Raw genomic sequence first — 54,541 nt, 5'->3', positions numbered from 1 at the left:
AGTGGAAAAACGGCACGGGGATGCAAAGGCGGTCGCCTTCGCCAAGTCCCATGCATTGCGCGACTTGGTGAGCGTTGTTGACGATGTTGTAATGCGTCAACATGACCCCTTTCGGGAATCCCGTCGTCCCGGACGTGTATTGCATGTTGATCACATCGTGCGGGTCGAGGCTCGCCATCCGTTCATCGAGCTCTTCTTCTGACACGTCGTGCGCCATCGCCAAGATGTCGTTCCATGTAAACATGCCCGGGTACCGTTTGTCGCCAAGAAAGACCACGTTTTTCAGCTTCGGCAACCGTTTCGATTGCAGCTGTCCGGGCGCCGACGTGCGCAATTCGGGAACGATTTCATATAAAATATCGATATACGATGAGTCGCGATATTGCTCAATCAAAAAGAGCGTCGTCGAATCGGACTGGCGAAGCAAATACTCAAGCTCGGCCGCGCGGTAGTTCGTATTGACCGTCACCAACACAGCCCCCATTTTCCCGGTCGCAAACTGGCAGGCGATCCATTCCGGAACGTTCGTCGCCCAAATGGCGACATGCTCCCCTTTTTCGATGCCAAGCTGCATCAACCCGCGCGCGACGAGGCGACAATAGTCGTTCAACTGTTGATACGTCAGACGCAACCCGCGGTCGGCGTACACGACCGCCTCGCGATCCGCATATTGCCTGGCCCTCTCTTCCAACAATTTCCCCACCGTCACCGTCAACATCGGCCTTCTCCTCCCCTTTGTCCGAATTCACTGTTATGGATATGCGCATCGTTCCGCTTTTAGCATCCGAGTTGGCGAGCGATGACGAGCCGTTGAATTTCCGATGTGCCTTCGCCGATTTCCATGAGCTTGATATCTCGCAAATGACGTTCAACGCCGTACTCTTTCATGTAGCCATAGCCGCCGTGAATTTGGATCGCCTGATTGCAGACGCGAAACCCCATTTCCGACGCGAACAGCTTGGCGAACGACGCTTCTTTTGTAAACGGTTTCCCTTGATCTTTCAACCAAGCCGCCTTGTACACCATATTGCGGGCAAGCTCAATTTCCATCGCCATGTCAGCGAGCTTAAACTGAATCGCTTGAAACTTGGAAATCGGCTGGCCAAACTGAATGCGTTCTTTCGCATATTGAAGCGCTTTCTCAAACGCCGCTTGTGCGATGCCGACGGCTAAAGCGGCGATCGAAATGCGGCCGCCATCAAGCGTGTACAAAAACTGGTTAAACCCTTTTTGCGGGTCTCCTAAGACGTTTTCTTTCGGCACGCGGACGTTCTCGAAAACAAGCTCACACGTATTGGACGCGCGCACGCCCATCTTGTCGTAATTCGAACGGATTGTAAATCCTGGGGAGTCAGTTGGCACGATGAGAGCAGTGATGATGTTTTTGCCGCGCGCATCTTTGCCTGTCACAGCGGTGACAATGACTTGCCGCGCGTATTGGGCGTTCGTGATCCAGCATTTTTCGCCGTTGATGACATATTCATCGCCGTCGAGCACCGCCGTTGTGCGCGTGCCGCCAGCGTCGGACCCGGCGTTCGGCTCGGTGAGCCCAAAAGCGCCAAGCGTCTCTCCTTTGGCCATCGGCACGAGCCACGTTTGTTTCTGCTCCTCTGTTCCAAAGTAATAAATCGGACTCGCCCCAAGCGACACAGCGGCTGCGTAGCTTAGCCCGGTGCCGCCGCAGGCGCGGCCGATTTCCTCAACGGCGATGGCGTACGAAATTGTATCGCCCCCAGCGCCGCCGTATTCTTCCGGAAACGGCAGGCCCAACAGCCCGAGCTCGCCCATCTTGCGGAACACATGCAGCGGAAAATGCGCCTCTTCATCCCATTTCGCCGCGTATGGGGCAATTTCCTTCTCGGCAAAGTCGCGAACCATTTCTTTAATCATTTGTTGCTCTTTCGTTAATGAAAAATCCATCCTGTCCCTCTCCCCCATAAAAGTGTTCTATAAGTTTAAACCGACTAGTCGGTTTTGTCCGAACGACGTAGCCGCAAGCACTGCAGCAGAAAAAACGCTTTCAAAACCGACTAGTTGGTCTGTAAGCGGTGCGCGGATCATTCCGCGGCGGGCGGCAACAAAAACCGCGCCGCTGTTGGGTTCTCCGGTGTGCGGAGCACCGCATACAAAATGAAGTCAGCGAAATACGCCGCGATCTCCTCAATCGACAGCGGACCGTCCGGATTGTACCATTTGTACGTCCAGTTGACCATGCCGATGATCGACATGCCGGCAATTTCCACCGACAGTTCCGGACGAAATTCCCCGGCTTCAATCCCCTCGCGGATGACGCGAAAAATAATTTGTTTAAACTCTTCGCGCTTTTCATTGATCGGTTCGGCGTATTCCGGTTTTAAGTACGTGCTTTCCTGATAAAAGACGGTAATATGTGGTTTATATAAATGAAAGACTTTTACAAATGACTGAACGATGGCGTACAAGCGCTCGGTCGGCGTTGAACAGCTTTCATACGCTTCCTGCGCTTTGGTCAGCGCATACGTAATAAAGACGTCATGAATATGGTACAGCAACTCGTCTTTCGATTTAAAATTATGGTAAAACCCGCCTTTCGACGTGTCGCTTTCGGCGACGATGCGGTCGACCGTCACGCCATGGTAGCCATATTTCTCAAACAAATGAAGAGCGGTGTCGATAATGCGGTCTCGAAGCGGTTTCTCTGCCATAACAGTCTCCTTCGTCTGAGCTGTAAAACATTTCGGAAAAAGCAAAATCTTCTTCTTGTTTACTAAGATACTCGACTCGGGCTGTCATTGTCAACAAAAATCGTTCGGCGCCCAAAAGCGAAGCGTCTTTCGCCGCCTCCGCATCGGGCAAGGTGCCTCTTCTAGGAGACCGGTGATTGAAGGGAGAAAGCTGCTTACCAAGCCCGTTTCTCCAATAGAAAAGCCTTGTCGCCTTAGGATCTCCTTTCAAACGATCCCCCATTGCTCAACAGAAACAACCGTTTTCACCAGCCTTCTAGCCGCACAAGCGAAAAGAAAGCGACCGCTTCGTACATAATCACGACCGTTTTTCCAAAAGATAAAACCGGAGGTGGTTTCGCTTGGAACCGATGCTATGTCCAAACTGCAAAACGAACCGGACGCGCTTTCACCTCATCGAGCAACACCCACGGGCGGTCAAGCTCGACCCGCACACCGGCGACATTGAGCACGAATACACAAACGAAGCGCTCGAACCGTTCCATCTCCCGTACCGCGGCCCGAGCTACCGCGTCCAATGCGGCGTCTGCGGGCTGATCGAAGATGCGGATATGTTCATTCAGCGCGCTAAATCGTCTCCATTGGGGTGATGAACATGACAAACAAAAAACAAACACCGTCCTCCATCGTTGACCAAAAGCAGCTCGTCAACGACAAGGCGAAAGCGATGCGAGAGCGCGGCGATCAGCACATTCGCCGCGGCACGCCGAACGGCGCAGACGGACAATAAACGCCGGCTTGCTTCTGCGCAGAAGCAAGCCGGTGAAGCTTCCGCTTTTCGTTGCTAGCGGTACATCGCCCACAGCCCGATATCGCGAAACCCAAGGCGGTGGTAAATGCGCCCGGCGGCTGGATTGTCGTAAAACAGGCACGGCATCTTCCCTTCAGCAAGCAAATCGCAAACGAGCTTCGCCACGATGGCGCTCGCATACCCTTTCCCGCGGTGCTCCTGATCCGTGCAGACGCCGACGATCATCGCCGACAGCGAATTTTCCGCCGTTGTCGATGCCGCCGCCACCATCTTGCCATCTTGTTCAATATAATACGTTCTCGCTGAATTCGTTTCCATCCCCTTCACTAGCATATCGCGCGCCGTCGGTCTTGTGTCAAACTCAGGAATGCGGCGCCGCAAGTCAATGATCCGATCAACATCGGCCCATCCGGCCTTCTTGACGGCGAACGCCCCCTTTTCTTGGCGGGCGTATTCATCCGTCCGGCACTCGCAAAAGTAAAGCGTTCGCTTCGTCCCAAGCGGCAGCCGCCCTTCGAACTGCCTGGCAATTTCCTCTTTACCGGATAGCTCGACAGGCAACGAGCGGGCGGTCTCGCGGATGAGACGAGCAAAGCCATCGGCATCAAAATCGCCAGGCGCGTACGGAATGTAGGAATCGTAATAACGGAGCAGCACCGCCTTCAGCGAGCCGTTGCCGTCAAACTGCCCCCAGACGTCCTGGAAATCGGCGTCATAGCCGAATGACTCAATATCGCCGATAATAAACAAGTTGAACGACGGGTCTTGCTGTAAAAATAAAAACACTGGCTCATGGTCTTCCTTCGTTAACTGACGAATCATGGCGCTCCCCCGCTTTTCGAATGATATGTTTTCCATGATACGATAGCATATATCCGTTGTCAATGGCCAAAAACGCGGCCAGCCTCGGCCGACTGCGAAGAAAAGGAGGAAGTCCGCCCTTCACAAGCGGGGGCGGGCATGCGCATGAAGTTGATCGACGATCTGTACGACTATTACAAAGACCGGCTGACCGGAGATGAAGAAGACGCCGAAGCGGTGGCGATGTCGATTTTAGACGAGCTTGACCGCCGCCATGTGCTCAAGCTGATCAATGAGATGACCGATGAAGAGTTGCTTGGGATGTTTGGCTTGTACGTATTCGAAAGCTTGAAAGCGAAAATGGCCGGCGAAGGCCTCGGTGCAACGCGGCCGCAACATGTGCCGCGCGTGCATTGAAAAAGCGGCTCTCCCTCGGTACAGACGGCATCATCTGACCGGGGCAGCCGCTGTAGCGGAGACGCTTTAGCGCCTGCTCGGGACGGCTTCAGGCAAAACCGCTCGTTCGAACAAACGGGACGCACGATCTTCGCGCGGCCGATTCAACGGTACAATTGCACATCATATCCTTCTTTCAACAACACTTGGTAAATTTGCTGAATATGGTCTTCGTTTTTCGTCTCGAGCGAAAAGTGAATTTCCGCCTGACCCGGCAACACTTTGGCGCCGATGCGCTGATGATGAATGGACATAACGTTCGCCTCGAGCTCCGCAATAATGCGCAGCAGTTTGTTCAACTGGCCGGGCTTGTCGGAGATGACCGTTGTAAACGTAACAAATCGCCCGGCTTCGACAAGCCCCCGCTCAATGATGCGGGAAATCAGCGTCACATCGACGTTGCCGCCGCTGAGCACAGCGGCGACTTTTTTGCCGCGAAACGGCAGCTTTTGATACAACAATGCCGCCAACGGGCAAGCGGCCGAACCTTCGACAAGCAGCTTGTTCCGTTCCAGCAAGTAAAGCATCGTCCGTGAAATTTCCGCCTCTTCCACACAAACGACCCCATCGACGTATTGTTCGATATATTGGTACGTAAGATTGCCTGGTTTTTTCACCGCGATGCCATCAGCGATCGTATCGGAGGCGGCGATGGCGACCGGCTGTTTATGGCGGATGGCCGCCGTCATGCCCGGGCAAGCCGATGACTCGACGCCGTACACGTCAATTGACGGCTTCAGCTGTTTTAACGTAAACGCCAGCCCCGCAAGCAATCCGCCGCCGCCGACCGGACAAAGGACAACATCCACATCAGGCAGCTGCTCAATCAACTCTAAGCCGATCGTTCCTTGGCCGGCGATGACGGCCAAATCGTCAAACGGATGAACAAACGTCATGCCCCGCTTGCGCTGCAGCTCGAGCGCATACTCGAGCGATTCATCGAACACATCGCCATGCAAAACCACTTCCGCCCCATAGCTTTTCGTCGCTTCGATTTTGCTGAGCGGCGCCCCTTTTGGCATGACGATCGTGCACGGAATATGGAGCATGCTGCTCGCATAGGCCACCCCTTGAGCGTGGTTGCCGGCCGAGGCGGCGATGACGCCGCGCGCCCGCTCTTCATCGGTCAGCGACATGATTTTGTTGAACGACCCCCGCACTTTAAACGAACCGGTCTTTTGCAAATTTTCCAGCTTCATGTATACCTCATTGCCGGACAGCCGGCTGAACGTTTGCGAATGCTCCAAGGGTGTTTCGTGAACGATGCCTTTCATTTTCGCCCTCGCTTGTTCAATGTCTTTTAACGTTAACATCAAGAAACCATCCTTTCTTTCTACTCCGGCGAGCCGTCTTTTTTCCGCCGCATGGTGCGAAGGCGCTTCCATCGCTTGCCCCCGGCAGCACAGTTTTTTGATCTCAACACGAGCGCGCAGGCAAAAGACCGACCGCTTCCCGCAGCGCTGCGCCGAAAACACGCCGCGAACGCCTCCGCCCACCATGATTATACCGTAAACGGCTCACCGCTTCACAGCCCTGTAGTTAGTTTGAAGTTCAGTTTCATTGATTATTTAGAACATAGTTTTATTTCTTAATAAAATCCGTTTTCGAATAGGCAAATAGAACGGAATTTGCTAATATGGAAGAAGGGAATGCGGAACGCGAAACCATGTTTGGCTAAGGGGTTTGAAAGCATGAATGACCAATGGGCAAGCCAGCGCATCAACGAACTGGAGCGGAAGCTGCGCGCCTATGAGCGGCTCATAGAGCAGCTTCCGTTTCCGTTCACATTCGTCGACTACGAAAATGGGGTCACGATCGAAAAAAAGCGGGGTGCCGTCCAACCGCACCTTGCCTTCATTCCTTCGACTCCGCAAAAAGAGGCGGAATGGCGGTGGGACATCGACCTGTACCGCGACGTGCCGTTTGAAAAAATAGAAGCGTTTTTGACACCGTTGCTTGACCTGGTCCCGCATCATATCGTTTTCGTCGATGAGCGCGGCATCATCACGCTTTGCAATTTACAGGCAGCGGCAGACACCGGCGTCGACCGCGATGCGATCATCGGCAAACATATTCGCGAGCTGCTGAAGCTGCCCGATGAACTGATTGCAACGATCCACTCGCTCGAGAAGCGCGAGCCGCTTTACAACTATGAGGTGCTTGATCGTTTTTACGGCATCGTCAACACCCGCTTTATTTATAACGATGACGGATCGATTAAACGGGTCATCAGTGTGTTCCAGTCGCTCAGCATGATGAAAGAGACGGAAAAATTAGCGGTCGCCGGGCGGATCGCGGCGGGCATCGCCCACGAAATTCGTAACCCGTTGACGACCGTGCGCGGCTACTTGCAGCTGTTGAAACACGACTTGCCTGACCGAATGGCCTCGCTCGTCGAACGCCTTCTCATCCCTGAGCTTGATCGGGCCAACAGCATTATTACAGATTTTTTAAACATCGCCAAACCGGCCGATGTCAAAATGGAAACTTTCCATTTGCACCGTTTTTTGCGCGAAGATGTTGGCATTCTCGTGCAAAGCGAAGCGCTGCTCCATCACGTGAACGTCCATTTCGATCTCGATGGACAGCTTGACGACTACGAAATGAACGGCGACCGCCGCCAACTTTTACAAGTATTTTTAAACTTGTTTCGCAACGCGATTGAGGCGAAAGTGAACAAAACGATGAACGTCACGATTCGCAGCCGGAAAAAGCCTCATCTCGTTCAGCTGAGCTTTTGCGACGACGGGCCCGGCATTCCTTCGTCGGTCATCGGCCATATTTTTGACCCGTTTTTTTCAACGAAAGAAACAGGAACAGGACTCGGCTTATCGCTGTCCAAAAAAATTGTTGAATTGCACCGCGGAACGATGAAAGTGCAAAGCAGCCCGGCGGGGACATGCTTTATGATCGAGTTTCCGCTTCACAACCGGCCGCCGTTTTTTTCGCCCTAACCCGTTCCACGACGGGCTGCGGCCTCGCTCGAGAGATCGGGAACATGGAGGATTTCGCACAATGTTCCGTTTTTTCACAGACGGAAAGGAGGGTCATCATGGCAGCCTCGGTTCCCGTAGATCACAAATGGCGACGTTTGTTCGCTTTGTTTCTTCCTATTTTTGTTTCCCAGGCCGGTCAGTACATGATGAACGTGGCTGATGTCGCGATGTCGGGACACGCGAGCGCGGAAGATTTGGCCGGCGTGGCGATCGGCTCAAGTTTGTGGGTGCCGGTATTTACCGGCATCGGCGGCATTTTGCTCGCGTTGTCTCCGATCATTTCCCAGCACTTCGGGGCCGGACGCCACGAAGACATCGCGCACATTGTCACACAAGCGCTTTATTTGGCGGCTGCGCTCGCTGTGATCATCGTTCTCGTCGGCGCCGGCGCAGTTCCGCTCGTCTTACGGTACATGTCCTTGGAAACACATGTTCAATTCATTGCCGCCCATTATTTGCTGGCCTTGTCGTTGGGAATCATCCCGCTTTTTCTTTATTCGGCGCTGCGCCATTGGATCGATGCGCTTGGGCAGACGAAAGTGACAATGTGGATTACGCTCACAGCTCTGCCGATAAACGTTTTGTTTAACTGGCTGTTCATTTACGGGCATTTCGGGTTTCCTCGCCTTGGCGGCATCGGCACCGGCTATGCAACGGCGATAACGTACGCGTACTGTTTTGCGGCCGCCGCCTTTGCCGCTCTGAAGTTTCGCCGCTTGTCGCGATACCGCGTGCTCACTCGTTTTTACCGGCCTTCATGGACCGCGTGGAAAGAGCTGCTCAAAACGGGCGCTCCGATCGGAGCGGCCATCTTTTTTGAAACGAGCATTTTTGCTGCTGTGACGCTCCTAGTCGGGCGATTTGGCGCGGAAACTGTCGCCGCTCACCAAAGCGCGATGAATTTCGCGTCCTTGCTGTATATGATCCCGCTCAGCTTGTCGACAGCGCTGACGATCGCCGTCGGTTTCGAGGCGGGAGCGAAACGCGAAGAAGCAGCAAAGCAATATTGCCTGATTGGCCTTGGCCTCTCGTTGTCAGTCGCTGCCGCTGCCGCCCTGCTCCTGTTTGTTTTCCGCGGCAGCATCGCGCAGCTGTACACCAACGATCCGACCGTAGCAGCGTTGACAAAAACATTTTTGTTGTACGCTATTTTCTTCCAATTTTCCGATGCGATCGCCGCTCCCATTCAAGGAGCGCTGCGCGGCTATAAAGAGGTCAAGGCGGTATTTTGGTCCGCCCTGCTCGCCTACTGGGGGATCGGGCTTCCGGTCGGCTGGGCGCTCGCCTCGCTGACTGACGCCGGGGCGTTTGGCTACTGGATTGGCCTCATCGCCGGATTGGCGGCCGGGGCGCTCTTCCTCAGCTTCCGCCTGCGGGCCGTCTGGCGCCGCCACGGAAACCGGCGCACGCCGCTCGCCTCGTAAGGCAGAGGCGCCCGGGCCAGCGGCCTATCAACAAAGCGAAGGATGCCCATCATTCGGGGCATCCTTCATTGCGACGATGTCAAAACGGACAAGCCGCCAAACGTTCCGGTTGACAACCGGCTGCTGTTTAGTCCGCCGCCTTTGGCGACGGCTGTTGTTTCATATAGGCGAGCACGTCAAGGTCGATCTTTCCCTTTTCCAGCTCGCGCTCCTCAAAATTTTCCGTATGTATATACGTCGTCAGTGCCTGATGGAGCGCCTCATCGTCCGCCGCGCGCGCCGCCGACAAATAACCGAGACGAATGAGTTCGGCGATTACCTCCTCTTTGAGCGTTCCCGCAATCTCCGCCACCTTCTCCGGTCGCGGCTTCTCGAAGTACAGCTGGCGCAGCTGATAAAGACGGATTAGTTCTTCGATCGGCTCTGGATGGTCATCGACGCGCAAATCGATATACCGGTCGTTGTAACCGCCGTATCCCCCTCCCTCTTTCACAACGAGCAAAGCAGCCGACTGCTGGCCGCGCCGATCGCCTCCTGCCGCTTGGCCTGCTTGGAGCGCCATTAACAGCCGTTCGGCAAGCGGCCCTTCCGTCTGTTCAAACGTTCTTCCCATCGCCAGCACGGTTTCCTCGCCAGCTAAAATGTTGCCTTGGGCTGCATAGTTTGGACCAGTGATGCCGCCGGCCCAGGGGTAACATTTTTTTCCTGTAAATGTCGCCGCCCGGCCTTTGGCGTCAACGATGCCGACTTGCCGCAAATCGCGCTCGCTGTCATCGGCCACGAGCCGTTCGAGCGTCTCTTGTGCCGTTTTTCCTTCGGCCATCCACTCGAGGCCGCGCGGACCATACGAGGTGTTGGCGTACGACTGCGTTGCCACCGCCCCGACGCCTGCTTTCGCCCATGGCACGACCGCACCGACACCTAAAAATTTTGACTGAACAGCGATGCCGAGCTCCCCCGTCGCCGGATCAAAGGCGACAATCGAAAACGTTGCCACTACGTCTTTTGGAATGCGTTTCATGTTCCCACCCTCCACGTTTTGTTGCATTTTGCTTCTTCTTACGTATTCTTCTCTCCCCCTCGGTCTTCCTGCCTATGACAAAAAAATGACGGGGAAAGCTGCCGTTGTCCGGCCGCCTCCCCGCTTGCTCATCATCCGCTTAGCACCAAGTGGCCCCAACGATAATGAGCAAAATAAACAAGACGACGATCAACACGAACCCATAGCCGTAACCAGGGTAGCCAAAGCCGTAGCCGCCCCAGCCCCAGCCTCCGTAGAAGCCGTATGGCATTTTCGTCACCTCCTTGCTAGCAGGTGGAGCTCATCAATAGACCCAACCACCGATACATGCGCATCCAACAATGATTAACAAGATGAACAGAACGACGATCAGCGCAAATCCGCCGCCGTAAGCTGCACCCATTTGCCAGCACCTCCTTCGTTTTTGTACTAGTAGACTATTCAAAAAATCAGGAAATGGTTAGGTGTTTCGGCAAAAATGGGTATTTGTCGCGCATGGCGATGAGGAAAACCTTTCCAAACCAAAGAGCATTGCCCGAGATCGAGCGTCATTTGCCGCCCATGGCAATAAGAAAGACGGCCCGTCCACCGGGCCGCCGTTACGCTTGCAGCGAATTTTCCGTGAAAATGCCGAACTGACGCGGATTTTCATCCATGGGTGGAGGGCAAACCGCGCTGCCCATGAAACTTTTCTGTTTTTCCAAGCTGCCGCTTACCAACCGACACAAGCACAACCGACAATAATCAATAAAATAAACAAGACGATCACAAGTGTATAACCGTTGCTGACAAAACCGCTCATGGCGGGCACCTCCCTTATGGATCGACGGGACCATCATATGCGCCCGCCCGCTCAAATGGCCGGGCAAATGCCCATTTTTCCGGAAAAACCCTTATTTTTCTTTCGTTCCCGTCTCCCCCCACCAGCCTTTTCGTTTGAAATAGAGGGCGATGAGCGCAGCGACAGTGGCCATAAGGAGCAATGCGAGCGGATAACCGTATCTCCATTTTAGCTCCGGCATGAACGTAAAATTCATGCCATAGACGCCGGCAATAAACGTCATCGGTAAAAAAATGACGCTCTCGACGGTTGGGATGTCCGTTCCGACGATCAGCCGTTTTTGGGCGAGCGGGTGGATCGACCATGACGAGAGAAGGCGCTCTAAATCCGGTCGGGATGCGGCAGTGAAATGGAGCCAGCATGACCGGTTGCCCGCCGGCGCATAGCGCCTGTATGCCTCATCGACTGTCGGATGAAAGTGTTGTTGCATCGCCATCCATTGACGTCCTTTCTGTCATAAACCGTTTTAACGATATTGTTTGCTGTTTGCGAAAAAACTAGTCGTCAAAGGCGAGGATGGCTTCTGCTAGGCCGCGGCGCGCCAACGGACGATTTTCCATCACCGCCGGAGCTTCGCCGCGACCATTTTCCCGTGCGGATCCGTGCCTTTTCCTTTTCTCTTCAAGGGAGCGCCGCCAACCGTAGCGGAAGCGATAGACAAACCGTCCGGCCTGATCTAACCTTGCCGTTTTGCGCGCGATTGCGGCTCAACGTGAACGTGCGTAGCTTGGATGTTGTGGCGCTTTTTCATTAAGCGCTCCACCTCGTCGGCGATCTCATGGCTTTTCGCCACCGTCAAGTGCGAGTCGACACGAATCGTGACTTCGAGCACCACCTCATTGCCAAGCAAGCGAGCTTTAATATCGGCGACATCGCGAACGCCGCCAACCGCGGCGATTTCGTCTCTGTACACCGCGAGCTTTCGCTCATCAAAACCGTCCGTCAGCGTATGCGCCGTATCGACAAACACGTCCCATGCCGTCTTGCAAATGACCGCGCCGATGACGAGCGCCGCCAATGGATCGAGCCACGGCCATTCGAAGCGGGCGCCGATGACGCCCATGGCCGCCCCGACGCTCACGAGCGCGTCCGACAAATTGTCTTTCGCCACCGCCGCCAGCGCCGCGCTGTTCGTCTGTCGGGCGAGCCGCCGATTGATCGCGTAAATGCCCATCATCAGCGCCGCTGAAACAGCAGCGGCCGCCGCGGCCAACGGATCGGGCGCCGCCGTTGTTTCCTCTTGAAACAGCGAGCGGGCGCCGCCGGCAATGACATCGATGCCAATCGACATCATCAAAAAGGCGGCCAGCAGGGAAGAGATGTTCTCCGCGCGCGAGTGTCCGTACGGGTGGTTGCGATCGCGCGGTTTTCTGGCGATTTTCATGCCGACATAAACAGCCAAAGAAGCAATGATGTCGCTGAAATTATTCCAACCATCGGCTTTCAACCCAGCCGAACCGGCCGCCTCCCCAACCAGCAGCTTGCCGGCGGCAAGCAAAAGATAGACGACGATGCTCAAGAACGCCCCAGCCTCGGGCCGTTGTTTCCATTCCACATCCTTCACCAACCTAACGAATCTGATCGTTGCATGTATCAGTGTACCAGCTGAGAGGCGGTTGGGTCTACGGCAAGAAAATTTCCTTTCTACATAAGTATAAAGACAAGCAAACTTTTTTTCCTAAAGGCAAAAAGAAGGGCACCGGCGTATGATAAACTAAATCGAAGTGAAAGGAAGGGAAGTCGATGCCTTCATATTTGGATTGGCTGGCGGACATGGGAATTGACGGTGCCCATCCCGGCGGCTTTGAGTTAACAAAACAAATCTTACGTAAACTTAACATTGACCGCGCCACATCCGTGCTGGATGTCGGGTGCGGAACCGGCCAGACAGCCGCGTATATCGCCAAGCAGTATCGGGCGGACGTTGCCGCCATTGACCTCCATCCAACGATGATCGCCAAGGCCCAACAGCGCTTCGCCGCCCTGAAAGTTCCCGTCCAGCTGCAGCGCGCATCCGTCGAAGCGCTGCCGTTTCCTGCTGAAACGTTTGATCTCGTTCTTTCTGAATCGGTGCTCGCCTTCGTGTCCCTAAAAGAAGCGCTCGCCGAAATCCGGCGCGTGCTGAAACAAGGCGGCACATTCATCGGCATTGAAGCCTGCCATCAACGGCTGTCAGCCGCCGAACAGCAACGCATCGCCGCCTTTTACGGCTTTAGGCAGCTGTTGACGCCGGCGGAATGGAAAGAGGCGCTTCGTCAGAGCGGGTTCCGTTGCCGGCATTTTTCCTATGCAGCGGCAGCAGAAGCGCCGCCCAACGCTGCCCCGATCATGATCGCCTTTCCGCCGACGTCGGAGGCGGAACGCATATGGCAGACGCATCAACAGTTGACCGCTCAATTTGGCGATCGGCTTGGTTATTGCCTTTTTTGGTGTGAAAAGCCGCTTTCCGACGCCCTCTCCCAATGAACGACTTGCGCGCGAAGGCCCATGCTGCGCTGCCCGCGACAGCGGAGAACGTCAAGCAGCAAGGGGCGAGGAAAAGAACGCGTTGTACAGCCGTTTCCTGCGATGCCGGACCGGTCAAAACGGCGGCGCCCCTCTAGCCGACGCGCGCCGCCACCTGACACCGGCGCTGCCGCGGCTGGCTACACTTTTTTCACCATTTGAAAATATTCTTCGAGCGTCAAGCCGCGCTCTTTCATCACCGCCGCTGCCTTTTTCCCGACATAACGGATGTGCCACGGCTCATACTGATAGCCGGTCACCGCTTCTTTTCCTTTCGGATAGCGGATGATAAACCCGTACTCGTGCGCATGGGCGGCAACCCATCTCCCTTCTTTGGTCGCGCCGAACGCCGCCGTCAGCTGATAACCGGCCGAACGGCTGCTAATGTCGACGGCCAAACCGGTCTGATGTTCGCTTTGCCCCGGGTGGGCGACAGCTTGAACGGCTTGTTTCTCGCCTTTTTTCCGCACTTCTTCAGCAAAAATCGCCTGCTGCCGCTCATACGACCGATAAGCGGACACAGCCACCAGCTCTACGCCGGCACGGCGGGCGGCGGCAAACATTTCCTCCAAGGCCGCCGCCGCTTCCGCTCGCATATACCGCTTTTCCGCCTTCGGGTCGGCAAAGGAAAACGGCACGCGCGGCACCACTAAATCGGCCGGCTTATAGTCCGGCGGAAGCGACTGCTCTTTATTGACAAGCACCAAAATGTTGTCCGGATTCATGATCACTTTTTGTCCGTTTTGCACTTTGACGACATTCCAATATTTCTCCTCAAGCTGCAAGTCAGGAGCGGCCGGATGAGGGGAATGTGAGGATGCACCCGGCTGACCGCCATTCGCTGCCGGCGGCGTCCCGCCGCTTGGTGGGCTTTTTGGGCCGTCTGGCGTTTCCCCTGATCGATCGCTCGGCGCCGCACTCCCCGGCGGCTGTCCCGACGAGCCGGCCGTGTGGTGATCGGCGCTTTCCTCTGCTTGACAGCCGGCGAGCAATAAGCACGCCAGCATTGCCGCTTGCCATGGCTGTTTCATCGATTTTTCCCCTTTTCGTTCGAGGCCGCTTCCACACCTCATCACACGCCGCTACGGATGGCGGCCTCCAGTGCTACTTCCATCATATCATGAAACGTCGTTTGCCGTTCTTCGGCGGTCGTTTCCTCACCGGTGAGAATATGATCGCTCACGGTCAGCACAGACAGCGCGCGGCAACCGAACTTGGCCGCCAGCGTATAGAGCGCCGCCGTCTCCATCTCGACCGCCAAGACGCCATAGCGAGCCCACGTTTCCCAGTTCGGTTCATCGTTGTAAAACATATCAGCGGTAAAAACATTGCCGACTTTGAGCGCCAGCCCTTTTTCGACACCCACGTCATAGGCGGTCCGCAGCAACTGAAAATCAGCGGTCGGCGCATAATCGCGGCCACGGAAAATGAGTCGATTCATGTTCGAATCGGTCGAAGCGCTCATCGCCAAAATGACGTCGCGCACGCGCACATCCGGCTGAATCGCCCCGCACGTTCCAACGCGGATGAGCGTTTTCACCCCATAGCTTTGAATGAGCTCGTTGACATAAATGGAAATGGAAGGAACGCCCATGCCCGTTCCTTGCACTGAAATGCGGTGCCCTTTGTACGTGCCCGTAAACCCGAGCATGCCGCGCACTTCGTTATAGCATACCGCCCCCTCAAGGAACGTTTCCGCGATGTATTTGGCGCGCAGCGGATCGCCTGGCAACAAAATGCGCTCCGCAATTTCCCCTTGTTTTGCTCCGATGTGGACGCTCAACGGAATTCCTCCTTTGATGATCTCATCAGTCGATGCTCTCGTTTATCATATCACATCTTTGCGAAAAATGGCAGTCCTCCTTGAGAGTAGCGACAGCGGCGGGCGGGCACACTATGAAGGCCGGCATCAGCGGGAAAGGAGGGGCAGGAACGATGAAAAAGAAACTGGAGCAAGCTGTTGAATACGCCAACAAAACCAATCCTTCATCCAAATCGAACAACCAACCATCGACATCCAAAAAGGAAAAGACAAAATTTTAAGGGAGAGCCGCTCTCCCTTTTTCAAGATGTTTTGGAACGACGGTCATCGCCGCGATGACGGCGCGCCAAATATCGTTCGTTAATATACAGCACTTTTTTGTCTTCGCTGCGCGTATATTTTTTCTCGCGCTCGCGCCATCTAGCAGCGAGCCAGCAGGCAAACAAGTAAAGGGGCAAGACAAGCTGCATCGCACCGGCGAACACGTACCAAAAACCGCTGATGTCCGCCAAGTCGCGCAAATAAATGCCGATGCCGCTCCACCGGTAATACGAAGCCGCGACGACAGCAGCGATGACGACAATATTGACGGCATGGAGAAACGGAACGTTCCTCCAACGGAACAACACCCGCTCGACTTGCCCTTTCAGCCAAAGCAACCCTGCGATCAAAGCACCGCATAATAGCAGCGATAACGCTAGTGCGGTCATCGTTTCGTCCCCTTCCTTCTTTTTTGCGCGCCCGCCTGCAAACATTTTCCGCCGATGAACCGCCGCCAGCCCGCATACACTACCCATGACAACGGTTCAAGGAGGGAAAACAATGGGCAAAAAGCACCGCAACCGCATCAACGGGCAGAAAAAGAACAACCATATCCCAAAGGAAGCGTTAATCGCTGAAGACGCCGCGCACGCCAAAGAGTACTCCGCCGCCGGCGGCCGAAAAAACGGGCCGGGTCATCACCAGCATCCAGAATCATAGCCAACCGCGGGGGTGTCCCAAACGGACTGGGACACCCTCTCTCATCGCTATATAGAAGCACCAGCCGCTTCGCTGCCACACGATATGTCGTGTCTTTCTTGAAGAGAGGTCGCCTTTCCGGTCGGCCCCTATTGCGATTCCGCCGGTTCGATTTCATCCCAGGCGAGCGTGACGACTCTCGTATAGTCCCCGCGCTCGATCTCTTCTGTCGTCGCCGGTTCGTTCAGCTCCTCGTCGTCATCGATGCCCGGCGCCACTGTCGGCACGTCACGCCGCTGACGGCGAAATTCCATCGCCTTCGCCCCCTTTCCTTTCTTATCCGTTCCCTAAAGCGCCGGGCTTTATTCGACATTTTTCTTTTATTATACCATTTCCGCTCGCAGTAGGCGACTATCTTTTTGAATATTCCGTCAACAATCGTCTTAGCGTTCAATATGAATATTCCGTCAACAAACCGCTTGACGTTCGACTCGTTTCCAGCCGTCAGGGCAAAGGCGATAGTACGTTTGTCCTTTCCGCCCTTCATCAATCAAGACGATATCCCCCGTCCCCATAAATCGGGCTTGGCAATGTTTCGGCATCAAGTCGGCAACATTGAACGTCCGATAGATGATCGACAGCGCCTCATCGTGGCTTGATGCCGTCACCGTCAGCCGGCACACTTGCCGATAGCCTTTTGGCTCCCCGCAACGCGGCGTTTGAAAAACGACGGCCTCGTACACGCGTTTGCTCATCCATCTCCGTTTCCCCCAGAAGCGAACCATCGTTTTCCTCTCCTTTCCCCTATAAATCGGTCGTCTGTATCTTATACTATTGGTGACTGCCAGTGTCGATTCCTTCAGCAAAACCGCCCGTCTTTTGTCGAAAGGATATCCATTGGACGAAATCAAAGCCCTTCTACCCATCGAAAGGAGAGACGATCGATGCCCTTTCATCCGCTCGATTGGCTGCGCCACCCGCTGCAGCATGCCTATCGCTCTTTTTTGTACCGCCATCCGGTCCGCCTCGCCGACGCCGGTTTGCTTCACGAACTGATCGCTCGCCGCGCCGCCCGGCCGCCTCGCCCCGCGCGTCCGGAAGAGGAGGCGATCATCGCCGCCATCCGGCGGACGACAGCGGAACAAAACCGCAACAACGTCACGCGCACCGCCGCCTACTTGGCCATGTTCGAGCGCTATCCCGAACTGCACTGGGCGTTTTTGGCCCATCTTGTCTCACGCAACGGCGGCTGGAATATGACCGACTTGCGCGGCGGTTTGCTGCCGCGCTTGTTGCCGAACGAAATGATCGCTCCCCTTTTTCTGTTTTTGGAGCGGGCCAACGCGTTAATTTTTCATGACGCTTATCCGCAGCTTCTGCTGTATGCGGAAAGCAAGCGCAGAGGAACGCCGCTCTTTCACCTGTTGCCGGCATTGGGCGTGTCCTCGTTTATGCAGCCGCTGTGGGAACTTTTTTGGCACACCGGGGACGCCCCGCTTCTCACAGTTGCCTTGATCGTGAACGAACAATACTACATCCAGCTCCGCGTCATCGAGCACCCGTTTTTCCGCGCCCGCGTGCTGTCAAGCTGGCCGTTTATCGTCGAGCAATGGCTTGGTTTCAACGATGTGCTCATCCCGTTTGAGCAAAACGGCCGCATCAATCTAGCGGGCACGACGGTGCGTGATTTCATCGATGTCCACCACCGCATTCATATCGGCAAAACGCTGTACAGCTTGCTTTTGTTCGATGCTCGGCTGTTCCGCGGCGCTGTTCGGTTTGCCCGCCGCGTCCCTCATAGCGGTTCCCGCGCTGATGTTTGGCCGCAGCGGTTTACCGCCGACCGCGGCGGACACCGCCTTTACAGCCCAACGCTGGAATCCGTGTGGCCCGATCTCATTCATTCGTTTTCCGATCAGCGCGACTGGTTCACGGATCATACGATCATCCGCGCCCTTGAAACGCTTCCGCTCCCGGCTTCCGGCGACATGACCGGCCGCTACGAGCGGCATTTGGCCATGATGAAAGCCGCCGCTCAGGCGGCCGAGTGAGCTTTCCTCATGGCTTTCTTTCGCCAAGACGACAAAAACGACGAGCTGTCACTCGTCGTCGACATCGATTTCCTCATCAATCAGGCATTTTTCCAGCAAATAGTCAAACGTAATGTCAGCCAGTTCCGCGAGTTCCTCTTGCGTCGGCACAAATCCGCGGCGGATCAGCTGTTCATAAAAAAACTCCGCGATTTCTTCCGTGTCGATCACCACTTCAATTTCCTTCACTGCCTCTCGCCCCCTTTGTAATGTTGTATGTCACGGCTTTCTCCTTTATGTCAAAAATGACGCTGTTCTATCTTCGTTCTCTTCCCCATATGTATGTATTGACCATACGAAAACATGGAGGCGAAACCGATGGACAAGCCAACAGCGGCGGACAAAATGATGGAAACAGTCGTCAACGGGCTCGGCGCACTGGTCATGTGGGCTGGCGTTCCTTATTTTCTCTTCATCCTTTATCAGTTTCTATGTTTTGGTGATTGACGATCGTTCGTAGACGTTGGACAACCGTTTCCATCGTTTGTTTATATTGTTCATCCCCGAACCATTCGTACAGCGCTTTATAATCATTGTACACATCGAGCAGTTCATCAACAGACGGCCCGCTGCTTCGGTTGTCGGCCGGCAGCGGCCAAAGTGCTGGCATCGCGATGACAATATCTTGCACGAGCGTGACGGACGTCTCTTCTCCTAGGGCCACCGGAATAATGTCTTCAAGCGGCACTTCAATCTCCCATCCGTCCGTCAACCGCTTCAACTCGTAAATCGTCTCTTCCCATCCTTCCCCGTAGTAGCGGTAAATTTCCGTCCGCACACCGACGACTTTAAACAAATGGCCGCCATAATCACGGACGCGGACGATCTCGCCAAGGAAAAACGGCAGTTCGATTTCGACCTCTTCGACAATCCATAAATCACCGGCAAACTCGGACAAGGCAACGAGCGCTTGCTCAGCAAACAAGCTATGGCTATGGTTGATTTCATATAAAAACGTGCCGTCAACCTGCTGAATGCCGGTGACAGTTCCGACCGTTCCGTACAATGTGTTGACGACGACATCGCCAATGGAAAACTTCGGGCGTTTCGGCGCGCTCATCGGCATCTCCCACCCTTTTGAACAAATGGTTAGTATAGTATATGCAAGGCAAACGAGGTGGACACCTTCTGGCGCGCGGAAAAAGACGTTGTGAAAGCGTTACCATAAACAAAGCGGGAACGCCTCCTTACGATGCGGCGACCGCCCCCGCTGTCAGCGGGCTCGTGGCGACGCCTCATGCACAAACTGCTCCCACAGTTCATCAAAGACGGCCATGCTTTCCAAATAATCGCCGTTCAACTCTAAATAGCCGCTTAGCTCTTCGTAATCGACCGATCCTTTCGGAAAACTATGGTCAGCATACGCCCCGTTCGCAAAACGAACGATCGGGTCTTCCGCATGCCCATAACGGAAACGCAATAAGTAGCGGTAAAATGTTTTTTCCATATTCCCCCATCCCTTTCCTTTCTCTTTGTTGCTATTATAATGAGCGCCGAACGGTTTGTGAAGTCGTTTTTTACCTCTCGTATTGCCATCGTACGCAACAAGCGCTTTTTTCATGCCAATGATGGGCCGACCGGCAGCGCCAGCGGAAACGGAAGTTGGCCATTCGGTCCGCTAAGCGCGGGCAAAATAGGAGCGGGGCGTGAAAAAAGACGCTCCCGGCAACAAGGAAGCGTCTTTCCATCGTCCTTTATATCCATGCCTTTCCGCCGACTTCGTCCTGTGGCGCCGGGGCAAACTCAATCTCAAATCCAAGGTCCTCAAGCATCTGATAGTCTGCCGATTTTTCTTGTCCGGCGGTCGTCAAATAGTCGCCGACAAAAATCGAGTTGGCGGCATACAGGCCAAGCGGCTGGAGCGAACGCAAATTCACTTCCCGCCCGCCAGCGATGCGGATTTCTTTTGTCGGGTTGATATAGCGGAACAGCGCCAGCACCTTCAAACAGTAGCGCGGGTTCAGTTCGTTCGTCCCCGCCAGCGGTGTGCCGTCAATCGCATGCAAAAAGTTGATGGGAATGGAGTCGGCGTCAAGCGCCCGCAGGCTGCGCGCCATGTCAACGACATCTCGCTTCGTCTCTTTCATGCCGATAATGACCCCGGAACAAGGCGAAATCCCGGCTTCTTTCACCGTTTCCACCGTCCGCACCCGATCATCGTATGTATGGGACGTCGTAATGTTCGGATGGTGCTCTTTCGACGTGTTGATGTTGTGATTGTAGCGATCCACCCCCGCCTCCTTCAGCCGCGCAGCCTGCTCCGGCTTTAAGATCCCAAGGCAGGCGCACACTTTCAGCCCGAACCGCTCTTTAATTTCCTTGACCGCAGACACAACGATGTCGATCTCTTTATCGCTTGGCCCGCGCCCGCTTGCCACGATGCAGTAGGTGCCAATTTGCAGGCGATACGCCTCTTCCGCGCCGCGAATGAGCGTTTCTTTATTGACCATTTTATACGTTTGGACCGGCGCGGTTGAAATCGATGATTGCGAGCAATATCCGCAGTTTTCCGGACAGAGCCCGGACTTGGCGTTGATGATCATATTCAGTTTCACTTTGTTGCCGTAATAGGCGCGGCGGATGTGATACGCCCCTTGCATTAAGGCAAGCAGCTCCTCATCCGGACAGTCGAGAATCGCCAACGCCTCGTCATCCGTCAACTCATGCCCTGCTAACACGCGTTCTGACAATTCCATCCAATTCCCCATCATTCCGCTCCCCTTTCCACTTCGTTACATTTATCGTAGGGCACGGCGCGGAGTTTTGTCAACCTGTTTAATGATTAAGTTTACTTTTTTCACAAAAAACACCCATGAGTAAATTTTAACCCGTGGTGCTAGTTGAGCGTTAGAACTCAACTAGCCCGAGTGTGGCCAGCGAATAGGCTAACCATATGCCATCGAGCGCTACTTCAAATCCGACCACGGAATTCGCTCGAATCTCTGTGATCCGGTATTGCTCAACCAGAATCGAAAACACCGTCTCGATCATTTTGCGTTTTGGTTGGATCCACTTCTCCCATGCCCCGGACGGGCGATGTTTCTAGTTTTTTCGGGACGGAGTCCAAAGCGCCATTGGGTATTGTTCGTACAGCTTTTTTTGCCACTCACGGCTAATGAACCCTTTGTCCCCAAGGTGATAGGGGGTGAGGAATTTGAGTCATCACGCTTTCAGCGGCGAGCCGATCATGGCAGGACGCTTCCGTCACCACATAGCCCATAGGCAACCCTTGATCGGTCACTTGAAGGTGCAGTTTCCATCCGTCGTACCATTGCTTTTTTGAAGCGCCATACCCGATGTCGGCGATTCCTTGAACCCGTTTGACACGATGCCTTCTTGCGGCATGGCACAATGGAAGCGGCAAGCTGTCGACGACGGCATAGGCATGATGTTGGCCGCGTTTTGCCAGCTCATGACGGATCCATTTGATGGCAAAGCGCAGTGCCCGACAACGACGATTGGATCGGGAACGTTCAAGAAACTGCCTGTTTGTGAACAAATTTCCGGTGACAAAGCGATGCCATGCCCGTTCGGAAGAAAAACCAAGCGGTTTCCCCAAAATGTGAATCGCTATGATCACGCTATCTTCTTGCTTTACCAAATGGCGGTTGCGGCGTTGAAGATGCGTCTGAATCAATGACAGTTGGGCGGAGACAAAAAAGAAAATGGCGGCATATTGTTTTTGAATCTTTGCTTAATCTGTAGTAATAATGAAAGTGCTCTTGCATGGGGATTCTCCTTTCGAATGCTGGGTCGCACGTTCATTCTACAGGAGATCCGCAGGCAAGGGCTATTTTTATGCTTACTTGATTTGATCTAGCACCACGAGTTTATTTTTAATTTTTTACACTTCTTTTCAATCATGTTTTGCATACACTTGTGCAGAGAAGTGAACCGTCTGTCAAGTACATGTTGTGGTGATGAGCCTTAAATTCTCCAGCCTAGCGATCAATCTCTAATTTCAGTCCTTTTATACCCATCACTTTTTTGATTTCATATTCGTCTTCTGTATAGATATAACTTTCTTTTTCATGACTAATTGTCACTAACCATTCCTTTCCTTGTTTAAAGAAGGATAAATCTTCTGGTAAGTGAGGTTGAACCCAGTCGTATAAAGAATTTGCAACTTCTTTTAATACCTTATTAGCATTTGCATCCGTACGATAGTAATAAACTAGCGCTGTTTGGCCACTACCTAGAATCGTGCTTGCCCACTCTGATTCCTCTTTCATTACGATTAATGAATTTTCAAGCCTCTTTAAAATTGGTTCATATGTGGTTAAGGGTCCCATATCTTTTCTTAGCACCAGATGAAATTGATCACAAATTTCAAAAGATAAATCAAGCAAATTCCTGTATACATCTTTCTCTGGATTTTGTTTAATAACAATCATTTGTATTCTTCCTCCCACATGAAAAGAAATCGAGTCATCTTTATTTTTCACGCTGCAACAGGTGTTGGAGGAGATCGACCAGACGATCGCCGAAGAACGGGACAAGATGCGGTATGACTTGAAAGACAAGCGGACGGTCGCCAAGATCGAGCGACTTTTTATTCTTTTCCTAAAAAAACGCGTTAGCGTAGCATTTGGGGTCAGCCCCTTTTCATTTTCTTAATTTTTCCACGATGTCGCGGGCGATCCAGACGCCGCAGGCGCTCGCCTGTGCCAAACCGCGTGTAATCCCCGCGCCGTCGCCGCCGACATACAGCCCGGCGATCTCGGTTTCAAAACGGTCATTCAGCTTCGGACGCGCCGAGTAAAATTTCGCTTCGACTCCATAGAATAACGTATGCTCAGAGGCAAGCCCCGGAGTGACGTGGTTGAGCGCCTCCGTCATTTCGATCAAGCTTTTCATCGTGTTGTACGGCAAAACGAGGCCTAAATCGCCCGGCACCGCTTCTTTTAACGTCGGTTCGATGAACCCTTCTTTGATGCGCTTTTCCGTCGAGCGCCTTCCTTTGAGAATGTCGCCGTATTTTTGCACGATGATGCCGCCGTTGGACAAAGCGTTCGCCAGCCGAGAAATTTCATGGGCGTATTCGTTCGGCTTGTCAAATGGATCGGAAAACTTATGTGAAACAAGAAGGGCAAAGTTCGTATTGTCGCTGCCGAGTTTTGGATCTTTGTACGCGTGGCCGTTGGCGAGCATAATGCCGGAGTGATTTTCCACCACGACGTGTCCGGACGGGTTGCTGCAAAACGTGCGCACTTGCGTTCCGACCGATGTGTTGAAAATGAACTTTCCTTCATACAGATGTTCGTTAATTTCTTGCATGACGATGTTCGATGTTTCCACGCGCACGCCGATGTCCACCTGATTGTTGATCATCCGCAAACGGCGCTTGCGCAAGATTTTGCTCAACCAAACCGAACCGTCGCGCCCCGGAGCGATGACGACCTTTTCCGCCGTCAGTGTTTCCCCGTTTTTCAACATGACTCCCTTGACCCGGTGGCCGCTTTCTGTCCGCTCGGTCACGATATCGTCCACTTCCGTTGTAAAGCGCATCTCGATCCGCTCGCGCAAATATTCAAAAATGCTTTTTAAAATTTCCAAGTTTTGTTCGGTGCCTAAATGACGGACATAGGCGCGCAATAGCTTCAATCCGGCCGCGTAGGCGCGCCGCTCGATCTCTTTCACTTTGTCCGTCATCGGGTCGGTGATCGATGTCGTCGCCCCATGTTTTAAGTTGATTTCATCCACATAGCGGATGAGCTCGAGTACAGTCGAAGCTGGCAAATAGTCGGTCATCCAGCCGCCGAATTCGCTCGTGATGTTGAACTTGCCGTCCGAATACGCCCCCGCTCCGCCGAAGCCGTTCGTGATCGAACAGGCCGGCACACAGCCGGCGTAATCTTTTTTTCCGGCCGGCGGCGGGCATTTCTCAATTTTTTTCTGTAAAATCGGACAGTTGCGCTTATAAATATCATGCCCTTTGTCAATCAGGAGCACGTTCGCTCCAGGCAGTTTGCGCGTCAGTTCGTAGCACGTGAAAATGCCGGCCGGCCCAGCGCCGACCACAATGACATCATAATGATTGTTCATGATCCATCCCCCATTTCCTATGTTCCATTCGGAAGTATACGCAACATTGAGCGATTCGTCAATAAAAAAAACGAACTTTTTTTATTTAAATGAAATTAATGTTCGTATTTTGCTGGTTGTGCAACTTTAAAAAAACTGGTATGGTGAGAGAAAGAAAGGGAAAGGGAGGAGAACGATGCGTTTTTTCATGAAAAATTTTGTAAACGGCATGCTGACGATCGTGCCGATTTTGCTGGCCGTCTATGTATGCTACAAAGTGTTTGCGATGTTGGACGGGCTGCTCGGCCAGTATGTGCGGCCGTATTTGGACGGCCGTTATATCCCCGGACTCGGCCTGCTCGCCACGGTGGCGCTCATCACGGTGTGCGGCTGGCTGTCGACGCAATATGTAAGCGGCCGCCTCATCCGATTGGCCGGCCGCCTGCTCGAAAGCATCCCTTTGATGAAAACCGTTTATTCGGTCGCGAAAGATACGATCGCTTCGTTCGTCGGGGAAAAACGATCGTTTTCGCAAGTCGTGCTCATTACCGTGCCCGAAAGCGGCTGGAAATGCCTCGGCTTTATTACGATGGACGATGTCGGCGCCTGGCACGACCCGCTTGCCGATTATGTGGCGGTCTATATTCCACAGACATTTCAAGTCGCCGGGCTTACCCTTCTCGTTCCGAAAGAGCAGGTCGAAGTCATCGACATTGCGCCGGAAGAGGCGATGAAATTTATCCTCTCTGGCGGCGTCGCAGCCCGCAAACAAAAACGGCTGCCCGAATGACAGGGCAGCCGTTTTTGTTTCCATGGCGGCCAGTGTTTGGCCATGCCGCTCAGACCGCTTTGTTTCGTTGAAAAACCTGTCTGAAAAACGGCTTCTCGCTTTATGTTTCCCGATGTCGGTGAAAGGCTCGCGCCGCTTTTTCGCCCTCTCTGCACCAACGAAAAGCCGCTCGTTCGTCAAAAGTACCGCTTTTTCCAAAAGACGTACGCCGTTGCTGCCGACAGCGAACCGGCGAGCACTAGAGCCACAGCAAAGGCGTACGGGGAGTGCTGGAACGGAATCGGCACGTTCATGCCGTAAAAACTCGCCACCATCGTCGGCAACGAAATGATAATCGTAATGGCGGTCAAAAATTTCATCACGATGTTTAAGTTGTTCGAGATGACGGAGGCGAACGCATCCATCATGCTGCTTAAAATGCTGCTGTACACTTCCGCCATTTCGATCGCCTGCTTGTTTTCGATAATGACATCTTGCAGCAAATCTTGGTCATCTTCGTACATGCGCAAATAGTTGAGGCGCAAAAGCCGCTCCATAACGATGTTGTTTGCTTTCAGCGATGTCATGAAATACACCAAGCTTTTTTCCATGCTGAGAAGCGAAAACAGCTCTTTGTTTTTCATCGATTGGTGCAGCTCTTTTTCGATTTCGCTCGTGCGCCGGTTGATTTGCTTCAAATAGCGCAAATAATACGTCGAAATCATGTAGAGCATTTGCAAGGCGAACCGGGTTTTCATAAACGTGTAAAAGTTTTTGATTTTGTTTTTTGAAAACTCTTCAAAGATTGGATTCTCCTGCAAACAAACGGTGATAAAGCACGTATTGGTAATGATCATACCGATCGGAATCGTTTCATACATCGGGCCGTCGACTTCATCGTGAGCAACAATCGGGATGTCAACGATAATCAATACATGGTTATCCTCTTTTTCGATGCGCGACCGCTCTTCATCGTCCAACGCGTCTTTGATCGAATCGATCGGAATGTCCAAATGGTGGGCGATGTAACGAATTTCTTCCTCCGTCGGGGCGACGAGATTGATCCAGCAGCCGTTTTCAATCCGATCGATTTCCCGCATTTTGCCGCTGGCATCGGATAAATACATTTTCATCATCTGGCATCCTTCCTCCTTTTCCCGCGAGGAAGGCGGCGCCTCTTCCTTTCCGTCCGGAGCTCGTTTTCGTATGATGAGCAGCGGGCGGGAAAAGGAACAGGCCGCGTTCCCCGCTATATTCCGGTTCCGGTTCGTTCAGACTCGAACTACTCATATACGAAAACGCCACTCCTTTCAAAACATGTTCCTCAAATAATGATAACGCGGACCGGCCTATTTGTATAGTAGCTGCCATGAAAAAAAGCAGCCTACTGGCTACTTTATTCATCAAAAAACAAAACCGTGAAACCAATCGATTCCGACAAAGCTAAGCCTACTAGCTACTTTATTTATCAAAAACAGCGGTTGCTCCCGCTTCGTTATTCGCTCGATGGCGTTGTGTTGAAAAAATCGGGCGCTTGTTTGCCGGTTGGTTGTCGTTCCGAGCGGTGCGGATGTGTTTTGCTGTTTTTCCCCATCACCCCGTCGGATTCGTAGCTTGGCGCAAATGGTCGTTTTTTATTCATCCCGCTCACCTCCCTCGCTTTTACTGTTTGCCTTCATCGCCCTTTTTACTCGCGCGCTTGAGGGCAAAAGGCCGCCACTTTGTGGAAAGGAGCCGCTGACATTGTCAGCGAATGTTCATAGTGTGAGTAAAATATTTGTGGGTGACGTTCAGGAAGGATCCCCGACGAGGGTTGCGAACTTTTGTTCGCGACGCTCGTCGGGGCCACCAAGCGAAGCGCGGTAGGAAAAAAGCGAATTTCATGCAAAAAGGACTCTCTCCCTGCTATGATAGTGATTGTTGACACCAACCGAAAACAGGAGGGAGAGAGTCCATGAAACATCTTACCACACAATGGCCTGTATTAAAAGAGCTGGAGGAACAATTGTTGAGAACCCTTCAAAACGTGTTTGCCATCGTGTTGGCGGCCCTTTTGGAGGAAATCGATCAACAACTGGCGGAAGCCAGGGACAAGCGCCGCTATCAGCTGAAAGACAAACGGCCGACCACCCTCCAAACGCTGTTTGGAGAAGTGACGTTCCGACGGAACTACTACTATGATCGGCAGGCAGGGGCGTATACCTTCTTGTTGGATGCCGAACTGGGCTTTGATGGAGCCCAATCGATCAGTCCTTGCCTCGAGGAAACGGCGGTCGAGTTGGCCATAGAGTGCTCTTCCTACCGCAAAGCAGCCCGTACGTTGGAGGCGATCGTGGGGTATGCGGTCCTCAGCCATGAGGCGATTCGTCAGCTGGTGTTGGCGGCCCCTGTCTCGCTGCACCACCCTGTTTCCCAACGGCATGGCCGGGTGCTGTTGGTGGAAGCGGATGGACTGTTCATCTCCCGCCAAGGGAAAGGGAAACGGGCGAAAGAGCAGAAAATCTTGGCGGTTCACGAGGGATGGAGACGGAACGGCTCGCAACTGGAGCTCGTGAACCGGCGCCACTACCTCCATGAAGGGGCGGGGGACGTGTGGGAAGGGTTCGAAGCGTGGCTGATGAAGGAATATGCCTATGACCCGTGCCGGGACTTGTTGGTCATCAACGGCGACGCGGCATCTTGGATTACCGCCTGCCGGGAGTATTTCGGAAAGCGGGCGTGCTTTCAGTTGGATCGGTTCCATGTGGCGCGGGAGCTTCGTCAGTGTCTGTCCGGCCACCCGCGTTGGCGGGAGGTGCGGAAGAAGCTGGCGAAGCAAGACGAGGAAGGACTTTTGGTGGAACTGAACAGCGCCGTCGGTACGTTGGGGGACGAAGCCAAAGAAGAGCAGTTGGCCGAAATGATCCGCCGGATCGAGTCGATGCCGGGATGCATCCGGGACTACCGGGAGTGGCTGTCGGCGCAAGGGGTGGAGACGGCCGGCATGCGTCCGATGGGCCACGCCGAGAGCGTGATGAGCCGGTTCGCGTACCGGGTGAAATCCCGCCGCAGCTGGAAGGACCAAGGACTTTGGGCGTTTCTGAAGGCGATGGTGGCCCAAATCGACGGAATAGGGTGGAGAACGGGGCAGTTGGAGGAGGAAGAGCCCCAGAGGGTAGCCTCGGCCCCGACGAAGCTGGAGCGGATCAAACAGGCCAAACGGAAGGCAGGACGGTTGTTGGCGGAGGTGATGCGCCAGAACATCCCGTATCTTCAACAGTCATCGGGGACGCCGATCTACCAAGCATTGTCGGCGCTTCGCGATGGCGGATGGATGTAAAAAAATGGATCGAGCAAAAATCAGCTCAAGAAGAGGGATGAGAGTCCGAAAGCGCTTACGATATCAATTCCTAAAAATGGTCTACCAACCGGTGATTGACAACGCCCGTAGTAGACCGAAAAAATGTTCTCCACAAAGTCTTGACTGACTCATGTTCATACAATCGTTTTACCGGCCGCCGCCTATTCGCTTATAATAAACGTGAGGAGGGGAAGCTATGAACATTGTGATCACGAAAAAGGCGTTTGACTGGTATAAGCGGGAGCTCGGACTAAAGCCGGGCGATGCGATTCGCTTTTTCGCCCGCTACGGAGGATGCGGCACCGTGCAAAAAGGATTTTCGCTCGGCATGGCGAAAGATGAGCCAACCGGAGAGCCGGCCGCACAGACGACGATTGATGGCGTGACTTTTTTTGTCGACGACAGCGACCAATGGTATTTTGACGGGCGCGATTTGACGGTCGATTTGGACGAAACAGGCGATGAGCCGGTATTTCTGCTCCAATAAACGAGGAAAAAGCTAGCCTTGGCGCTAGCTTTTTCGAATGATGGCGATCGTGCAGCGGGAGACGCAGACGAGCTGCCCTTGTTCGTCGGTGATGCGTATATCCCACACCATCGTCGTCCGGCCGCGGTGCAGCACTGTTCCCGTCGCCGTCACCGTTCCGCTGCGGACGGTGCGAACGTGGTTGGCGTTAATTTCCAAACCAACAACGTTTTCTGTTTGCGGATCGACAAGCGCATACGCGCCGATGCTCGCCACCGTTTCAGCGAGCGCGACCGAGGCGCCGCCATGCAACAGCCCGGCCGGCTGGTGCGTGCGCTGGTCGACCGGCATCGTCGCCACGACGCGGCCTTCGCCAAGCTCGACCAGTTCGATACCGAGCGTATCGATCAACGTATGTTTCGCCATTTCCTTGGCAGCAGTCAAATCGATCATCTCTTTTTCCCCCGTTTCGTGAATCGTTCGAGTTCAAACAGCCGTCCTTCTTGCCTCAGCACGCGCCTTTGCGTCTCGCCGAGCAAGTCGAAATGCGGAAACTCGCCGCGCCGGTCGATCCACTCTTCTTTCAGCCCGTATTGCCGCCCCCAAGCGGCCAGCTGAGCGATATCGGCGCAGCCGACTTTCGTCACCGTCGTACAATCGGGAAACCGCTCGTCATACCAATAATGGGTCAAAAAGGCGATCTCGCCGCGCTTCACTTTCTCTTTCCACGCCTCAAGCTCATGACGGCGGATGCCAAACGCCATCGGCTCTCCCCCTTACCGTTTCGCCCGCTCGTACGCTTCGTGCCAAGCGGGAAAATATTTGCGGATCACAATCGGTCGAAACGTCTCGCGCTTGACGCAAACGTGTTGCGACTTGCCGGTGACGGCCACTTCGCCGTCCGGAGCGAGAATTTCGTAGCCGTACGTGACGCGGATGCCGTCATAAGCGTCGATCCACGTGCGGACGGTCGCCGTCTCCCCGTAGTGAAGCGGTTTTTTGTACGACACTTGCAAATCGATGACCGGCGAAATAATTCCTTCTTTCTCCATCTCCGCGTAATGGAAGCCAAGTTGTTTGATCAGTTCTGTGCGCCCGACTTCCATCCAAACTAAGTAGTTCGCATGGTAAACGACGCCCATTTGATCCGTTTCCGCATAGCGCACTTCGATTTGTTTTTCTACCACCTTCACGTTTGTTCTCCCTCCATTTTTTGCCGGGCTCTTCTTTCATGTTACCACTCATCCGTTCGTTGGCTCAAGCCGGCAAATGAAAAAACAAAGCCGCCCAAATCAAGGCGGCTTCGTTTCGTTTATTGGTAGCCGTGTTCCCGTGCAGCAGCTTCGTCCTTAATTTCCGCGCGCATCGCAGCGATCGCTTCCTCGCGGCGGCGGTTTTTCTCCTCAATCTTCTTCCGTTCCTCCGGCGAAGCAAACTGCATCGTTTCCTCGGCTTTTTCCATATTCTCGATCGTATGTTGCACCATTTCTTGCAGCTTTTCCACATTATCGCTGCGGTCATCCGGTTTCGGACGTGGCATGGACGCTTCCTCCTTCACGCGAGTTTGCCCTATTCACCCTTCGTCTGAATCACTTGGGCGTGCTGGCCGGATTGGTCCTGCATTTGTTTGCCTTTGTTTCCCCCAGCGGCGCGAGGCTGTGTGCCGATATGGTTCGGCACGAAATGTTTTCGGCTTCCTTTCGGATTGCTCATCTTGTTCGCCTCCTCGCCATCTAGTCTGTCCGCCCGGAGAACCGCTATGCATGGGTTATTCTGCTTTTTTGAGCATCCGCTCTTCCAGCCTTTTCTCGATTTTTTCGAGCGCTTCCCGATCGTTCAATAACTGCCGTTTGTTCTCGCTGATCAATTCTTGGAGAGTCATTTTGCGGGATCGTCTCATCGCTTCAACCTCCCCTCACTTTTATTGTAATCTTATTCATGCCCAAAAAAGATAAAAATTATGACAACTTTTTGAAAAATAGTGGCGCATGAAAAAAAGCGCTGTCCGTCGCCGTTGATTGGTCAACGAAAGAGCGCTGTCGCGTTCTCGAGCCGAGCTGCCGTCACCGGGCCGACGATCTTTTTCCGGATGACGCCGTTCGGGTCGATGATATACGTTGTCGGAATGGTCTGGACTCGATAATGATAAAACGCCTCGCCGCGGACATCCAAGGCGACTGGCAACGTCAAGTTCCTGCTTTTCGCAAATCGCTCGGCGTTATCGAGCGTGTCTCGTGTAGTCAAATGGACCGCCAGCACCGCGACTTCGTGGCCATGCTGTTTGTAAAACTTCTCGAGTTCCGGCATTTCTTCTTTGCATGGCGGACACCATGATGTCCAAAAGTTAAGGACGACCGCTTTGCCGCGCCAATCGGAGAGCTTGACCGGCTCGCCGCCAAGCGTCGGCAGCGCCAAGTCGGGGGCTGCATGGCCGATTTCCGGGCCGATCTCGGTCTCGCTTGTCTCATTCGGTTTCTCGGCGGCCATCGCATCCCAAAGGCCGTATCCGGTGGCGGCTAAAAGCAAAAGAACGACCAACCATTTTCGCACCTTTTTCCCTCCCTGTCGGCCAGCGCCCTTCGCCGTTCTGGCCTTCATTATAGCACATACGTTTGTCTTTGCCAACGCTGCTGCCTACGACAAAAAACGAGGGGCGCGCCCTCGTCGTTACCGGATGTTGCGATGGTCATTTTTCATTTTTTCCGCTTCCACTTCGGCGTAGGAAGCGAATTCGCTCGTCCATTCATTAAAGCCGTTTTTCTTTTTCGCATTGTTGTTCCGTTGGGCATTCGCATTGCCAAGCTTTGTCCGGCCCATGCGCTCTCCTCCTCTTGTTCCGTCGGTTCACACATAGTATCACCCACCGGAGAAAAACTATGCACGAGACCACGGCGCCCCTAGCTCGACGCTTGAAAAACACGTATTGATTCCGATCCTTCGCCTTCAAGATGTCCTGCCCGTTTTCAACGTCTCTTTGACGACGATCTATTGACCATACTTCACCTTCAAGGCCATTGGCATCCGCTTGAAAAACGCCTATGCTGAAGAGGAAGGATCGCCCGTTTCGACCGGATGGTCCGGATAGGAAATCCAATCGCTGAAACTGCCGACATACAGCCGGACGTTGCGGTAACCGGCTTCCTTTAAGGCGAGCACGTTCGGACAGGCGGTGACGCCGGAACCGCAGTAGACGATCAGCGGTGTCTCGCGGTCAAGATCAGCAAAGCGCGCGAGTCAGTCAAGACTTTGTGGAGAACATTTTTTCGGTCTACTACGGGCGTTGTCAATCACCGGTTGGTAGACCATTTTTAGGAATTGATATCGTAAGCGCTTTCGGACTCTCATCCCTCTTCTTGAGCTGATTTTTGCTCGATCCATTTTTTTACATCCATCCGCCATCGCGAAGCGCCGACAATGCTTGGTAGATCGGCGTCCCCGATGACTGTTGAAGATACGGGATGTTCTGGCGCATCACCTCCGCCAACAACCGTCCTGCCTTCCGTTTGGCCTGTTTGATCCGCTCCAGCTTCGTCGGGGCCGAGGCTACCCTCTGGGGCTCTTCCTCCTCCAACTGCCCCGTTCTCCACCCTATTCCGTCGATTTGGGCCACCATCGCCTTCAGAAACGCCCAAAGTCCTTGGTCCTTCCAGCTGCGGCGGGATTTCACCCGGTACGCGAACCGGCTCATCACGCTCTCGGCGTGGCCCATCGGACGCATGCCGGCCGTCTCCACCCCTTGCGCCGACAGCCACTCCCGGTAGTCCCGGATGCATCCCGGCATCGACTCGATCCGGCGGATCATTTCGGCCAACTGCTCTTCTTTGGCTTCGTCCCCCAACGTACCGACGGCGCTGTTCAGTTCCACCAAAAGTCCTTCCTCGTCTTGCTTCGCCAGCTTCTTCCGCACCTCCCGCCAACGCGGGTGGCCGGACAGACACTGACGAAGCTCCCGCGCCACATGGAACCGATCCAACTGAAAGCACGCCCGCTTTCCGAAATACTCCCGGCAGGCGGTAATCCAAGATGCCGCGTCGCCGTTGATGACCAACAAGTCCCGGCACGGGTCATAGGCATATTCCTTCATCAGCCACGCTTCGAACCCTTCCCACACGTCCCCCGCCCCTTCATGGAGGTAGTGGCGCCGGTTCACGAGCTCCAGTTGCGAGCCGTTCCGTCTCCATCCCTCGTGAACCGCCAAGATTTTCTGCTCTTTCGCCCGTTTCCCTTTCCCTTGGCGGGAGATGAACAGTCCATCCGCTTCCACCAACAGCACCCGGCCATGCCGTTGGGAAACAGGGTGGTGCAGCGAGACAGGGGCCGCCAACACCAGCTGACGAATCGCCTCATGGCTGAGGACCGCATACCCCACGATCGCCTCCAACGTACGGGCTGCTTTGCGGTAGGAAGAGCACTCTATGGCCAACTCGACCGCCGTTTCCTCGAGGCAAGGACTGATCGATTGGGCTCCATCAAAGCCCAGTTCGGCATCCAACAAGAAGGTATACGCCCCTGCCTGCCGATCATAGTAGTAGTTCCGTCGGAACGTCACTTCTCCAAACAGCGTTTGGAGGGTGGTCGGCCGTTTGTCTTTCAGCTGATAGCGGCGCTTGTCCCTGGCTTCCGCCAGTTGTTGATCGATTTCCTCCAAAAGGGCCGCCAACACGATGGCAAACACGTTTTGAAGGGTTCTCAACAATTGTTCCTCCAGCTCTTTTAATACAGGCCATTGTGTGGTAAGATGTTTCATGGACTCTCTCCCTCCTGTTTTCGGTTGGTGTCAACAATCACTATCATAGCAGGGAGAGAGTCCTTTTTGCATGAAATTCGCTTTTTTCCTACCGCGCTTCGCTTGGTGGCCCCGACGAGCGTCGCGAACAAAAGTTCGCAACCCTCGTCGGGGATCCTTCCTGAACGTCACCCACAAATATTTTACTCACACAAAGCGCGCCGCTTGCTCATCTGGGCGTTTCCAGTAGCCGCCTTCTGCCACCCCATCTTTCCAAAACCGATGCACCGCCCTAGGAATGCGGCCAGCCACCCGGTCGATCGGCTCTTCCAAACCGATGTACCGCTTCCACTCGCGCGAATCGATCAGCACAGCCGAGCGATCGCGCACAGCGGTGCGCACATCCTCAACCGTCGCCAGCCATGACCGGTCAGGCCGCGGTTGAAACCGCCGCGGCGCTACGGCAGGAATGCGGTCCGTCACCGGATGGCCTTTCTTTTTCCACTCGCTGTAATTGCCGTCTAACACGTAAACGCGCTCATGGCCGAAATAGCGAAGCAGCCACCAACAGCGCGCGGCCATCGCTCCATCTTGGTCATCGTAGGCAACGACCGTCATCGTTTCATCGATGCCGGCGCGGCCAAACACAGCCGCCGCTTGCTCGGCCGATGGCAGCGGATGGCGGCCGCCGTGCTCCGCCACCGGACCGGACAAATCGCGCTCCAAATCGATATACACTGCACCGGGAATATGATCGTCCCGGTAAGCCGAGGCGCCTTTGGACGGGGCGCCGAGCCAAAATCGGCAATCAAGAATCCGAATGGTTTCTTCGGACAAATGGGCATGCAGCCATTCGTGGGAAACGAGCGACGCCATTGTTCTTCTCCCCCTTTTCGTTTTGCCTGCCGATCCACTTGCTTACGCGCTTTGGGCGCGTCAGTCGGTCGCTGATGGAAGGGAACGGGTAGCTTCCCATTGTCGTTTTTCAAATCGAACCATTTGGCGGCATCGATCCTTTGTTTCGCACGTTCCCTCACCGATGAGAGGGAAACGGCCGTTGTTCAACGACTTTCTAGGAGGCCGGTGATTTCGTGCAAAATACTGCTGAGTTCCACCCATTTCTCAATGAGCGAAACCTCACAGAATCAGCTTTCTTTTCTGAAGGAAAATGCATCCAATTGGTGTGACAGCGGTTTTTCACCGACCTTCTAGGGACCAGTGATTGAAGGGAGCAAGCCGCTTATCGAGCTCATTTCTCAAATCGAAAAGCCTTGTCACACGAGGATCGCCTTTCAAACGATCCCCCATTGCTCAAAAGAAGCAACTGTTTTTCACCGACCTTCTAGGCTCGAGCGTGCTGGCCGTCTTCTCTGTTCCCTTGTGGCGGCCGTTTCCCTTCCAGCCGGCTCACATAGTCGCGCACCATTTCCGGCGTCACGTACCGGCGCGCCGGCACGAGGCCACCTTTGGCCAGTTCGTTCATTTGTTTCGTCACTTCGTTGATCAGCTCGACCGTAAACGGCTCGCCGCGGCGGCAGCGCTCGACCGCTTCTTCGATATGCCGCTCGCGCTCGGCATCGAGCATGGCAAACTTTTTCAAGACGGCATGCTGTTTTTGTACGTGGGCGGTAATCGCCTGATGCACTTCGCTCACTAGCTCTCGTCCTTTCCTGCTTCTTTTTCCATCAACCGCTTGACGTTTGGTTTCGGTGTCCAACAGTTGAACCGGTAGTTTGGTTTCGTCGCATAGCCAAGCCGGCGGCAATACGTGTAGAGCCCATCGGCCCGTTTTTCGATGCCATAGTGGATGCATGTCGCACAAGCGTGAAACCGGTTCATGGCTGCGCCTCCTCGCCTTGAACGGGAAGAAGGCGGCGAAGCGCCGCTTCGATGCGGCGGAGCGTCTCACCGTCCCCCTTGTTGGCGAGCGCCGCCATCAAACCGTCCATATAGCTGTCGACTTGGTCGGCGAGCGCGGCGGCCAACGCGGCGACGGCCGTCTCGTATTGCTCACCATAAGCGGAGACGATCCGCTCTTTTTGCTCGGCCAAATACTGATCGACCGGCTCCATGAGCGCGGTTTCGATTTCCTCTTTCATCCGCCGCTTTTCATCGCGTTCAAAAAACGATTTGGCGTTTTTATAGAGCGAAAGCGCCTTGGCAAACCGCGCCCGATCCACATCGCTAAGGGCGGTGGCGAACTCCGGCGCCGCAAAAACAGCCGTTTCCGGCGGCGTAAGAGCCACTGACGGATCGAGGCTTCGAAGCTCACGGCCAAGACGGGCAAACTGCTCATCCAGCCGCTTGCGCAAAAAGGCCTCTACCCGCAAGCTTGTCGCCCTCATCTCCTGCGCCAAATCAAAGCCGACCGCCGCAAGCAGCTCGTCAAGACAGCGCGCAAGCACTTGGCGCATCGGCCCTTGGCCGTCGCGGAGCACCGATGGATGGAACGCTTCCTTAAACAGATCGTTCAAGCGCAGGAACACGCGCTGTTTCACGTAATAGAGCAGCTCCTCCACCTCTTGGCGAAGCGCTTGCCGGCCGTGAGCGTCATCGGCGCCGGCGAGCAGCGCATGCATCTCTTCGCGAAGGCGCCCGAGCATTTGTTGTTTCTCCGCTTTTTCCGCCTCGCTCTGCCCAGCGGCCCGAGCGTACTCCGCGGCTGCCTGATGCGCCCGCGCAAGCTCGGCGCAGGCGCTCTCGACCGCCACTTCGGCCAGCTCTTCGGTCAAGAAGCGGAAAAAGTCGGCCTCAAAAGCGGGCAGCCCTGAATCCGCCAAAACGTCGTGCGGCACGGGTCCCGCCCCGGTTTTTTCCGCCAGCGCCATGCGGCTCGAGAGCGCATAAAGGCGCGGAAAACGGATGCCGAAGCGGGCGAGTTCGCTGTTCATGTAGGAGACGACCGCATCGAGCTCCTCCCGCGACTGAGCCAAATCAGCGGCGTTGATGACAAAAAACATTTTGTCAAGGGAAAACGCATCCTTAACGCGCCCGAGCTGAAGCAAAAATTCGCGATCCGCTTTCGAAAAGGCATGGTTGTAGTACGTCACAAACAGCAGCGCATCGGCATTCTTCATATAATGGAACGCCACTCCGGTATGCCGGGCGTTGAGCGAATCGACCCCCGGCGTATCGACAAGCGTCACCCCTTGGCGGGTGAGCGGGCAATCGGCATACAGGACGACCTCGTCTAAGAAACACGACACCGCCTCATCCGCAACATACCGCTCTAATTCGTCAAAGCCGACCGACAGCGCTGCGCCGAGCTGGCCGCCCATCCGCTCATAACCGGCCGCAACGGCCGCCAAAAAGGCAAGGTGCGGCTTTTGCGCCGGATGCATGGCTCCGGATTCGGCGATGCGGGTGCAAAGGCGAAGCGCCTCCTCCCATGTATCGGCCTCCAGTCCAAACTGGCGAAGCGAGGCTTGAACATCCTCCCACATTTGCCGCTCGCTTTTGACGTTGACCACCGCCATTCCGTGCGGATGCTCTTCGTCAGGCGGCGCGATTTTGCTGATGGCAGCGGTGGTCGGATTGGGCGATGAAGGCAAAAGCGGCGCGCTGAGCAAGGCGTTGGCGAGCGACGACTTGCCGGCGCTGAAAGCACCAAACAAAGCGACCGTAAACGAGCGCTCACGGAGCCGCCGCGCTTTGACGCGCAGCGGGCTGGCAAAACGAGAGAGCAGTTCGGACTGCTCGAGCCAGGCGGCCGCCGCCTCCAGCCGCTCGGCCGCTTCTTCGCTTCGCAGTTTTTGTCCGCTAGGCCGCGCCCGCGAGAAATCGTCCCGTTCTCCCGCCGCCCGGCTGCCGGCCGCTCTTTTCTGACTGAGCGCTTGCTCTTCGGAAACACGATTCATGGTCTCCCGCGGCTCATGCGGCCGCACCGCCGCCTCGGCATGGCGCGCCTTCTGGAACGAAGGGGCGGCGGTCAGCATAGCCAGCTGTTTTTCATCGAGCGTTTGGCCATCGTTCGGGGTGGGGGCGGCGAGCAGCTGCTCGAGCATGCGCCGCCGCTCTTCCCGCTCCGCTTCAAGGCGGGCCAAATGGGCGGCGAGCTCCGCTTTTTCGCGCGCTGCCGACAGCTTGACACGCAATGCCGCGATTTGCTCGGCCGCCCGGTTGGCCGTTTGTTCCCCAAGCTCCGCCACCAAAGCGAGCGCTGAGTCGCGGTACCGTTTTTTGAGCGCCGCCGCGACATCATCGGTATAATTCAACAGCGCCGCACCGCGCGAATCCGTTCCGTGTTTGACGAGGCCTGCAAGCAGCGATTCATCCCACTCCACCGTCCATTGTTGACACTTGCCAAGCCAGGCGGCATCGGCATCCCACTCATGTCCAAACCGCAGCAGCAATTGGCGGACATGCCATTCGATCTGCGCGGTCGCCTGTGCTTTCACGCTCTCATAAAACGCCGCCAACCGCCGTTTGCGCTCCTCTTCCGTTTTCGTCTTGGAAAACAGCCATCCGACCTTAAAGCTAGGCTGCATGGCTTCCAAGTACGCTCCGGCCCGCTCTCTCGTTTCAAACGGCATTAAATAAGCATTGTGCAGCACGCGCTCCAGCTCCGTGCGAAACGACTCTTCCAGCCGCGCCGCCGCCGTTTGCGTCTCGACAAGCTCGGCTTCCAAGCGATGGAGCTCTTCGGCGGCCGCCTCACCTGCACCCCCACCAAGCGCAGCAAACCGCTCCTGCATCTCTTGCGCCAACTTCTCATGCTGAGCGCACAACTGTTCAAGATGGCGGGCGGCGATCCATTTCAACGATGATTCAGCGCCGCGAACGAGCCATTCATCCTTGTCGGCAAACAGCCGGCGCAAGCAACTTGACAACGCCTGCCACTCGCTATGCGGATGGGACGGCGCTTTCAATGAGAGGAAAAACAGTCCGGCCGCCTCGATCCCCCAGCGTTGGAACGCCTCGACCGCCGAAGCGCGAAACGCCGCGAATGGCAGCTCCTCTTCGCGATGTTTGTCAATTTGATTGATGACCAAATACACCGTTTTTCCTTCATCGGTCAACTGTTTCGTAAATTGAACGTTTAATTCCGCCTGGACATGGTTATAATCCATCACATAAAAGATGACATCCGCAAGATGGAGGGCCGACTCCGTCGCCAACCGGTGGGCGTCGTCCGTCGAGTCGATGCCCGGCGTGTCCAAGATGGCGACGCCCGGGGGAATGACGCCCGTTTCACGGCTGATTTCAATCCATTCGATCGTCTCCCCGTCCCGGCATTGCGCGCGGATGAGGTCCGGATCATACGGCGGTTCGTACTCGACCGGCGCCTCGCGGCGATAAAAGACGCGCACAGAATCCCGGCCGGCCTTCACTTTGACAAGATTGGCGCTCGTCGGAATCGGGCTCGACGGCAATAGCGGCTCACCGAGCAGCGCATTAATCAAACTCGATTTGCCGGCGGAAAAATGGCCGCAAAAGGCGACAACGAGCTCCCCGGCCGCCGTTTTTTCAATAAGCTGCTTCACTTTGCCTGCATGATCTGAATCTCCCGCTTGCTCGAGCAGCTCATGCATCTTCATCATTTTCGCCAGCCACGGCCGCAATGACGGCGGTCTAACAGCAACATTCCCCATGATTCAAACCCCTTTGTTTCCGTCAATGTCATTTACATTCATTTTACTGCATTTTGTCCCGTTTCCCAATAGGAAAAACGAAAAATCCCGCCCATCAACAAGGCGGGAGCGCATGAAAATATCGATCAACAGGGAAATGAGGGCTTTTCTCCATCTTTTTAGAAAGGCGTCAACCTTCGGGAGATGCTTGGCCAAAAGCGCGGCCGGTCGCGAAACGCTTCCTGATAGTCTGTCAACGCCGCCAACGCTCGCTCCTCTGTTTTGATGCGAACGAACAGCAGCAACGCATTAAGAAATGAAAAGACAACGGCCGTCAATCGCGCCTGAAACAAAAGTGGCAGCAGCGCGATCTCCAAAACGACGACCGCATAGTTCGGATGACGAATCCACCGGTATGGCCCTTTTTTCACGACCGGACGGTTGGGCACAATCAAAATTTTCGTATTCCAAAAGCGACCGAGCGACAAAATCGTCCATACGCGCAACCCTTCAACGGCGAGAAAGAGCGGAAACAAAAGCGGCCAGCGCCGCGACGGGCGAGCGCCTTTTCGAAGCGCCTCGACAGCCAGCGACAAAAGAAAAAGCACATGCATTAACACGATCCACGGATAATGGCGGGCGCCCACCTCTTTCGCCCCGAGCGCTTTCACATACCGTTCGTTCCGTTTTGCAAGCCAAAGCTCAACCAAACGCATCCCGACCACCGCGAAAAACACGAAGGCAAACCGCATCATCATTCCTCCCATTTGAGCAGCACCATCTCGGCGCTAAAGCCGGGGCCGAGGGCAACGAGCAGCCCATACCCGGGCGCAAGCGGCTGCCGCATCACTTCCTCGAGCACAAAATAAACGGTGGCTGACGACATGTTGCCATATCGGGCTAGCACCTCTCTGGAAGTCTTTGTCTGTTCCATGCCGAACCCGAACGCTTCCTCATACGCCTCAATCACCTTTTTCCCGCCCGGGTGGGCGATAAAATAGCGAAGGTCGCCAAGCCCTAGTCCGTTCTCCTGCAAAAACGACTCCACTTGCGGGCGCAGCCATGCGCGGACGATCACCGGAATGTCTTTTGAAAAGATGACAAACAGCCCTTCATCGCGAATATCCCACCCCATCACATCTTCCGAGCGGGGCATCAGCGCCGATCGGGCAGCGATGATGCGCGGCGCGCCGCCATTTGGCGCTGCTTCATCGCCGGCGACAAGCACGCAGGCCACGCCGTCGGAAAAAAGCGATGTGCCGATCACATTGCTTTTGGATACGTCATCCGCCTGAAATGTCAAACTGCAAAACTCAGCGGCAATCACAAGCGCCTTCGCCTTCGGAAACGCCCGGCAATAATCGGCCGCCCGCGCAAGGCCCGCTGCCCCTCCCGCACAGCCGAGCCCCCAAACCGGCACCCGCACGGCGGAAGGAGAAAACGGCAGCACGTTCATCAGCCGCGCCTCGATGCTTGGCGTGGATAATCCGGTCGTTGAGATGTAAAACAGCGCATCGACCGCCTCATGGGGAACCGGGCCGTCAAGGGTGTTCTGCAAGCAATTGTTGGCTGCCTCGCCGCTGTAGCGGACGGCGCAATCCATATACACAGCATTTTTCTCGCCGAAACCGCGCGGTGCGCTGTACCAGGCAAGCGGCTGAACAAACGCGCGCGTCCGAATGCCGCCGTTGTCAAAGGCCCGAAGCAGCCGCTCGGCGCGCCCGAGGCGCCCGGCAAACAGCTCGGCAACATGCTGCTTCACTTCTTCTTGGGAAACGATATATGGCATCGTTGCCGTGCCGATCGATAAAAGGGTCGGCATACCAACACCTCAGTTTGTTCCTCTTTTTGTTTAGGATGCACAAAAAAGCAAACTGTATGCAGACAAAAAGCATCCCGTGCGTCTTATGATTGGAAAGCCGCTGATCATCCAAAAGAAGGACACATGAAGAAACAGGCGCGGACAAAGCCGGCCTGTTTTTGGGAAGGAAAACGGACTCAAGTGAGGATATGAACTGAGATGCTTAGCGTTATTTCGCTTTCAAAGCGCGGATTTCACTCTCATGCTCAAGCAGATGCAACGCGAGGGATTGAAGAACGAGCTCTTGCCTAGCTTGTCCGGTGATGATTTCATCGATTTTCTGCTGCATTTGGGCAACGGTTTGCTTGATCGTTGACACGTCTCGCAGCGTCTCCAATGTCTCCATAACGGCTTGCCGAATAAACGGCAATTCGGCGACATCTTCCTTTGTTGCCATCGTCTGCTCAACGCGCTCAACGCGTTCTTCCATACGTCCCATGCGGGCATCCATGTGCTCGAAGCGCTCTTCCATACGCCCCATGCGGACATCCATGTGCTCGAAGCGCTCTTCCATACGCCCGACGCGCGCATCCATGCGCTCAACGCGTTCTTCCATACGCCCCATACGGACATCCATGTGCTCGAAGCGCTCTTCCATGCGCCCCATACGGACATCCATGTGCTCGAAGCGCTCTTCCATGCGTCCCATACGGGCATCCATGTGCTCGAAGCGCTCTTCCATGCGTCCCATACGGGCATCCATGTGCTCGAAGCGCTCTTCCATGCGTCCCATACGGGCATCCGTGTGCTCAACGCGCTCTTCCACGCGCCCGACGCGTGCATCCAACGACGCCACATCCTCCCGCATGGCCACCACCGTTTGTTCCAGCTGCCCGAGGCGTTCGTTCGTCTGCGCCACGTCTTCTTTCGTCGCCATCGTCTGCTCAACGCGCTCAACGCGTTCTTCCATGCGTCCCATGCGGGCATCCATGTGCTCGAAGCGCTCTTCCATGCGCCCGACGCGTGCATCCAACGACGCCACGTCCTCCCGCATGGCCACCACCGTTTGTTCCAACTGCCCGAGGCGTTCGTTCGTCTGCGCCACGTCTTCTTTTACCGCGGTCATCGTCTGTTCAAGCCGCTCGATGCGCTCATTCGCCCGGGCGATGTCGGACTTCGTTGCCATCTCCGCCCGCATTTGCCGCAGCTCGTCAAACAGGCGCACCACCCATTCGTCCACGGTTTCACCTCCTTTCCCTTTCCATTATATCACCGCACTTCCACCGTCTTCTACTCTTTTCTTTACAAATCGACACGCAACAAAAAAGCCGTCTTTGCTTCCCAAGCTGATCGTGGGAAGCAAAGACAGCGATGAAACCGATGACCTTGACACGTTTACGAGATTTTTTGTTCCTGCAGCGGCAGAGCAGCTGATTTTCTCGCCCTGCCGAGATGGAAGACAGCGTTTAAGAGAATGGCGGTCATGCTGCCGGCGACGATGCCGCTGTCGGTCAAAATGCGGAGGCCAGCCGGGAGCTCGGCAAACAAGTTCGGCACCGCCGTCACCCCGAGCCCGACGCCGATCGAGCAGGCGATAATGAGCAAGTTTTCTTGCACCGCCAAGTCAACGTGGCTTAGCATTTTCACGCCGTAGGCGATGACCATGCCAAACATGGCGAGCATCGCTCCGCCGAGCACTGGGGCAGGAATGATCGTCGCCACAGCCGCGATTTTCGGCACAAATCCAAGCAAGATGAGAAACAGAGCGGCGGCGTAAATGACGTTTCGCGTTTTCACGCCCGACAACTGCACAAGGCCGACGTTTTGTGAGTATGTCGTATACGGGAACGCATTGAGCAGCCCACCGATCATGATCGCCAATCCTTCGGCGCGGTAACCGCCCGCCAAATCCTTCTCCGTCAGCCGGCGGCGGCAAATGTCAGACAAAGCGAAGTAGACGCCAGTCGATTCAACGAGGCTGACAATGGCGACCAACACCATCGTCAACACGGCCGGGCCATGGAATGACGGAACGCCGAAATAAAACGGCTGCGGCAGGTGAACCCACGACGCTGCGGCGACAGCCGTCCAGTCCACTTTTCCCATCGCCGCCGCGACAGCAGTGCCGACGGCCATCCCAAGTAAAATAGCAATCGAACGGACAAAGCCTTTGAAGCAGCGATAGAGCACAACAATAAGCGCGAGCACGCCAAACGACAACGCCAAGTTGGCCGGGTCCCCGAAATCTTTCGCCCCTTGCCCGCCCGCCATATTGTTCACGGCTGCAGGGATGAGCGTCAAGCCGATCACCGTGACGACGGAACCGGTGACAACCGGCGGAAACAGCGCCCGCAGCTTGCCGAAATACGGACTGATCAACACGACGACAAGCCCGGCGCAAAGAATCGACCCATACACGGCCGGCATTCCGTATTGTCCGCCGATGGCGATCATCGGCCCGACCGCCGTAAACGTACAGCCAAGCATGACCGGCAAACCGATGCCAACCCATCGATTTTTCCATACTTGTAAAAGCGTCGCGATGCCGCATGTCAATAGGTCAACGGCCACTAAATACGTCAGCTGCTCCCCCGACAGCCGAAGCGCACCGCCGACGACAAGGGGGACGACGATCGCCCCGGCGTACATCGCTAACACGTGCTGGATGCCTAATGACCCGATTTGCCACCATTTCATGTTCATCGATTCATCACCTCTTCGTGAAATCGAATGACGCCATCCGCAAGAGAAGCGATGCGGGCGAGCGAAACGACGCGAAACCCGCGCGAACGAAGCAGCCGGCCGCCGTCTTGAAACGCTTTTTCAATGACAATGCCGATGCCAACGACAGCCGCTCCCGCTTGACGAACGACCTCCACCATCCCGAGCGCCGCCTGACCGTTGGCTAAAAAGTCGTCGATAATGAGCACCCGGTCAAAGCCATCAAGCAGTGAACGGGAAACGATGATCTCGTTGGCCTCCTGCTTCGTAAACGAATACACTTCCGCGCGATACACCTCACTGGTCATCGTCAGCGGCCGCCGCTTGCGGGCAACGACAAGCGGAACACCGAGTTCATAGGCCGTCATAAGCGCCGGGCTGATGCCTGATGACTCGAGCGTCAACACTTTTGTCGGCCGCTCGCCGCGAAACTGATTAGCGAACTCCTCACCGATCCGCTTCATCAAATGCGGGTCGACTTGGTGGTTTAAGAAGCGGTCGACTTTGAGCACCCCGCCGGCGACAACCTCCCCTTCAGCGGCAATTTTCTCGAGCAATGCGCGCATACTGATTCCCTCCCAATAAAAAAAGCTTAAAAAACACCGGCCTCACTCAATTCCATGAGTCAGGCAATGTCTTTTAAGCCGAAGCAAACGGAAGGCGCAAAGCGGCCATGGCCGCCTTCCTTCCGACATTGCCACTCATAGTCAGCCGATTTACGGTCGGCTGGTAGAGACTCGCAAGCCGTATTCTTGCGATTATATGAGTGAGTCAGCGTGATTCAGTTATTAGCAGTATACCATGACCAGCGGCAGTTGAGAAGCGTTTTTTGCTAAAAAGACGAACGTTAAAGGACAAAAAATACAGATTATTCGCTTTTATCTCTTTGTTGGTACGAGGCCACGCTTCGGTTTTTGATTTCAAACCGTTTCGAGTCGCACCCGACTGAAGGACCATCATCCGTGGTGGCTTTTCTGTCCATCATTTTCATACATTGTTCACAATCGTCACCATTTGTTCAAACTTCCCGCATCGTTTGAGTCAGTCAAGACTTTGTGGAGAACATTTTTTCGGTCTACTACGGGCGTTGTCAATCACCGGTTGGTAGACCATTTTTAGGAATTGATATCGTAAGCGCTTTCGGACTCTCATCCCTCTTCTTGAGCTGATTTTTGCTCGATCCATTTTTTTACATCCATCCGCCATCGCGAAGCGCCGACAATGCTTGGTAGATCGGCGTCCCCGATGACTGTTGAAGATACGGGATGTTCTGGCGCATCACCTCCGCCAACAACCGTCCTGCCTTCCGTTTGGCCTGTTTGATCCGCTCCAGCTTCGTCGGGGCCGAGGCTACCCTCTGGGGCTCTTCCTCCTCCAACTGCCCCGTTCTCCACCCTATTCCGTCGATTTGGGCCACCATCGCCTTCAGAAACGCCCAAAGTCCTTGGTCCTTCCAGCTGCGGCGGGATTTCACCCGGTACGCGAACCGGCTCATCACGCTCTCGGCGTGGCCCATCGGACGCATGCCGGCCGTCTCCACCCCTTGCGCCGACAGCCACTCCCGGTAGTCCCGGATGCATCCCGGCATCGACTCGATCCGGCGGATCATTTCGGCCAACTGCTCTTCTTTGGCTTCGTCCCCCAACGTACCGACGGCGCTGTTCAGTTCCACCAAAAGTCCTTCCTCGTCTTGCTTCGCCAGCTTCTTCCGCACCTCCCGCCAACGCGGGTGGCCGGACAGACACTGACGAAGCTCCCGCGCCACATGGAACCGATCCAACTGAAAGCACGCCCGCTTTCCGAAATACTCCCGGCAGGCGGTAATCCAAGATGCCGCGTCGCCGTTGATGACCAACAAGTCCCGGCACGGGTCATAGGCATATTCCTTCATCAGCCACGCTTCGAACCCTTCCCACACGTCCCCCGCCCCTTCATGGAGGTAGTGGCGCCGGTTCACGAGCTCCAGTTGCGAGCCGTTCCGTCTCCATCCCTCGTGAACCGCCAAGATTTTCTGCTCTTTCGCCCGTTTCCCTTTCCCTTGGCGGGAGATGAACAGTCCATCCGCTTCCACCAACAGCACCCGGCCATGCCGTTGGGAAACAGGGTGGTGCAGCGAGACAGGGGCCGCCAACACCAGCTGACGAATCGCCTCATGGCTGAGGACCGCATACCCCACGATCGCCTCCAACGTACGGGCTGCTTTGCGGTAGGAAGAGCACTCTATGGCCAACTCGACCGCCGTTTCCTCGAGGCAAGGACTGATCGATTGGGCTCCATCAAAGCCCAGTTCGGCATCCAACAAGAAGGTATACGCCCCTGCCTGCCGATCATAGTAGTAGTTCCGTCGGAACGTCACTTCTCCAAACAGCGTTTGGAGGGTGGTCGGCCGTTTGTCTTTCAGCTGATAGCGGCGCTTGTCCCTGGCTTCCGCCAGTTGTTGATCGATTTCCTCCAAAAGGGCCGCCAACACGATGGCAAACACGTTTTGAAGGGTTCTCAACAATTGTTCCTCCAGCTCTTTTAATACAGGCCATTGTGTGGTAAGATGTTTCATGGACTCTCTCCCTCCTGTTTTCGGTTGGTGTCAACAATCACTATCATAGCAGGGAGAGAGTCCTTTTTGCATGAAATTCGCTTTTTTCCTACCGCGCTTCGCTTGGTGGCCCCGACGAGCGTCGCGAACAAAAGTTCGCAACCCTCGTCGGGGATCCTTCCTGAACGTCACCCACAAATATTTTACTCACACGCATCGTTTTTGTGAGAAAAGTCACTGTTGCCACAGTTTCCTACAGTTATGATAGTGTCAAAGCAGGGAAATCCGCGGTTGACGCGCCTGCCTCACCGATGTGACGGGGGATGAATTCAAAAAAGAGGAGGGATGCAACGTGGCAAAACTAGAATCGACCAAACCGACAGCGGCGATCCGGCAACCAAAAAACGAGAAAGAGCCGGCGCTCGGCGGCACGCTGGCGTCTGTGTTTTTGCTCGGCTTTTTCATCATTTTCGCCTGGGTCAGCGTCTACTTTTTATTTTTACACCGCCTGTAAGCGGCAAGGGAGGAACTGGATATGCACATGCATAAGTACGAAAAAATTTGGCTGACGTTTGGCATCGGCTGTCTCGTTGTCTTTTTAACCGTCGTCGGCGTGAGCGCTTTCGCCTCCGGACAGCAGCCGCCAAGCTGCCTGACGACGATCGATCCAGAGAAAGTGGACACGACCCCGCCCTTCAATCAGCCGGGGCTTGTCAAAAAAGGAAACAACGAGTACGAACTGAACATCATCGTCGCAGCGTTTTCCTTTACGCCAAATGCCATCGAAATTCCGAGAGGAGCGAAAGTGACGATCAACGTCACCTCGAAGGATGTGATCCATGGATTTCAAATTCCAGGAACAAACATCAACATGATGGTTGAACCCGGCTATATCAACAGCTTGACGACGACGTTTGATCAGCCCGGCGAATATACGATTCTCTGCAATGAATATTGCGGCGCCGGCCACCATATGATGACGGCGCGCATGAAGGTGGTGGAGTAACATGGTACAATCGTTGGAAAAAGTCGATCGCCGCGACGCCAAACTGGCGCTGGCGCATTTCGCTGTCGCTTTTGTTGCTCTTGCATTAGGCGGATTTGCCGGCCTATTGCAAACGCTCGTCCGTTCCGGCGAGTTTGAACTGCCGGCCGGCATCAGCTATTATACGATTTTAACGACGCACGGCGTCCTGCTTGGTCTTGTATTGACGACGTTTTTCATTATCGGCTTTCAGTTTGCTGCCGTCAGCCGCACGGCCGGGGCGTTCACGAATCGTACACGCCGGTTGGGGTGGATCGGCTTTTGGATGATGACGATCGGCACAAGCATGAGCGCCTTCTTCATCTTGACGGGGAAAGCGTCCGTCCTATATACCTTTTACGCACCCCTGCAAGCGCACGCCGGCTTTTATATCGGCTTGGCGCTTGTCGTTGTCGGCAGCTGGGTAAGCGGATTCGCGATATTTGCCCACTATGCGCGCTGGCGGAAAGCGCACCGCGGCGAAGCGAGCCCGTTGCTGGCGTTTATGTCGGTGACAAATATGGTGCTATGGCTCATCTGCACGCTCGGTGTCGCTGCGACCGTCGTCTTTCAGCTCATTCCGTGGTCGCTTGGGCTCACCGACCGGGTGAACGTGCTATTGAGCCGGACGCTGTTTTGGTATTTCGGCCATCCGCTCGTTTACTTCTGGCTGCTGCCGGCGTATATGGTTTGGTACGCCGTCATTCCGAAAGTGATCGGCGGCAAAATCTTCTCTGATTCGCTCGCACGGCTGGCGTTCATCTTGTTTTTGCTGTTTTCGATTCCGGTCGGCTTCCACCATCAATTGCTGGAGCCGGGGATCTCGCCGTTTTGGAAATACGTGCAAGTCATCTTGACGTTTATGGTCATCATTCCGTCGCTCATGACCGCCTTTGCCATGTTTGCGACGTTTGAATCATATGGCCGCTCGCAAGGGGCCAAAGGCTTATTTGGATGGCTGCGGAAACTGCCATGGGGCGACGCGCGCTTTTTCGCACCGTTTGTCGGAATGCTGTTTTTCATTCCGGCCGGCACCGGCGGGATTATTAACGCCTCGCATCAACTCAACCAAGTCGTCCATAACACGATTTGGGTGACCGGCCACTTCCATTTGACCGTAGCGACGACGGTCGTCTTAACGTTTTTTGGTGCGTCGTACTGGCTCATCCCGCATTTGACCGGCCGGGTGATGACGAAGGCAATGAACCGGCTCGCCATCATGCAAACGATCGTTTGGGCCGTTGGAATGACGTTTATGTCCGGTTCGATGCATTTGGCCGGCTTGCTTGGAGCGCCGAGACGTTCCGCCTTCTCAACGTACGGCAATTCGCCGCAGGCGCTCGAATGGATTCCATACCAAATTGCGCAAGCGGTCGGCGGGACGATCTTATTCATCGGCATCGTTCTCATTCTCGTCATCGTCATCAACTTGGCGTTTTTCGCCCCGAAAGGCGAAACGGAATTTCCGGTCGCCGAAGCGGCCGCCCCGCAGGAACGGGCCGCGCTGGCGCTTGAAAACTGGAAACTTTGGATCGGCCTTGTCGTTGCATTAATTTTGATCGCCTATACGGTGCCGTTGATCGACATTATTCAAAACGCCCCGCCGGGGTCAAAAGGATACAAACTATGGTAAAAAAGGAGGGCGTCTCCCGGTGGCAGCGGGACGCCCTCTTTGATCGTTACGCCGATCTGCACTTCGTTCATCAGTCCGGCCTTTCGTTCTTCACCCAAATGCGGCGGCTGTTGAGCCGCTGATGCGCTCAAGGCCCTCGTGTGAAGAGCCGGCCGTTTGCCGCCGCGCTCCACTTTATAACCGATACAGCGCTTGATATTTTTCTTCTAAATATTGAATCAAGCCATCGGCTTTGAGCGGTTCGCCCGTCGCGTCACGCACAAGGTCGAGCGGCTTCTTCGTTTTGCCGAATCGGTGGATGCGGTCCGTCAGCCATTCGCGAATCGGCGCAATCGTCCCTTCCTCAAGCAGCTGCGCGAAATCGAGCTCCTTCTCCATCGCCCGCTTCAACTGCGCTGCATACATATAGCCGAGCGCATAGGACGGGAAATAGCCGAAGCTGCCGCCCGACCAATGAACGTCCTGCAGCACGCCGACCGCATCATTGTGCGGACGGATGCCAAGATACTGTTCATACTTCGCATTCCAGACATCCGGCAAGTCCGCCGCTTCCAGCTCACCCGCGAACAGCTGTTTTTCAATTTCATAGCGAATGATGATATGAAGCGGATACGTCAATTCGTCGGCTTCAATGCGGATGAGCGACGGCTTCACTTCGTTGATCGCCCGGTAAAACGCGTCCAGAGACACGCCGGCAAACTGGGCGGGCGCGTATTGCTGGAGACGCGGATAATTGCGCTTCCAAAACGCGTAGTGGCGTCCGATCATATTTTCAAAAAAGAGCGACTGCGATTCATGAATGCCCATCGACGCCCCGCTCGCCAGCGGCGTGCCGGTGAGCGCTTCGGAAATGTGCTGCTCATACAGCGCATGGCCGCACTCATGGATCGTGCCAAAAATCGCGGTGCGGAAGTCGCGCTCGTCGTAACGCGTCGTAATCCGAACATCGTTCGGATTCAGCCCGATCGCAAACGGGTGGACCGTCTCATCAAGCCGCCCTTTGCCGAAATCGTAACCGAGTTCCACAAGCAGCTCCAGCAAAAAGGCGCGCTGTTTTTCTTTCGGAAACGGAGCGAACAAAAACGACGTGTCCGGCTTGTCTGGCGCGGCGGAAATCGCCTGCACAAGCGGAACGATGCGTTCGCGCAACTGGCCAAACAATCCGTCAAGCAGCTCGACCGTCATGCCCGGCTCATACTGATCGAGCAGCGTGTTGTATGGATGCCCTTCATATCCCCAATAGCTGATAAAGCGGCGCCGAAACTCGACGATGCGCTCCAAATACGGCCGAAACAGCGCGAAGTCAGCGGTTGCCTTCGCCTCCTCCCAAACGCTTTCCGCTTTGGAACAAAGAATGACGTATTCCTTATACTCATCGGCGGGAATTTTTTTATTGCGCTCATATTCCTTTTTGCACTCATCGAGAGTGCGCTGCGTCACTTCATCAAGCTGTTCGTAAACGCCCTGCGGCGACAGCTTGGCGATAAACGCCGCCATTTCTTCCGATGTCGACATGCGAAACACTTCTTCCGAAAGCATGCCGATCACTTCGGACCGCTGCTCCACCCCTTTTTTTGGAGCGCCCGTCCGCAAATCCCAGTACATGAGGCCAATCGCTTCGCGGTAGCCCATCATTTTTTTCACATATCGCAAAAACTGCTCTTCAATTTGCTTCATGTCGTTTAAGTCCCCCTGTTGATTTGATGGCCAGCTATATTACTTCCATAAGACAAGTCGTTTTTCCTGCCGCAAGCGAAAAAATCTTTCGCTAAACGAAAAAGAAAAAGGAGGAACTTCATTCCTCCCTCACCGTTGTCGGCAACACGTCTTTGATCGATGCAACAACCCGTCCATCTTCCCGATCGGTGATGAAAATGGAAACGATGCCGCGGTCGTCGCGCGTGCGGATGAGCCGTCCGACCCCTTGGCGAAGGCGAAGCAACATATACGGCACATCGACGTCCCAAAATGGATTGTGATACGCTTTTCGCTTCGCCTGAAACACCGGATCGTTCGGCGGATATGGCAGCGACCAAATGATGACGTTTGAAAGCGACGGTCCCGGGATGTCCAGCCCTTCCCATAAATGTTCCGAACAAAGCACCGTCTCTTCGTTGCGCTGAAACTCAGCGACCAAATCGCTAATTTCGCGGTCGCCTTCAAACAAAAACGAAAACGGTTCGCCGGCAGCCGCTTCCTTAAACTCGAGCAGCTCCTCGCGCGTCGGGAACAAAAGGAGCGCCCGTCCTCCGGTTTCGCGCAGCTTGTTGAGCGCATACTCATACTTTTTGGCAAACAGCGTCTCGTCCGCGCGGAACGTCGGCATATAAATCGCCATCTGTTCGTCATAATCAAACGGCGACGGCACGCTGAACGACAAGTAGTCGTCGATGCCTAAACTTTGCGCGATATATTCGAACGATTTTCCGTTTGATAGGGTTGCCGATGAAAAGACAAACGGCATGCGTTTGCTGAACACTTTTTCGCGCAACACTTCCTGAACCGTGCGCGGCATGACGACAAACGTCGCCTCGTGACGCGACGATTCAAGCCATGTGATGGCATCGGCGTTCGTTAAAAACAGATCAAGCGAGTACTGAATTTGATCCAAATATTCATCCACGATGTTGAGCTGATAATGGTCGATCGTATACGTTTCGCTCTCAAACACGAGCTCGTTGCCGATTTCCACAATTTCACTACGCAACTTCTTCGCCCATTGCTGAAGCTTAGGCGACGAGACAATTTCCTTTCGATTCGAACCGGGGACATCCTTCGCGCACGCCTTCAACTCAGCAAAAAAGCGGCTGCTCGTCGCGAGCGCTTCTTCAATGGCATAAGCGAGCTCTTCGCGGATGTCGTTTTCAAGAAGCCGTGTGAGCAGCGTCTCAAGCGTCGTCTCTTTCATTCGATAAGTCAACGCCTTTTGCGCGGCAAATTCAAGCAAGTGACCCTCGTCAAACACCACACAGCTCGCTTCCGGCAAGAGCGGCAGCTGGCCTTCCCGCCGACGCGCCTCATACGTCCACACGTGTTCCATATAAAAATCGTGCGAGCAGACGATCAAATCGGCCGCTTTCCGGTAATAGTCGCGCCAAAGCGTCTGGCCGCAGCGATGCCGCTTCTCGCACGTGAAACAGTCTTGAAACGGATCCCAAGCGATTTTTTTCCACTGCTCATCGGTAAGGTGGGCGTATTCCTTTCGGTCGCCATAGCGGTAAAACGACTGCATCGGTTGGTAGTCATGGACGAACGCGGGAAGCTCGTCATAAATTTGCTCATACAGTTCGATGTCCTCATCGAGGTACGTCGTTACTTCTTCCAATTTATTTAAACATAAATATTGATCCGGCGACTTGGCAAGCCGAACGTCAATGTCCAACCCGAGCACCTCGGACAGTTTGGCAATATCGCCTTCTTTTTTGACGAGCTGCTCAATCAACGTTTCGTCGGCGCAAGCAATGATAGCCGGTTTACCGGTATAACGGGCGTAGCAAATCGCATACAGCAAATAGACGATCGTTTTCCCCGTCCCGACCCCCGCTTCGGCAAAAATCACCTTTTTCTCGCGAAACGCCCGCTCGAGTTGAAACGCCATATAAATTTGCTCATCGCGCAGCTCAAAGCCGGCCTCGGGCAAAATATCATAAAAAACGTCGCCGATCCATTGGCTGAGCTTATCAAAAAAATTCTCGTTTTTTTTCAAAGCAAACGGATAACGCTGATGGCTCATCGCCGCACCCCTCCAATTGGCATAAACTCCCGCGTCATCATGCATAAGCGCGCAACACTCTTGTTGCGCGCCTCATTTCCGGTAACAAAATAATATTATGATGGATAGCCGTCAAGAAGTCAACGAAAGCGCATGAGCTTGCATGAAATCTGGCCAAGCAAAGGGTAGTTTCGGTGCAGTCAGAAAATGGCCATCGAAACGCTCGCACTCTATTGGATCTGGTAACTCTTTATCAACAGGTATAGCCCATACTATTCCATGACCATTGCCCCCATCACTATATTGCGCCCTTAATTTATAACCATTCTTGATGCGGAGATGTGAAAAGCTCGCTACAATTGACTCTAGATTTCCAGACGATCTATACCACCCATCGCTGGGATCATCACATATTTCTACTCGTTTTGGTTCCACAATCAGATTGGGCTTGGTCATGGGTTGGAAACCGTTGTTTACCAAATTTCTGCTTATATAAAGCGATGAGTTCCCTTACCATTATTGGTCGTTTGGTTGGGATGAGCGGGCAAGGATGATAGTAGTCATCGGTTTTTTTATGCTTTTTTCCGAAAGTGGGAACTTTTGATTTGGAAATTAAGTCCCGCCACTTCTCTTTAATGAGTTGAAGGTTTTTCCAGCTTGCTTTCTGTTCAACACCCCACCCAAGAAGAAGCCATGGATGTGATTGTAATTCTTCTAAAGGGATTAAAGATTCCGTAATGTCATATTCACCAGAATTAACAAGGGCTTCGAACTGATCGACGGCATGCATCATTCTTGTATTTTGGAGATTGAAAAGATTATAGATATGGAACCTGCCCGTAATCTGAGTACTATTTCCATATATCCCTTCAACCACATGGATTAATTGCTCCATCGTTGGATCTACTGTTTTTATCAATCCGCTTACAGAACCTGTTGTATCAAGGTTCATCACCGAAAGATGTACTTGACTTTTAGGAACAAACATGATATTATCCCTCCCGGTTGAACAAAAATAACAAAAAATGGTAATCAATCTTTTTGACGTTCTTATCATGAAAAACGTTTTTTGTCAAGTACATTTTGTGGTGAAGAGCCTGTATCAAGTACAATGGACAAATCTTTATCAAGGCTGGCTGATCCTGGATTAAGCAATAGACAAGCTCCAAGGGATTTCTCTGAATCCCCCCACTGTATGTAAGCCGATGTTCGATAGATATTTTTTCCTCTTTTGACGAATGTTCCATAAGCCTTCGGTTGATTCATAGTCCCCCCCATTTCCATATAATCTTTATTTCGACGATGGTCTTGCAAAACTAGAGTAGAACTAGGGAATCGTTTCTTGAACGTTCCCCCATACAACCGTTGTTGTCGGGCGCTGCGCTGGACGATGAAATGGATCCGCCATGAGCTGGCAAAACGCGGTCACCATCATGCCTATGCCCTAGTCGATAGCTTGCCGTTAGAGTGGTGCCATGCCGCGAGAATGCATCGTGTCAAACGGTTTCACGGAATCGCTGACATCGGGTATTGCGCTTCAAAAAAGCAATGGTACGGCGGATGGAAACTGCACCTTCAAGTGACCGATCAAGGTTTTCCAATGGGATATGTGGTGACGGAAGCCTCCTGCCACGATCGAATCGCAGTCGAAAGCGTGATAATCCAAATTCCTCATCCCTATCACCTCGGGGACAAGGGATTCATTAACCGCGACTGACAAAAAAGGCTGTACGAAGAATACCCAATGGCGCTTTGGACTCCGTCTCGAAAAAACCAGAAATACCGCCCGTCCGAGGCATGGGAGAAGTGGATCCAACCAAAACGCAAAGTGATCGAGACAGTGTTCTCGGTTCTGGTTGACCAATACCGATTCGAGCGAATTCCGTGATCGG

62 protein-coding genes, 4 pseudogenes and 1 riboswitch (2 of these 67 only partly in view) are annotated in these 54,541 nt (G+C 54.3%); of the genes and pseudogenes, 17 read left to right on the top strand and 49 right to left on the bottom strand.

Annotated elements, in window-relative coordinates; genetic code table 11:
- The 3 genes from GC56T2_RS07865 to GC56T2_RS07855 form a co-directional block, all read right to left on the bottom strand.
- Nucleotides 1-718: the start of an AMP-binding protein gene (locus tag GC56T2_RS07865; protein ID WP_144974292.1), read on the bottom strand. Its footprint begins 917 nt before the window's first position; only the first 718 of its 1,635 coding nucleotides appear in the window; it begins with the start codon at nt 716-718; its stop codon lies beyond the left edge, outside the window.
- Nucleotides 719-777: 59 nt separating this feature from the next.
- Nucleotides 778-1,920 (bottom strand): acyl-CoA dehydrogenase, encoded by a 1,143-nt coding sequence (locus GC56T2_RS07860; RefSeq protein WP_144974290.1) that lies wholly within the window; start codon nt 1,918-1,920, stop codon nt 778-780.
- A gap of 137 nt (nt 1,921-2,057) precedes the next feature.
- A complete protein-coding gene (locus GC56T2_RS07855) occupies nt 2,058-2,684 on the bottom strand; it encodes a TetR/AcrR family transcriptional regulator (RefSeq protein ID WP_144974288.1) in 627 nt (208 codons plus the stop codon).
- Between the two features lie 380 nt (nt 2,685-3,064).
- Between GC56T2_RS07855 and GC56T2_RS07850 the strand changes: the two genes are divergently transcribed.
- Together GC56T2_RS07850 and GC56T2_RS18120 are read left to right on the top strand one after the other, a co-directional pair.
- The gene (locus GC56T2_RS07850) at nt 3,065-3,313 is read left to right on the top strand and encodes a hypothetical protein (protein WP_033019930.1); all 249 of its coding nucleotides are present in this window, start codon (nt 3,065-3,067) and stop codon (nt 3,311-3,313) included.
- A 5-nt stretch (nt 3,314-3,318) separates the two neighbouring features.
- The gene (locus tag GC56T2_RS18120; RefSeq protein ID WP_255516051.1) at nt 3,319-3,453 is read left to right on the top strand and encodes a hypothetical protein; all 135 of its coding nucleotides are present in this window, start codon (nt 3,319-3,321) and stop codon (nt 3,451-3,453) included.
- 54 nt (nt 3,454-3,507) lie between these two features.
- Here GC56T2_RS18120 and GC56T2_RS07845 read toward each other — a convergent pair whose 3' ends face one another.
- Nucleotides 3,508-4,296, bottom strand: a complete 789-nt coding sequence (locus tag GC56T2_RS07845; RefSeq protein ID WP_144974286.1) for a GNAT family N-acetyltransferase — start codon at nt 4,294-4,296, stop codon at nt 3,508-3,510.
- Nucleotides 4,297-4,434: 138 nt separating this feature from the next.
- On the opposite strand from GC56T2_RS07845, the gene GC56T2_RS07840 reads away from it, so the two are divergent.
- On the top strand, nt 4,435-4,692 hold the full coding sequence (locus tag GC56T2_RS07840; RefSeq protein WP_144974284.1) for a DUF6154 family protein: 258 nt from the start codon (nt 4,435-4,437) through the stop codon (nt 4,690-4,692).
- A gap of 143 nt (nt 4,693-4,835) precedes the next feature.
- On the opposite strand, the gene ilvA is transcribed toward GC56T2_RS07840, so the two are convergent.
- Nucleotides 4,836-6,044, bottom strand: coding sequence for a threonine ammonia-lyase (ilvA, locus tag GC56T2_RS07835; protein WP_144974282.1), 1,209 nt, complete (start codon nt 6,042-6,044; stop codon nt 4,836-4,838).
- Nucleotides 6,045-6,422: 378 nt separating this feature from the next.
- On the opposite strand from ilvA, the gene GC56T2_RS07830 reads away from it, so the two are divergent.
- Together GC56T2_RS07830 and GC56T2_RS07825 are read left to right on the top strand one after the other, a co-directional pair.
- The gene (locus tag GC56T2_RS07830) at nt 6,423-7,685 is read left to right on the top strand and encodes a two-component system sensor histidine kinase NtrB (protein WP_144974280.1); all 1,263 of its coding nucleotides are present in this window, start codon (nt 6,423-6,425) and stop codon (nt 7,683-7,685) included.
- Nucleotides 7,686-7,783: 98 nt separating this feature from the next.
- On the top strand, nt 7,784-9,151 hold the full coding sequence (locus GC56T2_RS07825; RefSeq protein WP_144974278.1) for an MATE family efflux transporter: 1,368 nt from the start codon (nt 7,784-7,786) through the stop codon (nt 9,149-9,151).
- A 127-nt stretch (nt 9,152-9,278) separates the two neighbouring features.
- Here GC56T2_RS07825 and GC56T2_RS07820 read toward each other — a convergent pair whose 3' ends face one another.
- The 6 genes from GC56T2_RS07820 to GC56T2_RS07795 form a co-directional block, all read right to left on the bottom strand.
- Nucleotides 9,279-10,172 carry a DUF1028 domain-containing protein gene (locus GC56T2_RS07820; RefSeq protein ID WP_144974276.1) on the bottom strand — a complete coding sequence of 298 codons (894 nt, stop codon included), beginning with the start codon at nt 10,170-10,172 and terminating at the stop codon, nt 9,279-9,281.
- A 139-nt stretch (nt 10,173-10,311) separates the two neighbouring features.
- Entirely contained in the window at nt 10,312-10,443 is a 132-nt protein-coding gene (locus tag GC56T2_RS07815) for a YjcZ family sporulation protein (RefSeq protein WP_144974274.1), read from the bottom strand.
- A 33-nt stretch (nt 10,444-10,476) separates the two neighbouring features.
- Nucleotides 10,477-10,575, bottom strand: a complete 99-nt coding sequence (locus tag GC56T2_RS07810; protein ID WP_011231081.1) for a YjcZ family sporulation protein — start codon at nt 10,573-10,575, stop codon at nt 10,477-10,479.
- A gap of 309 nt (nt 10,576-10,884) precedes the next feature.
- Nucleotides 10,885-10,974 carry a YjcZ family sporulation protein gene (locus tag GC56T2_RS07805; RefSeq protein WP_144974272.1) on the bottom strand — a complete coding sequence of 30 codons (90 nt, stop codon included), beginning with the start codon at nt 10,972-10,974 and terminating at the stop codon, nt 10,885-10,887.
- A gap of 91 nt (nt 10,975-11,065) precedes the next feature.
- Nucleotides 11,066-11,449, bottom strand: coding sequence for a CorA family divalent cation transporter (locus GC56T2_RS07800; protein ID WP_144974270.1), 384 nt, complete (start codon nt 11,447-11,449; stop codon nt 11,066-11,068).
- A gap of 240 nt (nt 11,450-11,689) precedes the next feature.
- On the bottom strand, nt 11,690-12,580 hold the full coding sequence (locus GC56T2_RS07795; protein ID WP_144974268.1) for a cation diffusion facilitator family transporter: 891 nt from the start codon (nt 12,578-12,580) through the stop codon (nt 11,690-11,692).
- Between the two features lie 176 nt (nt 12,581-12,756).
- On the opposite strand from GC56T2_RS07795, the gene GC56T2_RS07790 reads away from it, so the two are divergent.
- Nucleotides 12,757-13,479, top strand: a complete 723-nt coding sequence (locus tag GC56T2_RS07790; RefSeq protein WP_144974266.1) for a class I SAM-dependent methyltransferase — start codon at nt 12,757-12,759, stop codon at nt 13,477-13,479.
- A gap of 179 nt (nt 13,480-13,658) precedes the next feature.
- Here GC56T2_RS07790 and GC56T2_RS07785 read toward each other — a convergent pair whose 3' ends face one another.
- From GC56T2_RS07785 to GC56T2_RS07775, 3 genes are all read right to left on the bottom strand, one after another.
- The gene (locus tag GC56T2_RS07785) at nt 13,659-14,549 is read right to left on the bottom strand and encodes a M15 family metallopeptidase (protein WP_144974264.1); all 891 of its coding nucleotides are present in this window, start codon (nt 14,547-14,549) and stop codon (nt 13,659-13,661) included.
- Nucleotides 14,550-14,590: 41 nt separating this feature from the next.
- A complete protein-coding gene (gene deoD, locus GC56T2_RS07780) occupies nt 14,591-15,301 on the bottom strand; it encodes a purine-nucleoside phosphorylase (protein WP_144974262.1) in 711 nt (236 codons plus the stop codon).
- Nucleotides 15,302-15,582: 281 nt separating this feature from the next.
- Nucleotides 15,583-15,990: a hypothetical protein gene (locus GC56T2_RS07775; RefSeq protein ID WP_033019945.1), complete on the bottom strand. Its 408-nt coding sequence runs from the start codon at nt 15,988-15,990 to the stop codon at nt 15,583-15,585.
- Nucleotides 15,991-16,102: 112 nt separating this feature from the next.
- On the opposite strand from GC56T2_RS07775, the gene GC56T2_RS17775 reads away from it, so the two are divergent.
- On the top strand, nt 16,103-16,261 hold the full coding sequence (locus tag GC56T2_RS17775; RefSeq protein ID WP_165570926.1) for a hypothetical protein: 159 nt from the start codon (nt 16,103-16,105) through the stop codon (nt 16,259-16,261).
- Nucleotides 16,262-16,389: 128 nt separating this feature from the next.
- Here the strand turns inward: GC56T2_RS17775 and GC56T2_RS17770 are convergent, their stop codons facing one another.
- Nucleotides 16,390-16,554 carry a hypothetical protein gene (locus tag GC56T2_RS17770; RefSeq protein WP_172706373.1) on the bottom strand — a complete coding sequence of 55 codons (165 nt, stop codon included), beginning with the start codon at nt 16,552-16,554 and terminating at the stop codon, nt 16,390-16,392.
- A 153-nt stretch (nt 16,555-16,707) separates the two neighbouring features.
- Nucleotides 16,708-17,025 carry a hypothetical protein gene (locus tag GC56T2_RS07770; RefSeq protein WP_033843948.1) on the bottom strand — a complete coding sequence of 106 codons (318 nt, stop codon included), beginning with the start codon at nt 17,023-17,025 and terminating at the stop codon, nt 16,708-16,710.
- 159 nt (nt 17,026-17,184) lie between these two features.
- Between GC56T2_RS07770 and GC56T2_RS07765 the strand changes: the two genes are divergently transcribed.
- On the top strand, nt 17,185-18,291 hold the full coding sequence (locus tag GC56T2_RS07765; protein WP_144974260.1) for a DUF2515 family protein: 1,107 nt from the start codon (nt 17,185-17,187) through the stop codon (nt 18,289-18,291).
- Nucleotides 18,292-18,339: 48 nt separating this feature from the next.
- On the opposite strand, the gene GC56T2_RS07760 is transcribed toward GC56T2_RS07765, so the two are convergent.
- Nucleotides 18,340-18,519 carry a YozD family protein gene (locus GC56T2_RS07760; RefSeq protein WP_033019951.1) on the bottom strand — a complete coding sequence of 60 codons (180 nt, stop codon included), beginning with the start codon at nt 18,517-18,519 and terminating at the stop codon, nt 18,340-18,342.
- A 129-nt stretch (nt 18,520-18,648) separates the two neighbouring features.
- Between GC56T2_RS07760 and GC56T2_RS18115 the strand changes: the two genes are divergently transcribed.
- Nucleotides 18,649-18,777, top strand: coding sequence for a hypothetical protein (locus GC56T2_RS18115; RefSeq protein WP_255358704.1), 129 nt, complete (start codon nt 18,649-18,651; stop codon nt 18,775-18,777).
- Here the strand turns inward: GC56T2_RS18115 and GC56T2_RS07755 are convergent.
- The 6 genes and pseudogenes from GC56T2_RS07755 to GC56T2_RS07730 form a co-directional block, all read right to left on the bottom strand.
- Nucleotides 18,743-19,390 (bottom strand): hypothetical protein, encoded by a 648-nt coding sequence (locus tag GC56T2_RS07755; protein ID WP_144974258.1) that lies wholly within the window; start codon nt 19,388-19,390, stop codon nt 18,743-18,745. The genes GC56T2_RS18115 and GC56T2_RS07755 overlap by 35 nt on opposite strands.
- 153 nt (nt 19,391-19,543) lie before the next feature.
- Complete coding sequence (locus GC56T2_RS07750; RefSeq protein ID WP_144974257.1) at nt 19,544-19,777, bottom strand: YozE family protein; 234 nt, start codon at nt 19,775-19,777, stop codon at nt 19,544-19,546.
- A gap of 247 nt (nt 19,778-20,024) precedes the next feature.
- Nucleotides 20,025-21,038 (bottom strand): biotin synthase BioB, encoded by a 1,014-nt coding sequence (gene bioB, locus GC56T2_RS07745; RefSeq protein ID WP_144974255.1) that lies wholly within the window; start codon nt 21,036-21,038, stop codon nt 20,025-20,027.
- Nucleotides 21,039-21,177: 139 nt separating this feature from the next.
- Nucleotides 21,178-22,058, bottom strand: a pseudogene (locus GC56T2_RS07740) (IS982 family transposase).
- Between the two features lie 213 nt (nt 22,059-22,271).
- Complete coding sequence (locus GC56T2_RS07735; RefSeq protein ID WP_144974253.1) at nt 22,272-22,724, bottom strand: stage III sporulation protein AH; 453 nt, start codon at nt 22,722-22,724, stop codon at nt 22,272-22,274.
- Nucleotides 22,725-22,935: 211 nt separating this feature from the next.
- A complete protein-coding gene (locus GC56T2_RS07730; protein ID WP_144974251.1) occupies nt 22,936-24,375 on the bottom strand; it encodes an NAD(P)/FAD-dependent oxidoreductase in 1,440 nt (479 codons plus the stop codon).
- Between the two features lie 175 nt (nt 24,376-24,550).
- Here GC56T2_RS07730 and GC56T2_RS07725 point away from each other — a divergent pair, with 175 nt between their 5' ends.
- On the top strand, nt 24,551-25,144 hold the full coding sequence (locus GC56T2_RS07725) for a DUF502 domain-containing protein (protein WP_033843952.1): 594 nt from the start codon (nt 24,551-24,553) through the stop codon (nt 25,142-25,144).
- 176 nt (nt 25,145-25,320) lie between these two features.
- Here the strand turns inward: GC56T2_RS07725 and GC56T2_RS07720 are convergent, their stop codons facing one another.
- Both GC56T2_RS07720 and GC56T2_RS17765 read right to left on the bottom strand, forming a co-directional pair.
- The gene (locus tag GC56T2_RS07720) at nt 25,321-26,259 is read right to left on the bottom strand and encodes a magnesium transporter CorA family protein (RefSeq protein ID WP_144974249.1); all 939 of its coding nucleotides are present in this window, start codon (nt 26,257-26,259) and stop codon (nt 25,321-25,323) included.
- A 359-nt stretch (nt 26,260-26,618) separates the two neighbouring features.
- Entirely contained in the window at nt 26,619-26,765 is a 147-nt protein-coding gene (locus tag GC56T2_RS17765) for a hypothetical protein (RefSeq protein WP_165570942.1), read from the bottom strand.
- Nucleotides 26,766-27,077: 312 nt separating this feature from the next.
- Between GC56T2_RS17765 and GC56T2_RS07715 the strand changes: the two genes are divergently transcribed.
- Together GC56T2_RS07715 and GC56T2_RS07710 are read left to right on the top strand one after the other, a co-directional pair.
- Entirely contained in the window at nt 27,078-28,442 is a 1,365-nt protein-coding gene (locus GC56T2_RS07715; protein WP_144973526.1) for an ISLre2 family transposase, read from the top strand.
- A 217-nt stretch (nt 28,443-28,659) separates the two neighbouring features.
- Nucleotides 28,660-28,950 carry a HesB/YadR/YfhF family protein gene (locus GC56T2_RS07710; RefSeq protein ID WP_144974247.1) on the top strand — a complete coding sequence of 97 codons (291 nt, stop codon included), beginning with the start codon at nt 28,660-28,662 and terminating at the stop codon, nt 28,948-28,950.
- 24 nt (nt 28,951-28,974) lie between these two features.
- Here the strand turns inward: GC56T2_RS07710 and GC56T2_RS07705 are convergent, their stop codons facing one another.
- The 20 genes and pseudogenes from GC56T2_RS07705 to GC56T2_RS07615 form a co-directional block, all read right to left on the bottom strand.
- The gene (locus GC56T2_RS07705; RefSeq protein ID WP_144974245.1) at nt 28,975-29,382 is read right to left on the bottom strand and encodes a hotdog fold thioesterase; all 408 of its coding nucleotides are present in this window, start codon (nt 29,380-29,382) and stop codon (nt 28,975-28,977) included.
- Nucleotides 29,379-29,693 (bottom strand): hypothetical protein, encoded by a 315-nt coding sequence (locus GC56T2_RS07700; protein WP_144974243.1) that lies wholly within the window; start codon nt 29,691-29,693, stop codon nt 29,379-29,381. The genes GC56T2_RS07705 and GC56T2_RS07700 overlap by 4 nt, the downstream gene beginning before the upstream one ends.
- Before the next feature lie 12 nt (nt 29,694-29,705).
- Nucleotides 29,706-30,122, bottom strand: a complete 417-nt coding sequence (locus tag GC56T2_RS07695; RefSeq protein WP_033021409.1) for an acyl-CoA thioesterase — start codon at nt 30,120-30,122, stop codon at nt 29,706-29,708.
- 119 nt (nt 30,123-30,241) lie between these two features.
- Nucleotides 30,242-30,469, bottom strand: a complete 228-nt coding sequence (tlp, locus tag GC56T2_RS07690; RefSeq protein ID WP_144974241.1) for a small acid-soluble spore protein Tlp — start codon at nt 30,467-30,469, stop codon at nt 30,242-30,244.
- Nucleotides 30,470-30,498: 29 nt separating this feature from the next.
- Entirely contained in the window at nt 30,499-30,642 is a 144-nt protein-coding gene (locus tag GC56T2_RS07685; RefSeq protein WP_011231056.1) for an acid-soluble spore protein N, read from the bottom strand.
- Nucleotides 30,643-30,697: 55 nt separating this feature from the next.
- Entirely contained in the window at nt 30,698-30,829 is a 132-nt protein-coding gene (locus tag GC56T2_RS07680) for an FbpB family small basic protein (RefSeq protein ID WP_081897221.1), read from the bottom strand.
- Between the two features lie 122 nt (nt 30,830-30,951).
- Nucleotides 30,952-31,479, bottom strand: coding sequence for a TlpA family protein disulfide reductase (locus GC56T2_RS07675; protein WP_144974239.1), 528 nt, complete (start codon nt 31,477-31,479; stop codon nt 30,952-30,954).
- Between the two features lie 117 nt (nt 31,480-31,596).
- On the bottom strand, nt 31,597-31,746 hold the full coding sequence (locus GC56T2_RS17760; RefSeq protein WP_172706218.1) for a hypothetical protein: 150 nt from the start codon (nt 31,744-31,746) through the stop codon (nt 31,597-31,599).
- Between the two features lie 219 nt (nt 31,747-31,965).
- A pseudogene (locus tag GC56T2_RS07670) lies at nt 31,966-32,160 on the bottom strand (sulfurtransferase); the annotation flags it as partial.
- A gap of 151 nt (nt 32,161-32,311) precedes the next feature.
- Nucleotides 32,312-33,676: an ISLre2 family transposase gene (locus GC56T2_RS07665; RefSeq protein ID WP_144973526.1), complete on the bottom strand. Its 1,365-nt coding sequence runs from the start codon at nt 33,674-33,676 to the stop codon at nt 32,312-32,314.
- 192 nt (nt 33,677-33,868) lie between these two features.
- Nucleotides 33,869-34,531: pseudogene (locus GC56T2_RS07660) on the bottom strand (sulfurtransferase); the annotation flags it as partial.
- 466 nt (nt 34,532-34,997) lie between these two features.
- Nucleotides 34,998-35,309, bottom strand: a complete 312-nt coding sequence (locus tag GC56T2_RS07655; RefSeq protein WP_144974235.1) for a YpbS family protein — start codon at nt 35,307-35,309, stop codon at nt 34,998-35,000.
- Nucleotides 35,309-35,494, bottom strand: coding sequence for a hypothetical protein (locus GC56T2_RS07650; RefSeq protein ID WP_033021401.1), 186 nt, complete (start codon nt 35,492-35,494; stop codon nt 35,309-35,311). The genes GC56T2_RS07655 and GC56T2_RS07650 overlap by 1 nt, the downstream gene beginning before the upstream one ends.
- On the bottom strand, nt 35,491-39,246 hold the full coding sequence (locus GC56T2_RS07645) for a dynamin family protein (protein WP_144974233.1): 3,756 nt from the start codon (nt 39,244-39,246) through the stop codon (nt 35,491-35,493). Before GC56T2_RS07645 ends, GC56T2_RS07650 begins: the two co-directional genes overlap by 4 nt.
- 158 nt (nt 39,247-39,404) lie before the next feature.
- Nucleotides 39,405-39,983: an isoprenylcysteine carboxyl methyltransferase family protein gene (locus GC56T2_RS07640; protein ID WP_144974231.1), complete on the bottom strand. Its 579-nt coding sequence runs from the start codon at nt 39,981-39,983 to the stop codon at nt 39,405-39,407.
- Nucleotides 39,980-41,047: a type III polyketide synthase gene (locus tag GC56T2_RS07635; protein WP_144974230.1), complete on the bottom strand. Its 1,068-nt coding sequence runs from the start codon at nt 41,045-41,047 to the stop codon at nt 39,980-39,982. Before GC56T2_RS07635 ends, GC56T2_RS07640 begins: the two co-directional genes overlap by 4 nt.
- Nucleotides 41,048-41,255: 208 nt before the next feature.
- On the bottom strand, nt 41,256-42,266 hold the full coding sequence (locus tag GC56T2_RS07630) for a coiled-coil domain-containing protein (RefSeq protein WP_144974228.1): 1,011 nt from the start codon (nt 42,264-42,266) through the stop codon (nt 41,256-41,258).
- 155 nt (nt 42,267-42,421) lie between these two features.
- A complete protein-coding gene (locus GC56T2_RS07625) occupies nt 42,422-43,729 on the bottom strand; it encodes a nucleobase:cation symporter-2 family protein (RefSeq protein ID WP_144974226.1) in 1,308 nt (435 codons plus the stop codon).
- Nucleotides 43,726-44,313 carry a xanthine phosphoribosyltransferase gene (locus tag GC56T2_RS07620; protein WP_144974224.1) on the bottom strand — a complete coding sequence of 196 codons (588 nt, stop codon included), beginning with the start codon at nt 44,311-44,313 and terminating at the stop codon, nt 43,726-43,728. Before GC56T2_RS07620 ends, GC56T2_RS07625 begins: the two co-directional genes overlap by 4 nt.
- 118 nt (nt 44,314-44,431) lie before the next feature.
- Nucleotides 44,432-44,533: riboswitch (purine riboswitch) on the bottom strand.
- Between the two features lie 403 nt (nt 44,534-44,936).
- Complete coding sequence (locus tag GC56T2_RS07615) at nt 44,937-46,301, bottom strand: ISLre2 family transposase (protein ID WP_144973526.1); 1,365 nt, start codon at nt 46,299-46,301, stop codon at nt 44,937-44,939.
- Nucleotides 46,302-46,668: 367 nt separating this feature from the next.
- On the opposite strand from GC56T2_RS07615, the gene GC56T2_RS07610 reads away from it, so the two are divergent.
- Genes GC56T2_RS07610 through GC56T2_RS18105 form a run of 4 tightly spaced genes read left to right on the top strand, consistent with a single transcriptional unit; the run spans nt 46,669 to nt 49,059 of the window.
- Nucleotides 46,669-46,794 (top strand): cytochrome c oxidase subunit 2A, encoded by a 126-nt coding sequence (locus tag GC56T2_RS07610; RefSeq protein ID WP_144977145.1) that lies wholly within the window; start codon nt 46,669-46,671, stop codon nt 46,792-46,794.
- Nucleotides 46,795-46,815: 21 nt separating this feature from the next.
- Nucleotides 46,816-47,286 carry a cytochrome c oxidase subunit II gene (locus GC56T2_RS07605; protein WP_144974222.1) on the top strand — a complete coding sequence of 157 codons (471 nt, stop codon included), beginning with the start codon at nt 46,816-46,818 and terminating at the stop codon, nt 47,284-47,286.
- Between the two features lies 1 nt (nt 47,287).
- On the top strand, nt 47,288-48,937 hold the full coding sequence (locus tag GC56T2_RS07600; RefSeq protein WP_144974220.1) for a b(o/a)3-type cytochrome-c oxidase subunit 1: 1,650 nt from the start codon (nt 47,288-47,290) through the stop codon (nt 48,935-48,937).
- Complete coding sequence (locus GC56T2_RS18105) at nt 48,931-49,059, top strand: hypothetical protein (RefSeq protein WP_255516049.1); 129 nt, start codon at nt 48,931-48,933, stop codon at nt 49,057-49,059. The genes GC56T2_RS07600 and GC56T2_RS18105 overlap by 7 nt, the downstream gene beginning before the upstream one ends.
- Before the next feature lie 52 nt (nt 49,060-49,111).
- Here GC56T2_RS18105 and GC56T2_RS07595 read toward each other — a convergent pair whose 3' ends face one another.
- From GC56T2_RS07595 to GC56T2_RS07580, 4 genes are all read right to left on the bottom strand, one after another.
- Nucleotides 49,112-50,614 (bottom strand): carboxypeptidase M32, encoded by a 1,503-nt coding sequence (locus GC56T2_RS07595; protein ID WP_144974218.1) that lies wholly within the window; start codon nt 50,612-50,614, stop codon nt 49,112-49,114.
- 118 nt (nt 50,615-50,732) lie between these two features.
- Nucleotides 50,733-52,670, bottom strand: a complete 1,938-nt coding sequence (locus tag GC56T2_RS07590) for an ATP-dependent DNA helicase (RefSeq protein WP_144974216.1) — start codon at nt 52,668-52,670, stop codon at nt 50,733-50,735.
- Nucleotides 52,671-53,055: 385 nt separating this feature from the next.
- Nucleotides 53,056-53,637 (bottom strand): hypothetical protein, encoded by a 582-nt coding sequence (locus GC56T2_RS07585; RefSeq protein ID WP_144974214.1) that lies wholly within the window; start codon nt 53,635-53,637, stop codon nt 53,056-53,058.
- A 65-nt stretch (nt 53,638-53,702) separates the two neighbouring features.
- Nucleotides 53,703-53,915, bottom strand: coding sequence for a hypothetical protein (locus tag GC56T2_RS07580; RefSeq protein ID WP_144974213.1), 213 nt, complete (start codon nt 53,913-53,915; stop codon nt 53,703-53,705).
- Between the two features lie 60 nt (nt 53,916-53,975).
- Here GC56T2_RS07580 and GC56T2_RS07575 point away from each other — a divergent pair.
- Nucleotides 53,976-54,541 (top strand): annotated as a pseudogene (locus tag GC56T2_RS07575) (IS982 family transposase); its annotated part runs 55 nt beyond the window's last position; the annotation flags it as partial.

The sequence above is a fragment of the Geobacillus sp. C56-T2 genome, assembly GCF_007829715.1.
Taxonomy (GTDB): Bacteria; Bacillota; Bacilli; order Bacillales; family Anoxybacillaceae; genus Geobacillus; species Geobacillus icigianus.
This window is presented reverse-complemented; position numbering and strand designations above follow the sequence as displayed.

Coding starts and splice junctions, on each gene's coding strand:
- GC56T2_RS18120 (WP_255516051.1), top strand. CDS start 3,319: ATGACAAACAAAAAACAAACACCGTCCTCCATCGTTGACCAAAAGCAG.
- GC56T2_RS07825 (WP_144974278.1), top strand. CDS start 7,784: ATGGCAGCCTCGGTTCCCGTAGATCACAAATGGCGACGTTTGTTCGCT.
- GC56T2_RS07650 (WP_033021401.1), bottom strand. CDS start 35,494: ATGAACCGGTTTCACGCTTGTGCGACATGCATCCACTATGGCATCGAA.
- GC56T2_RS17765 (WP_165570942.1), bottom strand. CDS start 26,765: ATGAATAAAAAACGACCATTTGCGCCAAGCTACGAATCCGACGGGGTG.
- GC56T2_RS07700 (WP_144974243.1), bottom strand. CDS start 29,693: ATGGCGTTTGGCATCCGCCGTCATGAGCTTGAGGCGTGGAAAGAGAAA.
- tlp (WP_144974241.1), bottom strand. CDS start 30,469: ATGCCACGTCCGAAACCGGATGACCGCAGCGATAATGTGGAAAAGCTG.
- GC56T2_RS07800 (WP_144974270.1), bottom strand. CDS start 11,449: ATGGCGATGCAACAACACTTTCATCCGACAGTCGATGAGGCATACAGG.
- GC56T2_RS07830 (WP_144974280.1), top strand. CDS start 6,423: ATGAATGACCAATGGGCAAGCCAGCGCATCAACGAACTGGAGCGGAAG.
- GC56T2_RS17770 (WP_172706373.1), bottom strand. CDS start 16,554: ATGGAATTTCGCCGTCAGCGGCGTGACGTGCCGACAGTGGCGCCGGGC.
- GC56T2_RS07770 (WP_033843948.1), bottom strand. CDS start 17,025: ATGGTTCGCTTCTGGGGGAAACGGAGATGGATGAGCAAACGCGTGTAC.
- GC56T2_RS07755 (WP_144974258.1), bottom strand. CDS start 19,390: ATGAGCGCGCCGAAACGCCCGAAGTTTTCCATTGGCGATGTCGTCGTC.
- GC56T2_RS07715 (WP_144973526.1), top strand. CDS start 27,078: ATGAAACATCTTACCACACAATGGCCTGTATTAAAAGAGCTGGAGGAA.
- GC56T2_RS07855 (WP_144974288.1), bottom strand. CDS start 2,684: ATGGCAGAGAAACCGCTTCGAGACCGCATTATCGACACCGCTCTTCAT.
- GC56T2_RS18105 (WP_255516049.1), top strand. CDS start 48,931: ATGGTAAAAAAGGAGGGCGTCTCCCGGTGGCAGCGGGACGCCCTCTTT.
- GC56T2_RS07765 (WP_144974260.1), top strand. CDS start 17,185: ATGCCCTTTCATCCGCTCGATTGGCTGCGCCACCCGCTGCAGCATGCC.
- GC56T2_RS07665 (WP_144973526.1), bottom strand. CDS start 33,676: ATGAAACATCTTACCACACAATGGCCTGTATTAAAAGAGCTGGAGGAA.
- GC56T2_RS07735 (WP_144974253.1), bottom strand. CDS start 22,724: ATGATTGTTATTAAACAAAATCCAGAGAAAGATGTATACAGGAATTTG.
- GC56T2_RS07625 (WP_144974226.1), bottom strand. CDS start 43,729: ATGAACATGAAATGGTGGCAAATCGGGTCATTAGGCATCCAGCACGTG.
- GC56T2_RS07605 (WP_144974222.1), top strand. CDS start 46,816: ATGCACATGCATAAGTACGAAAAAATTTGGCTGACGTTTGGCATCGGC.
- GC56T2_RS07705 (WP_144974245.1), bottom strand. CDS start 29,382: ATGATCGATTTGACTGCTGCCAAGGAAATGGCGAAACATACGTTGATC.
- GC56T2_RS07590 (WP_144974216.1), bottom strand. CDS start 52,670: ATGAGCCATCAGCGTTATCCGTTTGCTTTGAAAAAAAACGAGAATTTT.
- GC56T2_RS07720 (WP_144974249.1), bottom strand. CDS start 26,259: ATGATGAAAATGTATTTATCCGATGCCAGCGGCAAAATGCGGGAAATC.
- GC56T2_RS07805 (WP_144974272.1), bottom strand. CDS start 10,974: ATGAGCGGTTTTGTCAGCAACGGTTATACACTTGTGATCGTCTTGTTT.
- GC56T2_RS07860 (WP_144974290.1), bottom strand. CDS start 1,920: ATGGATTTTTCATTAACGAAAGAGCAACAAATGATTAAAGAAATGGTT.
- GC56T2_RS07685 (WP_011231056.1), bottom strand. CDS start 30,642: ATGAGCAATCCGAAAGGAAGCCGAAAACATTTCGTGCCGAACCATATC.
- GC56T2_RS07615 (WP_144973526.1), bottom strand. CDS start 46,301: ATGAAACATCTTACCACACAATGGCCTGTATTAAAAGAGCTGGAGGAA.
- GC56T2_RS07645 (WP_144974233.1), bottom strand. CDS start 39,246: ATGGGGAATGTTGCTGTTAGACCGCCGTCATTGCGGCCGTGGCTGGCG.
- bioB (WP_144974255.1), bottom strand. CDS start 21,038: ATGGGGAATTGGATGGAATTGTCAGAACGCGTGTTAGCAGGGCATGAG.
- GC56T2_RS07680 (WP_081897221.1), bottom strand. CDS start 30,829: ATGAGACGATCCCGCAAAATGACTCTCCAAGAATTGATCAGCGAGAAC.
- GC56T2_RS07585 (WP_144974214.1), bottom strand. CDS start 53,637: ATGTTTGTTCCTAAAAGTCAAGTACATCTTTCGGTGATGAACCTTGAT.
- GC56T2_RS07725 (WP_033843952.1), top strand. CDS start 24,551: ATGCGTTTTTTCATGAAAAATTTTGTAAACGGCATGCTGACGATCGTG.
- GC56T2_RS07580 (WP_144974213.1), bottom strand. CDS start 53,915: ATGAATCAACCGAAGGCTTATGGAACATTCGTCAAAAGAGGAAAAAAT.
- GC56T2_RS07785 (WP_144974264.1), bottom strand. CDS start 14,549: ATGAAACAGCCATGGCAAGCGGCAATGCTGGCGTGCTTATTGCTCGCC.
- GC56T2_RS07820 (WP_144974276.1), bottom strand. CDS start 10,172: ATGAAACGCATTCCAAAAGACGTAGTGGCAACGTTTTCGATTGTCGCC.
- GC56T2_RS18115 (WP_255358704.1), top strand. CDS start 18,649: ATGGACAAGCCAACAGCGGCGGACAAAATGATGGAAACAGTCGTCAAC.
- ilvA (WP_144974282.1), bottom strand. CDS start 6,044: ATGTTAACGTTAAAAGACATTGAACAAGCGAGGGCGAAAATGAAAGGC.
- GC56T2_RS07640 (WP_144974231.1), bottom strand. CDS start 39,983: ATGATGATGCGGTTTGCCTTCGTGTTTTTCGCGGTGGTCGGGATGCGT.
- GC56T2_RS07710 (WP_144974247.1), top strand. CDS start 28,660: ATGAACATTGTGATCACGAAAAAGGCGTTTGACTGGTATAAGCGGGAG.
- GC56T2_RS17760 (WP_172706218.1), bottom strand. CDS start 31,746: ATGGGCCGGACAAAGCTTGGCAATGCGAATGCCCAACGGAACAACAAT.
- GC56T2_RS07790 (WP_144974266.1), top strand. CDS start 12,757: ATGCCTTCATATTTGGATTGGCTGGCGGACATGGGAATTGACGGTGCC.
- GC56T2_RS07620 (WP_144974224.1), bottom strand. CDS start 44,313: ATGCGCGCATTGCTCGAGAAAATTGCCGCTGAAGGGGAGGTTGTCGCC.
- GC56T2_RS07635 (WP_144974230.1), bottom strand. CDS start 41,047: ATGCCGACCCTTTTATCGATCGGCACGGCAACGATGCCATATATCGTT.
- GC56T2_RS07810 (WP_011231081.1), bottom strand. CDS start 10,575: ATGGGTGCAGCTTACGGCGGCGGATTTGCGCTGATCGTCGTTCTGTTC.
- GC56T2_RS07775 (WP_033019945.1), bottom strand. CDS start 15,990: ATGACCGCACTAGCGTTATCGCTGCTATTATGCGGTGCTTTGATCGCA.
- GC56T2_RS07750 (WP_144974257.1), bottom strand. CDS start 19,777: ATGGAAAAAACATTTTACCGCTACTTATTGCGTTTCCGTTATGGGCAT.
- GC56T2_RS07815 (WP_144974274.1), bottom strand. CDS start 10,443: ATGCCATACGGCTTCTACGGAGGCTGGGGCTGGGGCGGCTACGGCTTT.
- GC56T2_RS07600 (WP_144974220.1), top strand. CDS start 47,288: ATGGTACAATCGTTGGAAAAAGTCGATCGCCGCGACGCCAAACTGGCG.
- GC56T2_RS07595 (WP_144974218.1), bottom strand. CDS start 50,614: ATGAAGCAAATTGAAGAGCAGTTTTTGCGATATGTGAAAAAAATGATG.
- GC56T2_RS07840 (WP_144974284.1), top strand. CDS start 4,435: ATGCGCATGAAGTTGATCGACGATCTGTACGACTATTACAAAGACCGG.
- GC56T2_RS07845 (WP_144974286.1), bottom strand. CDS start 4,296: ATGATTCGTCAGTTAACGAAGGAAGACCATGAGCCAGTGTTTTTATTT.
- GC56T2_RS07730 (WP_144974251.1), bottom strand. CDS start 24,375: ATGAACAATCATTATGATGTCATTGTGGTCGGCGCTGGGCCGGCCGGC.
- GC56T2_RS17775 (WP_165570926.1), top strand. CDS start 16,103: ATGGGCAAAAAGCACCGCAACCGCATCAACGGGCAGAAAAAGAACAAC.